The organism is Nitrosarchaeum sp., from assembly GCF_025699065.1.
GTDB lineage: Archaea > Thermoproteota > Nitrososphaeria > Nitrososphaerales > Nitrosopumilaceae > Nitrosarchaeum.
The window spans coordinates 57672-114923 of record NZ_JAILWF010000005.1 but is presented as its reverse complement, the minus strand read 5'-3'; the positions used below and the strand labels follow the sequence as shown (position 1 = coordinate 114923).

Sequence of the window (57252 nt, the reverse complement as noted above, 5' to 3'; positions counted from 1 at the left end):
TTTTATTATTCATTTTTTACCATAAATAGATTGATGATAAATCATACTTGTTCCAAATTATCGATTATGATAATCTGACAATTAATTATATTTAATAAAATTAATTTTTCATTGTGAAATTTGTTTTTGCCTTTGTTGTTCTTTTGATGTTGATTCCAACAAGTTTTGCTTTTGGTAGTCATATCATTGATGATATGGATGCATTTGCACAGTACCTGGATATTACTCAAATTTCCTCTGAAAAATATGTCCTAACCATTGATGATAAGACATATGATATTCATTATGGGTATCATGGCAGTTTTGAAGTCAATCTAGAAAAAACACAAGAATATCCAAAACTATCTTCTATGGAAATAGTTCCTGAAAGAAAGTCAATTCAAATTACTATGGAGAGTGTCCCTTCAACTAGTATTTTTTGGCTACGACTACCACTCAATGTGATATCTGCTGAAGGTGCACAATACAAGCTAACAATTGATGGTGTAGATACACAATACGACCTAATCAAATATCCTGACAACTATGCATTGGGAATGATGCTCCCAAAGGATGCAAAAAATGTTGAAATTACTGGAACATATGTTGTTCCTGAATTTGGTATGTTGCCAATTATGATTTTAGGAATTATTCTTGTTGGTACAGTTTACATTGCTAGAAAATCTTCTTTTGGCTCAAGACTAGAATTAATTAAGTGATAATTCCAAGTAAAATAACTTGAAAAGAATTGGGCTCTTGGGGTGTGGTGCAATTGGGACTCAAATTGCATTAGCAATTGATTCAGGTAAAATTCCAGGTACACTGACACACGTGTATGATTATTCTAAAGAAGCATCTGAAACTCTGGTAAAAAAACTACAAAACAAACCAACCATTGTTGAAAATCCCCACCTACTATCTTCTCATCCAGTTGACATTATAGTCGAAGCAGCATCACAAGAAGCAGTTAGAAATGTAGCTCACAGTGTCTTGCAAAATAAACGAGATTTGATGATAATGAGTGTTGGCGCATTACTTGATGAATCAATTTATGATATTTTATCTGAAGCATGTGAGCATTTTCATAAAACAATCTACTTGCCGTCTGGTGCAATTGGTGGTCTTGATGCAATAAAATCAGTTTCCACTTTACTTGAATCAGTTACTCTAACTACCACCAAACATCCAAAGTCACTCAAGGGTGCAAAATTCTTTGAGACATCTGATATCAATCTAGACAAAATCACAACACCGACAATCATCTTTGAAGGAACCGCAAAAGAAGCCGTATCACAATTTCCTGCAAACATCAATGTTGCAGCATTACTTAGTCTAGTTGGAATGGGAAGTGAAAAGACAATGGTAAAAATTGTTGCAGATCCAAACACTGACAAAAATACTCATACTATTATTGCACAAGGAAAGTTTGGAAAGATGTCATTTAACATTGAAAATATTCCAGATGAGACAAACCCAAAGACTAGCAAACTTGCAATTTTATCTGCAATTGAAACTCTAAGAAAATACTGCTCCAGTGGAATATCTATTGGAACATAATATGGCAAAAATTGCCATAATTGCCTATTTTCTAGAGTAAACCGGACCTGATCTTATTCTTTAAATGACTACATCATGCACTGAGCTTGGTAAATGTTAGTTCAACAATCATCGAGTCTCAAAGATGAAATCATGCGTCTAAAAAAAGAAAAAGACGTTGTTATCTTGGCTCATAATTATCAAATTCCAGATGTCCAAGATATCGCAGATTTTACTGGTGACTCGTTAGGCCTATCAAGACAAGCAGCCAAAGTTCCTCAAAAAACAATTCTTTTTTGTGGTGTTCACTTTATGGCAGAAACTGCTGCAATCATCTCACCTGAAAAAAGAGTATTGATTCCTGATTTAGAAGCTGGATGTTCACTATCTGATTCTATAACTATAGATGAACTAAGAAACTGGAAGAAACAACATCCAAATGCAATCACAGTTGGTTATGTAAACACAACTGCGGAGATAAAATCTGAATTAGATTACTGCTGCACTTCAGCAAATGCTGTAAATGTAGTAAAGGCAATTCCTGAAGATAACGAGATTTTATTTTTACCTGACATGTTTCTGGGTTCTTATGTTGCTAAAGTTACTGGTAGGAAAAACATGTTCATCTGGGCAGGAGAGTGTCATGTACATGCAGGCATCAAACCCGAAGATATCACAGAAAAACTAAATTCACTCAAAGACGCTGAATTTGTAATTCATCCTGAATGCAGTTGTACCACACCAATGATGTATGATGCAGCAGCTGGAAGTTTTGATGGAAACAAAGTATCTATCTTATCTACAGAAGGAATGCTAAATCACGTAAATAATTCAAAAGCAAAGAACTTTGTTGTTGCAACTGAGACTGGAATTTTATACAAAATGAAACAACAAAATCCAGACAAAAATTTCATCCCCGCATCTGAAAAAGCAGAATGCCAATACATGAAGATGATAACCCTTGAAAAAGTCTATGATGCTCTAGTTCAAGAGAGAAACCAAGTTGTAGTGCCAAAAGAGATTGCAGACAAGGCAAGAACCGCAATAGAGCGAATGCTTGCAATTAGCTAATCTGAGCCTAATTTCCCAACTATCTTATTTGACCTATTTCAAATAATTTTGATTTGGTGGGTCTGTTTAGTAAAAATCCAAAAGAAAAAAACCTTTTACAAAAAAGAAAAGAGTTGCGAAAACTAGTCAAGAAAAAACAGCATGATGATGCTTTGAAATTAGGATTGGAAATACTACAAAAAGCACCATATGAACAAAATGTCTTGTTTATTGTAGGTGGTATCTATTACATGAAAAATCAATATCAGACGGCCATGCCATATTTTGAAAGGGCTTTAGATATTGGCGCTTATGATGTTGAAGTTTTAACTCTCAAAGCAAATTCGCATTATTTTCTTGGGGAACCAAAAAAAGCGCTTGCATGCTGTGAAAAAATCAAAGAAATTGATCCAAAAAATAAAGCAGTTGCTGAATTACTATCTAAAATAAAATAATCACACTTCTAAACTCATATCAATTCCCTTGACGGAATTTGTAATACTTCCAACAGATATGATATCTACTCCTGTTTTTCCATACTTTGCAATATTTTTTGCATTAATTCCACCTGACGCTTCAAGTAGTACTTTGTCTCGCAACTTTTCTTCCTTGAGAACTTGAATTGTTTTTTTAATTTGCTCTGGTGAAAAATTATCTAACATAATTATCGTAGCCCCTTCTCTTGCTGCCAATACTGCATCTGCAGTATTTTCAACTTCAACTTCAAATTTTTTATGTTTTTTCTTTGCACTTTTAATCAAAGACAACAAAGAATCACTTACTGCAATGTGATTGTCTTTTATCATCACCATCTCATCTAATCTTAATCGATGTCTTACTCCTCCACCAATCTCTACTGCCTCTTTATCGAAATATCTCAAACCTGGTGCCGTCTTTCTTGTGGCATACAATTTAGTTTTATTTGAAATCTTTTTTACCAATTCACTAGTCTGAGTAGCAATCCCGCTCATTCTTGTAAGTAAATTGAGCGCAGTACGCTCACATGTGAGGATCTTCCCAGCATCCCCAGTTATCTTCAAAATTGCATCATTTGGATTTACTCTACTGCCATCTTTTTTTAGAATTGTTACTCTACATCCTTTTAATTTGAAAATCTCTCTTGCATGATTCACACCTGCAACTATAGCTTTTTCCCTTGAGATAATTTTAGCAGTAATTTTTTTTCTAGGTAAGAGAACACTTGTGATGTCTCCTTTACCAATATCTTCAGCTAAAAATGCAATTAACTGTTTTTTAGAATTAAATGAAATCATGATGATATGATGATTCTATGATTTTAAAGATTTTACGTAACTTTGATTGCGTACTTGCCTTTTTGTTTAATTCCCAATGTCTTTGAAATTTGAGAATTTGTTGGGTCTACAACTAGTACTACTCCATTCCAGTCTGGTGTCAAATCCGATGATTTACATGCTGGACAAACTTTACCTGTAGTTACAAACTTGCATTTTCTACAAGCCATCTCTCGAGCCATTTAACTTGCCTCTACTTTAGCTTCTTTTGAATCACTAGAACCGCCAGATGATTTTTTAATCTCTTCTGCAATCCATGCATCTGCACCAAGGAATGGTTGTCTGCATGTAATTCCAATCTTTCCCATTGCAGCAGCTTTACCTAATGATACTGCAGTAATTCTTGCTCTAAGTGTGGAACCCACTTTTAATGTTCTACCACTTTGATTAGCTAAAATCATTCCAGACTTTACATCGCTCTTTAGATAGTCATCCATAACTTGTGACAAGTGTAGCAATGCATCAGTTGGACCAATTCTTACAAATGCTCCAAAGTCTGTAATGTCTACAATTTCTCCTTGAACAATTTCTTGGAGTTTTGGATAAAATGTCAATGCTTCAAATTCTACTCTGTGAAAAGTTCCACCGTCTCCAGCAATCATCTTTCCCATTTCGTCAACTTTGGCATCTAAAATCATAATGATGTAACCTAATTCTGCATTAATCATGCTCTCATACTTGTCTTTGAGAATGTTTGTTGCAGCCTTTTTGAGTGCGGTTCCAAACAAGCTTGGTGGAATCCTAACAACATCAACTAGGGTGGATATAGAAAACAACTGTGTGTTTTTGTTGAATTTGAATTTATGAATCTTTGGGTAATTTACGCTTTGTTTGAGTAAATTTTTATCAATTTTCCAAATAATCTGCGTTTTTTTACTCATCTAACCTATGTTTAAATAATGTAAAGCGACTTTTTGACCCAATGGTCGGAGTAGATCAAGTTCTCGAAAAACTTAGCACAGTAATTGATCCTGATTTGAAAAAAGACATTGTATCTATGGGAATGATCAAAGATCTTGAACTCAATGATAATAATCTAAAATTTACATTGGAGCTTACCACTCCTGCATGTCCATTTAATGTGGAGATTGAAGATGATGTAAGAAAAGCAATTGGCGAACTCAAAGAACTCAAAAATTTTGATATGAAAGTAACTGCAAAAGTAATGGAAGGCCGTTCCCTTGATGCAGATACTGGTATGGCAACTGTCAAAAATATTATCGGAGTTGCAAGTGGCAAAGGTGGCGTAGGAAAATCTACTGTCTCTTTGAATTTGGCTTTAGCTTTACAACAAACTGGAGCTAAAGTTGGTTTACTTGATGCTGATATCTATGGTCCAAGTATTCCTCTGATGCTTGGCATGAAGAGTGGTCACATGGAAGTAGAAGATAATAAACTACAACCAGCAAAGTATAATGGCCTTCAAGTAGTCTCTTTTGGATTTTTTGCAGAACAATCACACCAGGCAGCAATTTATCGAGGCCCAATCATTTCAGGAATCTTAAAACAATTTTTAGTTGACACTAATTGGTCTGATTTAGATTATCTAATTGTTGATCTTCCACCAGGTACTGGTGATATCCCACTAACACTTGCACAAACAATTCCAATTACCGGAATTTTGGTTGTAACAACTCCGCAAGATGTAGCAAGTAATGTTGCAGTAAAAGCAATCAGCATGTTTGAAAAATTAAACGTCCCAATTATTGGTGTTGTAGAAAACATGAGTCACTTTATCTGTCCAAGCTGCAACGATAAACACTATATCTTTGGTGATGGCGGTGCACAAAAAATCAGTGAACAATTTAAAATTCCATTCTTAGGTGAAATTCCATTAAACTCTGGAATAATGTCTGGTTCTGATTTAGGTAAACCAATAATGATTACTAGCCCTGATTCTCCAAGTGCACTTGCATTTAGAACCAGTGCAAAAAATATCGCAGCCCAATGTAGTATTCTTGCTGCAAAGATGCAAGACGAGATGAAGTCTGCAGAGGCACCTGAAGATACTCCAAAAACAAACTAAGCGATTTTTGTGAAATTACCTGATTCTCTTAGAGCCCAACTGAAAATTCCAATGGGAATTTTAATTCCTGAAAATCAAGTATCAAAATCAAACATTGAAAAACATCTCGGAAAAAATTCTTACATCATTACAGTTGGAGATAGAACAACTGAAAAGATGATCTCATTTGGTTTAATCCCTTCTTTACAAATTATTGATAATTATGAAAAACGAATAAAGCGAGAACCAACAATGTCTCCAATTGTATACACCGAACTTTCATGTAATAATCCTGCAGCTGAAATCACTTCAGTAAGTATTGATATCATCAAAAAAGCATTTACCTCAAAGACACCTGTAAGACTAACTGTTGTAGGTGAAGAGGACCTACTAGTAATTCCAGTATGTATTCATGCGCCTGAAAACTCTGTAGTGCTATACGGTCAGCCAAACGAAGGATTAGTCATAGTTAAGGTAACTCCAGAAATTAGAAATAAAACACAAAGATTACTTGATTCAATGGAATAAAGGGGTATGATGAGCCGGTGGCTGTATGATTTGTGATTACACTACAAAATATTCTGACCCTATTAATTCTCAACATCCAAAACATAATACACCAACTCTTGTACAAGAGTTGACATTTTAGAATAAACATCCATTTTATCAAAAATAACTGTGAAGTTAGATCCTGAACTAAAATTACAAATACTAGAAAAAGTTGGAGTTTACTCTAATCGTTTCTCAATACCAGAACCTAAAATCCTACTTACCACAAAAGAAGTACTTGAAATGCCAAAAGAGATGACTGAAGGTAGGAGAACTTCAGCTTACAAATACTATGGAGTTTCATATTTGCAACATAATCTTGTTTTTATCAATATTAGAAAAATCCCAGATGAAAAGACCTTAGAAAATACACTAGTTCACGAATTAATTCACATGAGATTTCCATATCTTGCACATGGTAAGAGATTCAACAAATTAGTTAGGCAAGGATTACGAGGAAAAACATTTTTGCCCTATCAAAAAAGAAAATAATCTATTTCCTAATTGATTTATATTTCCTAATCTCAGGCAAGCAAATTATAGTATGGATCTTCAACTGATTTTGCCTATCGCGGCAGGCATTGCTTCATTTATCGTTGCTCTAGGTATAGTTGCATGGATCTCAAAGCAACCTTCAGGTACCAAAGAGATGATGGAGATTTCAAACGCCGTCAAAGTTGGTGCAGCTGCATTTTTGAGACGAGAGATGAAAATAATTATTCCAATAGCCATCGCATTATCAGTTATTATCGGTTTTTTTATCGGGTTTTCAAACGGGTTAGCATTTGCAGTAGGTGCAACACTTTCTGCAGTTGCAGGACTTATTTCATTAAAAATCACAGTTAAAGCAGCAGTTAGAGCTGCCCATCTAAGTAGCAGTGGACTAGGCAAGACATTTGCAATGGCTTTTAGAGGCGGTGCAACAGTTGGTCTGGCAGTTCCTGCAATGGCATTGTTGGCAATTACTGGACTTTACATGGTTTATCCTGACCCAATCACCATTGCTGGAGTTGGTATCGGTGCAAGTCTCATTGCATTATTTATCAGAATTGGCGGTGGCATCTTCACCAAGGCCGCAGACATGGGAGCAGACTTGGTAGGAAAAGTTGAAGCAAACATTCCTGAAGATGATCCTAGAAATCCTGCAACAATTGCTGACAACGTCGGTGATAATGTAGGTGACGCTGCAGGAATGGGTTCTGATGTTTACGAATCTTACATTGTTACAATACTTGCATCATTACTTATCGCAGCACTAATTGGTGCTCCTGAAATCTTCATGTACCCAATTCTAATCGGAGCATCTGGAATGATTGCATCAATTATTGGAATTGTTATTGTGCGTTCTGCAAATATTACTGATGTTATGAAACCTCTTAACTTGTCATTTTATGTCTCTGCAGCAATTGCAATTGGACTGAATTTTGTTTTCACTTACTACTTTATCGGACAAACTGCAATCGCATATGCATTATTTGCAACTACTGTGATTGGTGTCATACTAGTACCAGTCATTCAAAAGATTACAGACAGATATACCAATTACAAATACAAACCAGTTCAAGAGATTGTTGAATCTGCAAAATGGGGATACGCATCACTAACATTGATGGGAATTATCAAAGGAATGCAATCCACCGGACCATTTATGATTGCATTAATTATTGCAATTATAGTTTCATTTAGTATTGCTTCTAATGCTGCACCTGAAGGTGCCGACCCAATATTATATGGAATCTTTGGAACTTCATTAACTGCAATGGCTATGCTTAGTCTTGCAGGAATTGTACTTAGCATCGATGCATTTGGACCAATTGCAGATAATGCAGGTGGCATTGTTGAGATGACTGGAATGGGCGAAGAAAACAGAAAAGTCACTGATGAAATTGATGCTGTAGGAAACACAACAAAGGCGGTAACCAAAGGATTTGCTATTGCCAGTGCTGGATTGGCCGCGCTTGCAATGATACAGGCATTCCAATTTGAAGCAGCCCACATCTTTGAAGGAGTTTTAGCATTGAATTATGGATTAACAAATGTAACAGTTATTGTAGGATTGTTGGTTGGTGGATTAATTCCATTTATTATCACTGGACAACTAATCAATGGTGTATCTCGTGCTGCTGGAAAGATGGTAGATGAAGTTAGACGACAATTCAAATCAGACGCTGGAATTTTAGAAGGAACTTCAAAGCCTGATTATGCAAAATGTGTAGACATTGCAACTGCTGCATCCATTAAAGAACTTTGGAAACCTGCAGTAATTGCAATTATTTCACCAATTGTTTTAGGTATTTTGTTGGGCCCAACAGCTGTTGCCGGATTACTTATGGGTGCAGTAGTTACTGGAATTCCACTTGCATATCATTTGGCAAATACTGGTGGTGCATGGGATAATGCAAAGAAACTAGTAGAGATGCAAGGTGATAAAGGAACTGAAATCCACAAAGTAGCAGTAGTTGGTGATATCATTGGTGATCCTTACAAAGATACCGCAGGCCCTGCATTAAACACTGTAATTAAATTACTAAATACAATTGCAATCGTCTTTGTATCTGCATTTATTGCAATACTTGCACTCTAGTCTTCTATAACTAAAGTCATATCCAATTCATCAATCTGTGTCTGAATTGCTTTTTTCAAAATGTCGTTATGATTTTTGCAGAATTTAAAATAATCATCTGCAGTTAGAAAACATCCGCAAATCCATTTTGTTTTTTTATCTCCTTCAACTGTCCACTTTGCATATTGTTCTGTCATACTTTACAAAAAATATCTTGCCTAAAAAATATAGATCAAAATAATTAAAAAAGGAAAAAAGATGTTTAAGGACAGCCTTCCATCTTTTGGATGAAATAACCTTTTTCCTTAATTGCCCGTTCTACAGGTTCTGGTGCACCTTGTGAATGACAAAATTGACATTCATTTGTAGTCATTTGGGCGTTTGGCTCACCTACTGATTTTAACCACTCTTTACCATATGCAATGGCTTTGTTGTGATCTTTTTCACCAGTAATTACATCAAAGTGCATGGTATGACCATCTTTGGCTTTGACATATGTGTCGTATACATGAATTTCCATGATTTTATTTGAAAGAAGGGATATTTAATTCAAAAACTCTGGGCATACTCGTTCTACAATTGTATAATGAAATAAAATTTGTAATCTTTCTGAAAGTCAAAACAACCCTTTTATTTTATGATTGATAAAAAATTATTATGGAAACTAACATCGGAATATCGTCTGAAAATTCTAAAAACATCTCTGACATTCTAAATCGTCTTGTATCTGACGAATACATCTTGTACACAAAGACAAGAAACTATCATTGGAATGTAATTGGAATGCAATTCAATGATCTACACAAATTCTTCGAGTCTCAATATGAGGAAATAGATCAAGTCATCGATGACGTTGCAGAGAGAAATAGAGCATTAGGTGGTAAAGCAAAGGCAACACTTGCAGAGTTTATTGGCAATAGTAGACTAAAAGAACAACCAGATACCTATCCTGAACCAAAAACAATGCTTAGAAATCTATTAGATGATCATGAATCTGTGATTCGTGCATTAAGACAAGACCTTGAGACATGTGCAAAACTTGGTGATGCAGGAACATCTGATTTCTTAACAGGCCTCATGGAAAAACATGAAAAGATGGCTTGGATGCTACGAGCATTTCTCGCATAATTTTTTTACTTTTTTATATTAGTATTTTTTTTATGAATAAAAAATGATATTTCAATACAGAAGAAAGTATTATTGTATATTCTGTTAATTCAGTTGTAATCCTGCTTAAAACAAAAATCTAATTTTAAATCTTTGATTAGTATGAGATGTATGTGTCAAAATTAGAATATGTTTTAATGATTGGAGTTGCGCTGAGTGGAAAGACCACTTACATTAAGGCAAATTTTGATCATGAACGTATAGCATTATCCTTTTTTGATAATAATAGAAAAAAGGAACTTGAATACATCGAAGAATGTCTAAAAGCAGGAAAAAATGTTGTAATTGATGACACCAATCTGACTACTTCCATACGAAAGCAACACATAGATCTTGCAAAAAAATACAATGCCAAAGTAAGAGGAATCTTGATGAATACATCAAGGGGGTTACTTGAAAAAAGACAAAAAAGTAGACATGACCCATTTCCACTAACTGTAATTTACAAACAACTCAAAGAACTTGAAACACCAGTAATTGATGAAGGCTTTGATGAATTAATTATTAAAAAAGACTATGAACAACCTAGAGGTACCTAAGTTTGAAACCAAAATTGATTTTTTTCAACATATTAAACTACTAGAAAAAATTACTCTACTATATGGCAACAAGTAAAACTCGTAAAACAAATGCTGAAGAGCTAAAAAAATTACAAAAAAATGAAAAAATACTAAAAAACGAGTTTCAGTTAGATAGTTAATTTACTTCAATTGCAACTTGAATTATTTCAGATTCTAGAAAATATGCTTTAAAGTCATTTGTTACTCCTGAATAAATCACCCATATTACGGGATTACTTTGCATGAATTTCTTATCTGTCTCTGATGGATATGCCTCTGAATTTGGATGAGAATGAAATATTCCTACAACCTGCATTTTTTTATCTTCTGCAGTTTTGTAGACTTTGAGTAATTCATCATTTGATATTGTAAAATTGACTGGTGATTCTTCGATATTTTGTGTAAGAAATATCTCTTTTACTGTAGATTGTTCGTCATTTGCAGCGCCAAATAAAACAGCACACGACTCATTTGGTCTTTCACTATCTGCATAATTTGCTAGTATATTTTTTTGAGATTCTGTAATTATTAATTTCAAATCTATTGTACTTCTACAGTACCAACCATCCAAGGATGTAACATGCAAAAGTAATCTATCTTTCCTGGAGAATTAAATGAGTGTTTAAATGAATCACCAGCTGCCATCATCTCTGAATCAAACTTTCCATCTGCTCCTGTCTCTGCACTACCTGAAGTTACTGTATGCATTGCACTATCTGCATTCTCCCAAACAACAGTTGTTCCAGATTCAATCTGAATTACTTGTGGATCATAATAGACCTGACCTTCACTAATTATTCCAGCCCCTTGTGGAATTACGACTTTGACATCCTCTTTTGGTTCTTCAATTATCAAAGTTGCAATCATCCAAGGATGTACTATGCACATGTATTCATATTCCCCAACATCAAGATTGTTTGTATCTAGTGAAAATTTCTCACCAGCATTTATCATATTTGAGTTAAATGTGTCTCCAAAGTCAGCAGAGCTAGTAACTGTGTGTACTACTGCATCCACATTAGTCCATTCAACAACATTACCTTTTGGAACATGTGCCACATCTGGATCATAATCTGGATTTCCTTGCACATCTGATTTTTCCAAAATTGTTATTGGATATATTGGAGCTGAAGATACTACTATCTCTTCTTTAATCTCTTCAATTATAGGCTCATTGATCATATATGTATCTGGACTAACTAGACCAAATGCAAACCACATGATAATTCCAGTAGCAGCTGCCATTCCAACTATGGCACCTACTGGTTTAGCATACTGTGGCATCTTCATTATTAGATATGATATAATTATTGATGGAAATGCAATGGCCATTAAGAGTCCTGCAAGTGTAATGGTGTAATTTGAAGAGTTCATTGTAAGTCCAAATGTTGCAAAAGATAACACAATTGATACGATTACTAGGGTAGTTGCTTTGGCCCTATTACTAGTAGAGACACCCCCATCTAAGATACCTGCTGCCAAAAAGATCAATCCAACAAACATAGTTAGACCAGTTAGAGCATGCATTCCATCTACAAAGGTGTGAGCTATTCCTGAATACGATATTGTCACACCTGCAACTCCAATAGCTGTCAATCCCATGCCTGGCATCATGAGGTCCCAATTACTCATTCAAGCTAGCTGTTAGGATTGTGATACTTATTCCTTTTGAAATACATCAGATCATTAAAGTCGAATAAATTAAATGGCTTCTGATTTGGATATAGTGAGATTGGGATTTAAGGAAATATTGGAAATATCCAAACCACGAATCGTTGTACTATTGGTAATTACAGCTGTTACATCGATGTATGCTGCAAATAAACTAATTCCGACTGAAAATCCAATTGAATTAATTCATTATTTGCATATTATTATTGCAGGAGCTTTGGCATCTGCTGGTTCAAGTGCCTTGAACCATTATTATGATAAAGACATTGATCCAAAAATGACCCGAACCAGCACTAGACCAATTCCCTCTGGTAGAATGGCAGCATCTCACGTATTACTTTATGGAGTTGTTGTAAGTTGTGTCTCTGTAATTTACGGATTTTTTGCATTAAATCCAGTATCTGCATTTTTTATTGCACTAGGAATTTTCTCTTACGTAATTATTTACACAGTGTGGCTTAAGCGATTAAACACATCAAATATAGTAATTGGTGGAATTGCTGGCAGCGCTGCAGCTTGGGCTGGTTGGTCTGCTGCAACAGGCAGTATGGATATCTTGGGATTCCTAGTTGGCTTTTTGGTATTTGTATGGACCCCATCACACTTTTGGTGTCTTGCAATGAAGATTAAAGATGAATATGCACAAGCAAACATTCCAATGTTGCCAGTAGTAATTGGAATGCAAAGAACATCAAAATACATTCTAGGAAATACATTGATCCTACTTCCATACTCGATGATTCTTCCTGCATTTGGTATGGGAATTGTTTACACTGCAATCGCTGCAGTCTCTGGTGGTTTGATGTTGGCATATCATTACAAACTAACAAAGACTCCTACATCTGAATTTGCATGGAAGGCATACAAAGTAACTGCTCCTTATCTTACAATAATTTTTGTTGCAGTTGCATTAGATGCAGCATTTCATTTCCCACTATTCTAAAAATTAATTATTTTTCAAAGCCAGGAAAGCTTGCTTCATAATCTTTTTCCATCATTTCCTGATTTTGCTCATCTACAATGTCTATCTCTTCTTTTATCACTACCACTTCTATTCTTCGTGCATCTTTTGTAATCCATGCAACTTTGATTAACCCTAAAATTTCCAAATCCAGCAATAGTTTATTGAATTTGTCTTCAGAGATAATCATCCCGTCTTTGGTCAAAGCTTTGTACAACTCTACATCTGTAAGAGAATTTACTTCTTTGATCTTTTCAAATACTTTGTTTCTTAGTGGTATTGCCATTTTTATCCGTAAAATGATTTATCTCCTACTTTAGGTACGACATTAGATATACTTTCTCTTACCGTCTTGTACCATTGATCCACTTCTTTAGTGATTGATGGTTTAATCTGCTTCATACCTTTAGCAAAGTCAGAGTTTGTAATTTTTGCATTATTGCTTCTCATTGCTTGAACTGCTGATTCTCTGCAAAGTGCAGCTAAATCAGCTCCTGTATAATTTTGAGTGGCAACTGCAATCTCTTCTAACTTTACATCACTTGCAAGTGGCATTTTCTTTGTCAAAATCTTGATAATTTCCAATCTGCCTTTATCGTCTGGTGGTGGAACATAAAGTACAATATCTAATCTTCCCGTTCTAAGTAACGAGTTATCTAAAACGTCTGGTCTATTTGTAATTCCAATTACAGCTACCCGTGATGATGTACCTTCTTCAATCTCAGTTAACAACTGACTAAGAACCGTTTCGCCTACTCCACCTTCTCCAGATTTGATTCGTGCAAGTGAATCTAGTTCATCAAAAATTACAACACATGGCGATGATGTTTTTGCTTTTCTGAAAATTTCTCTTACAGCTTTTTCTGATTCACCTATCCATTTTGAAAGAATCTCTGGACCTTTGACTAGTATCATATTGGCTCCGGTCTCAGTAGCTAATGCCCTTGCAATCAACGTCTTACCACAACCAGGAGGACCATAAATTAGCGCACCTTTTGGTGGTTTTATCCCCATCTTTGTAAATTTAGTTGGCTCTTTCATAGCTACAATAAGATTATCTGTTAATGATTTTTTGATCTCATCTAATCCTCCAACATCATGCCACCATACTTTTGGTCTTTCAACGTAAAACTCTCTCATTGCTGTAGGAATTACATCATGCATTGCATCGTAAAAGTCGCTTAATTTTATTTGCATTGATTCTAAAACCTCTGATGAGATTTTCTCAGTCTCTAAATCAATTTCAGGGAGATAACGTCGAATTGATTTTAGTGCAGCTTCTCTGCAAAGTGACTTGATATCTGCCCCAGTATATCCATGTAATTCTGCAGCCAAGTCTTTAAGGTCAACATCTGCTGCAACTGGCATTCCTCTTGTGTGAATTATGAGAATCTCTAATCTACCATCATCATTTGGAACTGATATCTCAAACTCTCTGTCAAATCTTCCAGGTCTTCTAAGTGCAGGATCAATACTTTCTGGTCTGTTGGTTGCTCCAAGAACAATTACATTTCCTCTGTCATTGAGACCATCCATCAATGCCAATAACTGGGCTACTACTCTTTTTTCTACATCTCCGTATGCTTCTTCTCTTTTTGGAGCAATCGCATCAATTTCATCAATAAAAATAATACTTGGGGAATTATCTTTAGCTTCTTTGAAGATGTCTCTAAGCTTTGCTTCTGTTTCTCCGTAATACTTGTTCATAATTTCTGGACCATTAATTGAAAACATGTTTGCCTCTGATTCACTTGCAAGAACTTTTGCAATCAATGTCTTACCACAACCTGGAGGACCATACAACAAAACTCCACTGTGCGGCTCTACTCCTAATCTTACAAATAACTCTGGATGCTTTAATGGAAGCTCAACAATTTCTCTCATTGCTTTAATTTCATGACCTAATCCTCCAACTTCTTCATAAGTTACTCTTGATTTCCTATCTCCTGAAGCTTCGGCAGATATTGTGAGGGTAGTTGATCTGTCAATCTTTACAATGTGTTTTGGAGATGTCTTGCTAATCTTAAAGTCCATCGAGTTTCCTAAAATCATAACTGAAATTTCATCCCCATGTGTAATTGGCAATCCTTTCAATCTATTTTTTACAAAATCTGTAAACTCTTTATCGACTGTAACTGAATCATTAACTGGAATCAACACTACTGATTTTGCAATCTTTGATGTTGCCTTTCTAATTTTTACAATATCATTTAATGATGCTCCCACATTCTTCCTTGTCTGTCCATCAATTCTGATAATATCTGGAGATTTTTCATCTTCATCTACTGGCCAAACAACGGCACAGCTGGTTCTTGACCCCATAACTTCAATGATATCTCCTGGTGTGACTTTGAGCTGGTCCATTGCTTCTGGTCCGACTCTGGCGCGCTTTTTACCAACATCTCTCTGTTTAGCTTCACCAACTCTCATCTGCAAAGGTTCATCTTTGCGTACCAAAAAATCACCTATTTCATGTCCACAGACATTCTACTCATGTTGAGTACTTCGAATTCACTTACTCCCTCAACTGATTTAACAGCATCTTCTAGTGAATCCATTTGACCTTCTTTGTCTTCTAAAACAAATTCTGCTTTGAGAAATTCTAATCCAAATGCTAATGGCTCTTTTGCATGTCTTTTCATTTGTATTCCTTCTTTTAGAACTCCTTTAATTGAATCTGATAATTTATCTAAATCAACATCCATTCCAGTTGGAAGAATTTTTGTAACTAGTAGTAACTGAGTCAATTTTCTAAGGTCCCTGAGAATGACACAAATCACAAGTATATGATTTTGCGGATTCTCTGCAACTTTCGCATCTCCAAATTAATTTCTCACCGCAATTTGGGCAATTGAATTTTACACATTTATCATTAGGCATAATATGTCTGTGACAACAACTACATGCTGGTAACGAAATAGTAGATGACATGCCACAATTTTCTGTAAACATCATTTATACCTTGCTTAGAAATTACGCATTCTAACTTAGGAGTTTTTTAAATTCTCCACCGATTATGACCTGAGCAGTTTTGAGTGATCCTTTGATCCCAAGTAATTTTACAATTGATCCAGTATGAAAATCAAAATCATCTTTTTCAGAAATCTCCTTTATTATTTCAGGTGATATAGATTCAAATAATTTATTGATTGTATTGTTATCTAATCTTTCTAAAATCTTTCTTGCAAACAATTGCTTTTCAAATTCTTTTCCAAATTTCTCGGTCCATCTTTTTTGATATTCTTCTAAATCTGATCTTTCCTTTGATTCTAAATATTTTGAAATTGCTTGTCCTGCATACATTCCACCCATACCACTAGAGTAAATTCCCCCAGCTGTCGTTGGCTTTGCTTGTCCTGCTGCATCTCCTATTGTTACTGTTTTTCCATTTACGAATTCTTCAATTGGACCTTTAATCCAAATTGGGGCATAAATTTTCCTTACTGTTGAGTAATTTCCCTTTGTCTGCAGAAATTTTTCTATTGTCTCTGCAACATTGATTCCTTTTCCTGCAACTCCTATCTTTCCTTTACCTTCATCAGAAGGTATTACCCATGCAAAAAATCCTGGATATCTTTCTTGATCTAAAAATACTTCTACTCTTCCTTTCTTTATCCAATCCGCATAAATTTCGTATTGTGCCGAAGATAAAATTCCTGTTCTATCTTTATGAATTAAAGATGATACTCCTCTTGCATCAACAAAGATTGTGCATTCAATTTCTCCTTCGTTAGTTCTTATTCCTTTATCTGTTATTTCTTGAAAACTATTTCTTACTTTGATTACTGCTCCATTTTTCTGTGCTTGATGTGCTAGTTGTTTGTCTAACTCTCTTCTACTAATTTCTGCAACTTTTTGCTTCTTTGAGTTTATAGAAAAACTATTGCCATTTGGTGCATGAATCTCAGCTGAATCTATCAAATGATCAAAAGTCTTTCTAAATGGAATTATCCCAAGTTCTTCAAGACCCGCGGTGCTTACTAATCCACCACAGTGTTCTGGTGTGCCGATTTCATAATCTTCTTCAATTACAAGAACGCTGTGATTATTTCTTGCCACTTCTCTTGCACAAATCAATCCAGCAACACTTCCACCAGCAATTATTACGTCATAATACACAATTCTCATTTTATTGTCAATTATTTAACTCAAAAGTTTTTCATTAAGTATGATTTTGATATCTTTATGGGCGATATCAAGCAAGTAATTGTAATTAGAACTGATCTTGAAATGGGAAAAGGAAAGATTGCTGCACAAGTAGGTCATGCTTGTGTTTTAGGTGCTGAACATGTAAGAAAATCTCATCCTGAATGGTTCAGTAAATGGTGGGGAGGCCAAGAAAAAGTTGTACTCAAAGTTTCAGGAATTAAGGAATTGCAAGAAGTAAAAAAACACGCTATTGATCTGGACCTTCCCTGGTCTGAAGTCACTGATGCTGGTCATACTCAAATCGCTCCAGGAACTATCACCTGTATTTCAATTGGTCCTGCTCCTGAGAATTTAATTGATAAAATTACTGGCGATTTGAAATTACTTTAGTAGATCTTTTCTTGCAATAAGATATAACTTGGGTTAATTATTTTTTAATTTGTGAAGAAAAAAGGCCTCATTGTCGCTATATTTTTTGGAACAATCATGCTGACGTCACTATCTGCAGGAGTGCTTCTAAATAACCAGCCAATGATCCAAGATGAAGAGATAACCAAAACTGGAACTCCAGCCGATAATTTTCCTGACTCTCAACGTGCACAATTTTGTGGATCTTCACCTGCACAATCTACCAAATTTATCAAAGAATATTCTATTCCAACTGTTTGTACTAATCCTTTAGCAATAGTTACAGATTATAACGGAAACGTGTGGTTTGCAGAAACAAATACTGGCAAACTAGGAAAATTTGATCCTATCTCTGAATCTTTTACTGAATTTGAAAATCCCCTTTGGCCCCAAAATGGTCGTTCAATGATCTGGGGAATGGATTATTCTCCTGACGGTTCTGTATGGTTTACAGATGAATCTTATGACTCTATATGGAAATTTACTACAGATGATCAAAAATATCAACGAATTGATTTTCCATCTGATGGTGACTCTCTGCCACAAAAATTAAAGATACTTGGCTCACAAGTAGTGGTAAATGATTTTAATGGAAACAAACTCACTTTCTTAGACCCTACTTTATCTGATGCAGAGTTAAGTTATCTCAATATTCCATCTCCTGTAGATGGTTCTGTAACTGGTGATTTTGCAATCGATGAAGACAACAATGTCTGGTATACAAATTGGATCTTCCAACAAGGTGGAGTACTTGTAAGATTTGATCAAGATGCATATCGTACTTCCATAGCAACTGCTAATACAAATTCACTTCCAGCTCTTGATTTCATTCAAGTATTCCAATTACCAACTGATTTACTTACTCCAAACGGATTAACAGTTTCTGATGGTCTGATTTGGATTGCTGACACCTCAAACTCTGCAATCTTTACTTTTAATCCAGACACAAACCAATTCATCTCTTACCCAACATCTGATCCTAAAGTATCCACTTATGGTAATTCCACTGGCGTCATTAAATCTCCAATATCTAGACCATATTGGATTGAAAGTAATTCTGTTGGTCAGTTAGTGTTTAACGAACAAACTGCAAACAGTATTGCAGTATTAGATCCAAAAACTGATTCTCTTGTAGAGTACCTTGTTCCATCAAAAAATCCAGCCTGGGGAGACTGTGATCTTAATTTTAACTGTGGTTTAGCTCAAGTCTTTGACTTTTCCATATACAAAGATAAAATCTGGTTTACCGAATGGGTGGAAAATAAAATTGGAGTAGTTGACACTTCTGTACCTTTGCCATTTGATGTAACTCTTGACACTCAAAATATCTCGCTACTCCCTGGAGAATCAAAAAATATCTCTCTGACAGTCACACCCCAGAGTACCGTTGATGAGAATGTATACTTGATACTCTCTGATTATGTAACATTTTTAGATGCTACAAGTGATTCTCATTCTTTCCAGCTAAGTATTCCAAAAACTGCAGATGTAAAAATCTCTGCATCTGATGAAGCAGCTCCTGGAACATACAAAGTATTGGTAGGTGCTCAAATTGAAGATGTTTCAATTAGTAAATTTGTTACAGTGACAATATTACCGTGATACCAAAAATAGATTCTCAAATAGGAATCTTAGTTTATAGTACAAAATTTAATGGAATTGGCGGACGAATTAAAGATGAATCTGAGCACTTTAAAGTAGATGAAGTACTCTCTCCAAAATCACTTAAATCAATTATCCAACAAGATGGTTATGCTGTATACAAACTAAAAAAGAAAAAAATAGATACCAACCATGCATTATCTGATATTTTTAAAAAAACAGGAATTAGATTAAAATCACTTGGATTAAAGGATGCATCTGCAGTTACTGAACAATTTGTTTGCTCTGATAGCAAAAGTAAATCAATTGATAATTATTCTTCCGAAAAATATTCTCTTGAAAAAATTGGCCATGTAAAAAAACCTCTATCAAAAAAAGATATGATTGGTAATCATTTTAGCATTAAAATTTCAAACTGTGTTGGAAATTTATCTGACTTTGCAGAATATGATAAAATTCTAAATTTTTACGGTTACCAACGATTTGGCTCTAAAAGAGCCGTAACTCATCTTATTGGCAAGGCCCTTTTACAGCGAAATTTCAAAAAAGCAGTCGATTTACTCCTATCTTTTACCTCTACTTATGACTCTAAAGAAAATACCGAGATAAGAGAAAAACTTGCAGACCCTTCAAATTACAAAAAATACTTGGATCAAGTTCCTCCACAAATGGATGTTGAAAGAATCGTGCTCCAAGAAATGATTGAACATGATGATCCACAAAAAGCAATACATGCAGTACCATTACCTTTACGAAGATTTTACGTCCAAGCTTACCAATCTTTTCTTTTTAATCATACATTAAGTGCCGCATTTACTGATGGTGAAAATCTCTTTGCTGCTAAAGAGGGTGATGTTTGTTATGATTCTCATGGAATTATTGGAAAATATGTTAAAGGACTAGATCAGTTTCTTGCTTTGCCTTTTGTCGGTTATTCGTATTACAAAAAAACTCGCTTTGATTTTCAGATATCTAAAATTCTTCAGACTGAAGAAATCACTCCCAAAGATTTTTTCATCAAAGAGATGCAAGAAATTAGCAGTGAAGGGGGATTTAGACAAGCTGCAATTCAATGTACAGATCATTTCTCAAAAGATACTACAGTAGAGTTTACTTTATCTCGAGGTTCATTTGCTACTATAGTTCTTCGTGAAATTATGAAACCTGAAGATCCACTAGGATCTGGATTTTGAGATCGTAGAATCTTTTCTAAGATGTCTTTAAGTTGTAGTGTTTTTCATTGCAATTGAAATGGAAAAAGCATACATGCTGATCAGCTGTGAAATTGGCGAAGAACATTCAATCTATTTAAAACTAAAAGAGATTCCAGAAATTAAAGACTGTACTATCACATTTGGAAATTATGATATTGTAGTTTCATTAGAGACTGAAACCATAACCCAACTAAATAATATCATTTCAACAAAAATTCGTAAAGTAGGAAAAATTCGTAGCACTATAACTCTTCGAGTTACCGTTTAGATTTTCTAATAAATCTCAAACTAATTCCAATTGCCATGATTATGGTTCCTATCATCGCAATCTGAATTCCATAGTTGACCCACTCTGGGTTTGAATACATAAACGATGATTCTGGGCCCACTATTGATTGGCCTTGAAGATGAAAAATTACGCCCATAATTGTTATCCCAGCACCTACCAAAGTAATCAATTTCATTGAATTTGTTAGGCTGAAGTCTGTAAAAAGGGTAAAGAGAATTGATACTTTGACCAAATGATTTTTCGACTTGAACTTTAATGATTTCGTTCTGATTCTTAAAAATGTACAATTGGGAATACGACCAGACAGCATCTGGTGACCGCAAATATCTTAATTTGATCTTGTTTGTAGTATCTGCTTCCTTTGCCGTACTTTTGTTTCTAGTATTTTATCCTCAAATTGAAGCAATTAACCAAGAATCTCCAATTTTGATTAATCTGATGTTTCTGCCAGCAGCTGCAATTGGATTTCTTTATGGTGTGAGAATTACTGAGCGAGCCGTAAAACCAAGTGAGATACGCAGTCCCCTCAAAAGGTCCATTGCTAAAACATTCTTGTTCTTCTTTGTTATCGGAAGCATGTTCAGTGCAGTAAACTTTGCATTAAACGGAGGCAGTACAATGCCTGAATCTGATATATTAAAAGATGGCCTACTTCCATGGTTAAACGAATACGTAACTGCAAACGGCGGTGCAACTTTTCTAATTCTTACTAGCATTGCATTGATGGCAGGTGCCACAAAGAGAATTGTTGGAATGAGTGACGGTATACTCAATAAACTTGTAACATGCGTTGGAACATTTGTTTTCTTTACCATGTTAATTCTAAGTTTTACAAAATCTGATCATACATCTTCGGCTGTATTTTTGTATACATTTTACCATGCAGGAATCGTTGGTGGTGCATTTTATGCAATGAATAAGCTAACTAAAAATCTAAACACCATGGAAGATTTTGCAAATGGCTACTAAGTTATTTTCTAAATTATTGTAATTTTTTAATTTCTTTTTTTATATCTTCAATTGATTTCCATAAAATTTTACTGTCCTCATACAAACGATTTGCCATCTCTGTGTTTTTACTTTTTCTGGCATTTTCATATAACTTACATTTTTGTTTATGATGTTCAATTAACGTATCTAACTTCTCTTGCAATTGTATGATTTCTGAACTTTTAGGAAACTCGTAACCATTCATGGATTAATTTAGTGAAATCAACCTAATATGCTTTAATAATAAATTATCTTGACATAAATCAAATTTTCTATTTTGGTCTTGAACTTATTTACCCAGATCTACATAAATTCCAGATACTTCGTTGTTAATTCTATCCCAATATTTCTCACAGTCTTTTGATTTAAAATCAATTGCTTTACATTCTTCAAAATGAGCCGTATTTCCCCTTTGAATATTGTCTCCAAAAAGCACATCTGCACCTATTGCCAGTGCAATAAGGGCAATTGCTGTAAGACTTGCTGCTACCAAAATCATGCTATAACCTACTTGAGCATGATTGTGAGGTTCTTTCATTCAACAAAAATCTTATTCTCTTGAATTTATTCTTTTCAAGAAGTTAATTACGATCAAATCTTGGCACTATTTTTATCATACTAGCAAAAAACAAAAGTCAGTAATTTGATCTATATTCATTGAGCATTCAAATTCTCCAATACGAATTTCTCGGTCCAATCAAACTTTCAGAATGGGGACCTCCAATGGAAAAAGTTGTCTATTTGATACTGTCTAGACAAAAGGACTCTTTTAAGATAATTTATGCCGATGATTGCGAGCAGACCTCAGATGAGAAGTTTTTCACCAATCACCCTAGTTTCAAATGCTGGAATAATTTAGCCTTAGAAAAATCATTACATCTGGCCATATTGCCAATGTTTGAATCAGGAAATGAAGAACGAAAAAGAATAACTGATCTTATCATTACAAGATACCGTCCTATATGCAATGAGGAGATAAAAGAGGTAAAGCCTGATTATAAGATACGTCAAAAATCAGATACTCAAAAAATATCCTGTCCTTGTTGCGGTTCTGAAATGAAAGTTGATCAAGTATTAGAAAAATCAACCATTATTCGTTGTACTGAATGTGGAATTAGTGATACTAGACTTAACTCTTGATCTTATTTTGTAATTTGAAAATTTCTAATGTAAGCAAGTCCATTGCTTTTTTCAAATGTTCAAATTCATTAATTGAGTGAATCTGTCCTTCTACTAGCGCTCTTAACACCTTAACTGATCCTTTTTGAAATTCATCAGATGCAACAATTTCCATTGCGTTTAGTTTGGATAATAAATTATCTAACTCTTGTTTCATCTCTTCAGCAGGTGCATGTTTTTTCATAAAATGTTTTAGTAGAATTTACTATATGAATTATTGTCACATCAAGTCTTCGTCTATCTCTTGAATAGGGTCTAGATACTGCTTGCAGGTACAACTGGGAATGTTGCATTTACCTGCCCTCATCAATGATTTACTTTCATTTGATGATACGTGGGCTTCATTAGTATGATGGCATCTTTTGCAGTTCATATGAAAAATTCTATCATCTGTTATTTAAGCCACTAAACTTTGAACGCGTCCTATTTTTCCATTATCTAATTCCACTTTAATCCCATGAGGGTGGAATTTACTTGATGTAAGAATTCTTTTTACCATCCCTTCAGTCAAATTTCCATTTCTTTGATCTTGTTTTTGAACAATCTTTACTTTAATTCCAATTTTTATTTTATCTCTGGTTGGTATTTCATTCAATGATATTTGGCAGAAATGAAAGATTCTAAATCTTTGGTTAGATAAAATATTCGGAGTTTTGAGTTTTACTCAAAACAATTTACTAGTTTTGTCTGTGATTTTGGAAACATTCTCTGCAATATACAGGTCTGTCGTCTTTTGGTTTGAATGGTATTTGACATTCATTGCCACAGTCACCACAGGTTGCAGTAAACATTTCTCTTGGTCTATCATCTCTACTGAATCTGGAGCCTCTATCACTTGATCCTCTGCCATAACTTGATCTACCGCCATAACTTGATCTTCCGCCAAATCTAGAACCGCCGGAGCGTTCTTGAGGTTTATGCTTTTGGAAACATTCTCTGCAATATACAGGTCTGTCGTCTTTTGGTTTGAATGGTATTTGACATTCATTGCCACAGTCACCACAGGTTGCAGTAAACATTTCTCTTGGGCCATCTCTATCGAAGGGCATATCTTTCTGAAGCTCCTTGAAATCGAGTCGTAATTAAACTATTGTAAAGCCCTTTGAATCAAAATATGCCTAAATTCTACTCTGATTTTGCCTCTTTTGGCATGTTTGGTTATACCCAAATAATTGTCAAAATCCATCTATCTCCATGAAGGGAATATTTATGATTGGCGTATCTGGCTCTGGCAAAACTACATGGGTTAATTCTCATAAGGAATACGTCGCCTGCTCCACTGATTTTGTTATTGAAGAATTAGCTGATATCATGGGAATTTCATATACTCAAGCATTTGATTATATACAAAATAAAAAAAAATTTGATTACATTACATCAAAATTTTTTGAAAAGATACATGATTGCATTTTAAATGATAAAGACTTTGTAATTGATAGAACTCATCTAAAACGCCACATTCGAATCTCTCTGATTAATGAATTAAAGTCATTTGCATTAGAACATGGAAAAAACTTGGAATTAAGTGCAGTTAGTTTTGAATTACCAAAAAATGTAATATTTGAACGACTAAAAAACAGAGAAAAAAAGAGCGGAAAATCTATACCAAAAGAGGTAATTCTAGAACAAATCAATTCATTTGATATTCCGACTTTAGATGAAGGATTTGTTGCAATAGAGCGAATCACATAATTCTATAGTTTTAAACTAAATCTTGTAAATTCATAAAAATCTTGTTTATTAAAAAATAAAAAATATTTTTGATTAATCAAGTTTTGCTTTGGCTTTTTTAATCTGTCTCATTTCTTCGGCAAGATGACTTTTGAGTAATCTCTCATGATCTTTTCTATGGGCACTGTATGCTTTGTTTATTGCCTGTCTTGTTTTTGCCTTTTTTAATGCACCAGTAAATTTTTTGTGGATTGTATTTACTTGTGTTGTGTAATTTGCCATGAATATTCTTGTCTCTAATAGTACATTAATGTTGATTTTGTCTAAAAATTTCTTTTATTTTTTTACAATAAACGATGTGGAATATTATTCTCCATAATAGGTTCCATCATCGTCATAATCTAACTCGCCTTCGATAAAATCATCTACGAGTTGAATTTTTGGTGTTTTTGTCATGATTATTAGTTGCTATGTGAAAGTATAACCGAATCACAATGATTTCTTGTAATCCTATAGTATATCAATAATCTATATAGGTATTTTTGAGCCTATTTTGTAGACTAGGGTATCAATACTGCTCTTGCTTGAATCTGAGACTCTTTTAGTTTCTTGAGAACCTCGTTTGCTTTTTCAAGAGGATAAGTCTCTGTAACTACAGTCAAATTATTTTCATCGCATATTTTGATTACTTGTTCCATATCTTTAGTTGAACCAATCACAGTTCCACGAATTGTTTTTTCTTCAAATGCAAAAAATGTAGGATTCTTTCCAACTGTTGCAATTACAATTAATCCACCCTTCTTTACTGATTTTATTGCAGCATCAGTTACCACATCTGCTGGTGCAAAGACAATTGCAGCATCTAACATCCCATGTTTATCTTTTAGCTCATCTAGAAATTCCTGTTTATCTGAAAATACCATGGCATCAATTGCTCCTAGTTTCTTTGCAACATCTAGATGATTTTTACTACGTGAAAATGCAATAACTTCGGATCCTTCTACTTTTGCAAACTGTACTGCCATATGGCCCACACCACCAATTCCAAATATTCCAATCTTTTTGTGAGACTTTGGTTCTGCAGCTTTTACTGCCTTGTAAGCTGTAATTCCTGCACAAAATAACGGGGCTGCATACTCTGCTTTCATTTTATCTGGAATCTTTGTTGCAAAGTCTTGTGATACTGTAATGTATTCTGAATATCCTCCTCTGAGCGATTCCCCTGTGATCTCTGAAGATTCACAAAGCTGTTCCTTGCCTTCTTTACAATATTGACATGTTTTACATGCTTCAAGTAGTGGAGTAATTCCAGCTCTGTCTCCTACTTTGAATTTAGTTACGTTACTGCCAATCTCAATAATTTTTCCTACCAATTCGTGACCTGGGACTGTTGGTAAAGTCGGTGGAATTCCAATATCTTTCCAATCTCCCTCTATTCCGTGCAGCTGAGAGTGACAAACTCCACAGGCCTCAATTTTTATTAAAATCTCGTCTGGTCTTTTGATTTCATGCCTATCTATTTCAGTTAATTTCAAAGGATTTGTCTCAATTGGTGCGCATTTAGATAATACCATGGCTCGCATTTTATTCATATTTAGCTGTTTTTTGCGTGAAATTTTAATATTTATTTTTCATTTGTCGTCAAAATGAAAAATTTCAGATTACTTTTTTATGTATGATTTTGATATCTGAATTAATGATTTTTTCTAAAGTGGAACCATCTTATTTTTCAAAGGATGGTTGCAGAATTATTTGGAGTGGTATAGATGAAGATGATGTCGATACAGTTGTATTAAACAAAGATGAGCTAGATCAGTTAGTTGAAATTCTAAAAAACAATAATGTAGGTAAAGTAGAACTGGAAGATAATTTTAGTGAAATTTTAATAAATTCTGATGTTGTTCAGTTTAGACTAAAAGACAGAGATCAGCTTGAAGCAAATGCGAGAGAATTTAGGGAAAAAATTTTAGAATATGCAAAAATTCCACATGATCCACTATACGTTCAAATCTTCCCCAAAGAATTCTATCCATCTGTATGGATTCAAAAAGACGATGATGTAAAGCCATCTGAAAAAAAATCTCAAAAACCAACATCTCTTCTTAATGCCATATTATCAAGTAAAACAAAAGGAGCTGAAGTATCTGAATCTGATATATTTAGGATCATTTCTACAAGACGTTCTACAAGAAAATTTTCTAAAACAAAGGTTGAAGACTGGAAGATTGAAAAGATTTTGGCAGCAGCTGATACTGCTCCATCTGCTGGAAACTTTCAGGGATTAGAAGTATTTTATGTGAAAAGTAAAAAAGCAAAAGAGGCACTTGTGGAGGCTGCAAATCGTCAACCATTTGTTAATGCTCCTCTGGTTTTGGTTTTTTGTATGAATCCTAGTAGAGTCAAGATGAATTTCTCGCCTGAAATGCTTGCAAAGTTTTCTCTGCAAGATGCTACTTTGGCTGCATCTTACTCTCAACTAGTAGCAACAGCTTTGGGATTAAGCTCTATCTGGATTGGAATGATTGATGAAGATAAAGTAAAACAAGTTCTTGGAACTGACTTGAGGCCTTCATCTATTCTTTGTATTGGATATCCAGATGTTCGCAAATCGCCAAAATCAAGACGTAAACTAAAAGATCTAATTCATGTTTTAGAGGATTGATTATTTTTCACATTTTTTTTATGTCTAATTTACTCTTCATTTAACAACCCGATCCTACGAATATGACCTAAGAAACGTATATGACATCAACGTTATTGATTTTAGAACATGAGTGCTCCAAGATCCATAATTGTAAAAACACTAGTAACAACAAAAGATGTCAAAACTGTTTTTGAATTTTTCACAAATGTCAAGAACTGGGAATCTGGCGGTGCATTAAAAAATATTCAAAGAGATAAGGATGATTGGTGGATATGCGATTCATCATCTGGCAAAGCAAAAATAAGATTAAGACAAAATGAAAAATTTGGAATTTTAGATAATGACTTTATCGGCGGTGGTGTAGAATGGACTGTATCGTGTAGAGTTACTCCTAACCAAAGTGGTGCTACTGTATCTTGGTTGTTTATTCGACCTGAATCTATGACCCATGAACAGTTTGAAGAACAACTGAAGAATTTTGATAATGAAATTTTAGGTTGGAAAAAGGCGTTAGAAATTTAATTCTACATCTGTCTATGTCAATTCCAAAAATATTCAAACCATCGTGGTAAGGTTATTCTAACCTACTAAGTAAGTAATTACTACCATATTTAAATAATTAACAGTGCATACTATATTGTGAAACAAAACACAAATCAAAATCTAGTAAAAAATACAACAAAGACTCGTTCAGTATTACAAGTTACTAATGCAAAAACAACATTAGAAGGTGAAGGATTTGTGGTACATAGAGCATTTCCAAATGGCAGCCTTAGAGAAGTTGATCCGTTTCTTTTGTTAGATGAGATGGGTCCAATTGAAATATCTGCTGGAGAAGCTAAAGGTGCACCAGACCATCCACATAGAGGATTTGAAACTGTTACATACATGATTGATGGCGTATTTGAACACAAAGACTCGCAAGGTAATTCTGGAAAAATAAAAACAGGTGACATTCAATGGATGACAGCTGGTTCTGGTGTAATTCATTCAGAGATGCCAGAAAAAGAATTTTCACAGAAAGGTGGAACGTTACATGGATTTCAGTTATGGGTAAACTTGCCAAAAAAAGACAAGATGATGAATCCACGTTATCAGGATTTACCAGCAAATAAAATTCCAATTGCACAAAAGGATGGTGTCAAGGTTAAAGTAATTGCAGGAGAATCCATGGGAGAAAAAGCAATCATCGATACAAGAACTCCTATTGTGTATCTTCATTTTACTTTACAACCAAATGCCAAAGTGACACAAACTATTCCTCAAAACTATAATGCATTTGCATATGTCATAAATGGAGAAGGATTATTTGGAGACAAACAAATTTCTGCTCACAAAGAGCAGATTGTTTTATTTGAACAAGATGGAAATGAGATAACAATCAAAGCCTCAAATGAAACATCATTACCTTTGGATGTTCTTTTGATTGCAGGTATTCCTCTAGGTGAACCTGTTGCACGTTATGGACCATTTGTAATGAATACTGAAGATGAAATTAAACAAGCAATACTAGATTACAACACTGGGAAGATGGGTAAAATTGACTTTTAAAATAAATTCAATTCTAAACTCTTCTCACAACTTCCTTTTTATAATTAGATAGTATTTTGCTACTAGGTATGGAAACAGAATTTGAGAAAGAGGCAAGGACCCGTAATCACGTAGAATGTAAGGCTGATGAAATATGGAGCGTTCTTGGAAAGACTTGGGCTCTGTTGATTTTAAAAAAACTTTCAGAAAGTAATTCTACTAGATTCAATGAAATAAAAAAAGCCATTCCAATGATAAGTAACACCGTATTATCTGAGAGATTACGTGATCTTGAAGAACATGGGTTAATTGTAAAAAAAATTTATGCTCAAGTACCGATACGTGTAGAATATAGTATAACAAAACAAACACAAGATCTTGGGAAAATTCTAAAGCAGCTTGATAAATGGGTTGAACAAAGAAAAAAAGAAAATCTCACAAAGAAACGATGAGTAAATTATCTTACAACTAAATATTTGCAGATTTGAAAAATGTTTTTATCTCTTCAAGTGTATAGTATAACCTTGTCAAAAAACACCAAACCCGATGAATCCACAATTTCAATCTGCGACATTATGAAAAACAGGACATCTGAAATCGTTAAAAAAATGGAATATCAATTGCCATTAACTATGCAACAATACTCTGATTTGTACACTGCATATCTTCACTCTTTTGATGACATGTTTGGTACCTGTTATATTTCACAAAAAGAATTCTTTGATAAACTAAACATTCCTCAAGAAACTTTGAAGGAATTTGACAAGTATCTAGAGTCATTAAGTAAATCATATCAAAATTGGATTGATTTAGGCTCAAAATATCGGCAGTCGTATGTGGATACAAAATTATCTATGGTAAAATCATATGACCAATTTGTTCACATTGCAATGAATTCATTTGCTCAAACTTGGGCAAAATTCAATGAGATAAACAATTGCAAATCCTAGAAAACTTGTTAAATAACAATTACTGACTTTATTTATGATTCCAAAAATACTTGCATTTGCAGGAAGTACTCGAACAGATTCGTTTAACAAAAAACTAGTCAAGGTAGCAGCTGCTGGAGCAAAAGAAGCAGGCGCCGATGTAACAATAATTGATCTTCGTGATTATCCGATGCCCCTTTATGATGAAGATTTAGAAAAAAAAGAAGGATTACCATCTAACACACGTAAGCTAAAAGAATTGATGTTATCTCATCATGGATTTCTAATATCATCTCCAGAGTATAACAGCTCAATTTCTGGCGTTCTCAAAAATACTATTGATTGGACATCAAGACAGGGTGATGATGAATCTCCAATGTCTTGTTTTAAAGATAAAGTAGCCGGAATAATGAGTGCATCACCTGGCGGATTGGGAGGATTGCGAGGACTAGTTCATGTTCGTGCAATTCTTGAAAATATCGGCGTACTTGTAATTCCATCTCAAGTAGCAGTATCAAAAGCTCACGAAGCTTTCAATTTGGATGGAACTATGAAAGATCAAAAACAAGAACAGCAAGTAAAAAAGATTGGTGCCAATCTAGCTCAAATGTTATCAAAATTACATAATTAAAATCACATATCATCTATTTCCATCAATCTTACAATTAGATTCACCAGGCAGACAATATACTTGAAATTTAAATAATTTTGTAAGTGATGAATCCTCATAGGTCACATTGACATATGCAAGTAAAGTTTCAAGATCGTCATATTTTTTAGGAATTTCCCATGAGAAAACAAATTCTCCATAATTGTCTGAAAATCCATTGAATTCTCGAATTATGTTTTCATCATAATCTTCTATTGTTAACGTTACTCTTGCACCTTCAACAGGTTTCTCTCCATAAGTGATATGCGATGTTATAGTGTGAGTAGTACCTCTTCGAACCAAATGTTGACCCTCAACAGAAAGTTCTAGTTCTGGAGTAGTTTGATTATTTATAAAAATAATTATGATTTTGTTATCTATGAGATATTGAATGCTTTGAATGAACTCGGCATCAGTTATTTTATTATCAATCCACCAGTAAAAAATAGTACCAAACCAAGATGGAATTTTTTTGGAGTCATTAACAGTATCTGCAACAGAGAAATAGCTTACAGAAAGTTGCTTACCGTTAAATTCAGATACGACTCGATATGTTCCTTTTTGTGATTGATCATTAATTGGAAAAACTGTAGAATACAAACCAGTTTCCAATATTGGTGTGCGTAGAATTTCTTTTGTATTGTCTGGTTTTTGTATTTCTAATGTCACAAATCCTGATTTTCCATACTCATTTACATTTCCAGAGATACTTACAAAATCTATCTTACCTTTAGGTGGTATGTCATAGATCTGCATTTGAGTATGTACAACATTTTTTATCATTCCGATGTTTGATAAATTCTCAAGTAATGAAATAATATCTTGTTTAGAATTATTTTGCATTGAATGATTCTGTGCATTATCTTTAATCCATTTTGGAATTTCAACTGATTGTGATGATGAATTATCTAAAAGAGATTGCTCATTAGATTCTGCTACTGCAAGAGAAATTATTCCAATAAATAGCATGGCAACTAGTCCAAATATGGACAATATTTTTTGCAATAATCTTAAATGGACTTTTTGGCATTTAAAGTAAAATACATAATGAACAGTAATGGTTTTAATAAAAATTCTAGTATCGAAATATCAAACTAATTTGATAGAATTTGAACCATTTTTTCGTCCATTCAGAATAAAATATTTGATCTTGTCTAATTTCTGTTAGAATTATAGATTTTCGTTAAAAAATTTAAGTGTCTTTTCCCATGCATCTTTTGATTCTTCTGGTGCATATCTATCTCCTGATGGATTTGCAAATGCATGATTCACTCCAGGGTAAATGATAATCTCATTTTCTATGTTTAACTCATCAAGAGTTGATTGAAATTTTTTGATAGTCTCTTCAGGAATTCCTGAATCATTTCCAGCAAATATTCCCAAGACAGGCCAAGAAATTTTTGAAAGAGAATCATAATCCGTTACAAGTTGTCCGTAGTAAATTACCGTAGCATCTAGTTTAGAATTATTTAGTGCAAGATTCAATGATTGACCCCCTCCAAAACACCATCCAATAGAACCAATAGACTGTGCATCAAAATTTTCTTCAAGATATTCTACTGCAGAATTCATGTTGTTATCCCATTGTGACTGCTCAAATGAACCTCTGATTTGTCTTGCTTCATCTGATGTCTTTCCAACCTGTCCCTCATACAGATCTACTGCAAGCACAACATATCCGTGTGATGCAAGTTTCTCTGCCATCTCTTTGATGTTGTCATTTAATCCCCAAAACTCATGAATCATTATGACCGCAGGAAAATTACCTTGTTCAGTTGGTTTTGCTAGATAACCATTTGATTTGGCATGATACTCTACAGTATTTGTCTCAGTATTGTATTTGCCAATAGAAAATATGACCGAGTTATTGTTTTCATTTTTTTCATAATCCGGAAGAATATGGATTGCCCAACCTCTTTCAATTAATTTTGAAACACTTGATGATTTGATACAAGCAGGTTTACCATCTGTGTATCTTAAGACAAGTTCCATTCCATCACTACATTTCACATTTGTTGGTTCTACTCCATTTTTTACCTGTTGTAATGGTGGCACATGTGCATGACCAGAATGATCATGAGACATATCTGTCATATCTTTTGTATCTGCTGTTTTTTCAGATTCAGATACCAGAAGTACACCTATCTTGTTATTGTTGTAGTTTGGAAACCACACATTTCCCTCCACCTGAGCAAAGACTTCAGAAATATTCAATCCAATTACAGACAACGTGGTAATCATAAATGCAAATTTCCAATATTGCATATGAGAACTGGATATTTTTCCTTGATAAGTGTCAGGTAACATTGTTACGTATGCTTCATTTCACAATATTGTCAATCATGTACTGTTTCATCATCCTACAAGTTATTTTCTAAATTGTACCTGATTATTCTTTGTCTGAAGACATCCAACTGTCAAACAATTGAGTCTGTGTAAGTTTTCGTATTGAAAATATTGTGCTTAGAATCAGAGGTATCATTACTGCAAAACCTATAGTTGAAATGATCACCTTTGCATTTTCCATCTCCCAATCCACAAAACTGATGAATATTGCAACTAAAAGTAAAATTACTCCGATAAATATGATGTTGCGCAATACTCTATGTATTGGTTTATTGACAAGTTGTTTTTCATTTTGCCCGTAATTTACTGTAATCGTGTTTGATATTCTATCTATTATTCCCTCAGTTTTTCCTATCATCAAAAATATTGGATATGATACAATAAGCGCAGTTAAAATTCCAAGAAACAGCGATGGGCTCATGAAGAATGGTATGTCTGGATTTTCTAAAAGATCTATTATTGTTGGTGTAAAATAACTTAACAACGCAAGTGATGATACAATTATTACAAAATGAACCATGATTTTTGGTCCGTATTTTTTCAAATCATTTTTTTTATTACTCTGTTCTGTTTTTTCTTTAAATGCACCTGCTCCTACAAATCTGCCTGCAAAGAAAACATAATTCAAGAGTTTTTTTGGAATGATTGATCTTTGGTCTACAACTGTAGGTAAAGCTCGTAAAAGAAGAGGCATTGCAAGCATGGTGATAAGAGACACTAATATTGTGACAGGATAGATGGATTCGTCTATACTTCCACTGTCCACTCCTAGCTTAGCTATGATAAATGAAAATTCTCCAATAGGAATCATCATGGCACCGATAGTTGATGCACTGATGAAAGTATTTCCTGACATTGAGGCTGCAAACATGTTTCCAATAAATTTCCCAACTATCGCTATGATGACAATTGGAATTGCAATCCAAATTGCATCTGGAATCAATGTAATGTTTACAAGCATTCCAATTGACACAAAAAATATCACAATGAAAAAATCCTTTAATGGTAAAACACGCGGAGTTATCTTTTCAGAAAACTTTGAGGACGCAATTATCATTCCCATCAAAAATGCTCCAATCGCACTACTCAAACCCAAAAAATGTGCAAGAACTGCCAAACCAAATGCCAAACTAAGTGCAGTGACAAAAGGAGCTTCCTCCATGTTTATTTTGGATACCCGCTCCAATAGCTTTGGAATTACCTTGATGCCTATTGCCAAAGTCAAAACAAAAAATAATATGCTTTGAATTATCAATGAACCCGCATCAGTTATTGCAAAATGTTCTCCACTTGAAGCATTTCCAAGTAATGTTAAAAGAAGAACAGCTGCAAGGTCCTCTATTATCAGTATGGTGATTACGGTATCCCATTCTTTGGTATTTACTAAATTGAGATCCCGCAAAAATCTAAGTGATATCGCAGTACTTGTAATAGACAAAATACTGCCCAAGAAAAGTGCCTCTAGATGAGACCATCCAAGTGCTATTGCAACAATATATCCCAAAAAGAATACAATTCCAAGCTGAACTGTTCCTATGATGATTCCGTTTAGTCCAACACGTTTTAACTTGTTAATGCTAAATTCTAATCCTACAACAAAAAGCAGTATGATGATTCCAAATTCTGCTAACAGGTTAATTAATTCGGTATCTTCTATTACACTTAATCCATAAGGTCCTACTATAATTCCAACTAGTATGAATCCTATGATTGTTGGAAATTTTATCTTGTGCATTAGCCAAGCACCAATCATTCCTCCACCAAAAAGAATCGCAAGTAGGCTTAGAAACTCTGTTGTTCCTGCAGATACCAATCACTCACTTTATCTTTTTAATCCTTAAAAGTCTATTTGGCAGTGCATATGTTCATTTTTTTGTTTACTAAAATCAGTATTAGTTACTGTTGATTATTTTCTAATGTTCTTATTTGAACATGTTTTTCAAAAATATTGTCACTAGTCAAGTAAATAATGTCATTTTGATATTTTTTATAACATTTCCTTTCTTGTAATGGAGAAATTGAATTTAATTGTGAACCAATCTTTTTCGTAGTTTTGTACTGGCATAATCCATGCCTAATGTCACTACCAGTATTGCAAGTATAAACGGGGCTGCCTTTCCATAATTAAGACTTTCAAGATGATGCATGATATAAAATCCGATTCCTCCTGCTCCGACCAATCCCAAAATGGATGATTCTCTTACACTGTATGATAATAAAAACAGATATTGATTTCCCATATGTGACAGTGCTTCTGGAATTGTTACGAATTTGGCAATCTGCATTCTTGTTGCACCCATAACATGCATCACATCATATGCCGATGCATTTTGTGATTCATAGATTTCATACAAGTATTTTCCACTTAATCCCATAATGTATAGAGATATTGCAAATATTCCCGCAGTTGGACCTAATCCTACAACTACCACAAGTAAAATCGCCCATAACAAAGGAGGTATTGACCACAATATTCCAAGTAGACCTCTAAAAATTATACTTACATATGATGGAGAGATGTTTCTTGCTGCAAGCAATGCTGCTGGAATTGATAATACAAAACCGATACTGGATCCAATTAATGCCATTTCCAATGTCTCAATTAAAGAAAACAATACCTTGTCCCATACGCTAAAATCAAATTCTAGTAATTCACCAACAATTACTGCGGAATTGTCTACATCACTAATTATTGATAATGGATTAAATCCAAGATGTATAGAACTTCCAATTATTATTAGCAGTATGGCAATCCAAGTATACTGAAAACGATTAGGATTCATAGAGACTCCCAATCACGTCCTGTGTTATTTCACTTGCTAAAATATTTTTTTCAATTCTTCCGTTTATCATAATCAATACATTGTCACTGTATAATCTGGCAAGATCTGGATTGTGATGTGTCATTAATAATGTGATCTTCATTTTCTTTTTTACTTCTGAAAAAATATCCATTACTGAAACCGCTGCCTTAAAATCAAGACTTGCAGTCATTTCGTCAGCTAAAATCATTGATGGTTTTTGAATTAACGTTCTTGCTATTGCAACTCTTTGTCTTTCCCCACCGCTTAATTTTTTTATTTTTACATCTTTTAGATTAGTAATCTTTAGATCATACATTAGAGAATATGCGTCATCTAACAGATCCTTTGAATACATACCTGTAATGGAACGCCAACGTGGCATTCTTCCTAATGCGCCCATCATTACATTTGAAAATACACTAAGTTCATTGACTAATCCTAAATTTTGTGGAATATACCCAAGACGTTTTTGGTTTTCTTTATCTAGTCCCTTTTTTCCAAAAAAATATAGTTCCCCTGAGGTTGGTTTGATAAGACCTAATGCAACTCGCAAAAGGGTAGTCTTTCCTGCCCCATTTGGTCCCATTATAGTAATTGCATCACCCTGTGGGATATCAATCGAAATATTGTTGAGTATTTTTTTACTATTAACAGTCAGATGAACGGTGTTCATACTGAGTGCATTCATACGTTTGACTAAACTTTCTCCGTATATTTCAAACCTGTCATTTCTAGTGCGCTCTGCAAGTTTTCAAGATGCTTCTCTGCCGTGGTTTCTTCAAAACCCACAAATATTGCAGACACAAGTTTTCTCATGATCTGTTTTGTACTGTCATCATTTCCCATCTTTAACATCGCTTGTTTGATTTCCATTTTTGCAGCAGGATCCATCTCTTTGCTAAATACCACACCGTGTGATGGTATAGGGCCCTGCTCGTGGATTGCCTTTGTATTTTCTCTTACTTCTCTGTAAAGTTTCTCGCTTACATCACCTGCAATTATGCTAACATCGACTTTGTTGCTTTTCAGTGCTTCCCATGCTTGACTGTAACCTCCTGCAAATACCACATCTGAAAAGTATGATTTTGGATCAACTTCCTTGCCTTTTTCTACTGTGATTAACCCTGTCTCTACCATTGTTTTCATTGGGGTTACATACCCTGATGTGGATAATGGACTTGAAAATGCTGCACGTTTGCCCCTTAGATCTTCTAGTGTGTTATATGGTGAATCTTTTGGAACAACCCAATATGAATAATAAAATGTCTCCGCAGTTAATGTGTCTCCTATAACCACTTCTCTTACTTCTGCAATTTCTAATGTTGCACCTGCCTTCTCTACTGCAAGATATGCAGGCCATGCACTCATAAATGCAACATCTGCCTTGCCAAAGCGTAAGGCCTCTACAACTCCCGCATATGAAGTTGGGACGTAAATTTGAATGTCATAACCAGTTTCTTGTTCTAGATATTGTTCTAGTTCATTTGCTTGTGATTCTATGTCACTTGCTTGAGCTGTTGGTTGAATTGCAAGTGTTATGACTTTCTTTGTAGTTGTATCTATGCTGTTGTCTGTTGTTACAAATGCACCGTATCCTATGCCAATTCCAGCTATCAATATTATTGGAATTAAGACATAAAATTTATTCATGCGATGTTTCTTTGTGATGTTTATTTAAATTTGACATAAGTTCCACAGTTATAGAATATGATCAAAAAATACCACACATACGCTTACAGGACTAATTTCTGATATCATATTATATTCACAAAATAAAAAATTGCGGTCAGAAACTAAAATCCAATTTCTCTAAAAATAAAAAAATAATCCGTGAATAATGATTTTAATGTTTTATTTTACTATGTTGCATTTAGGACGCAAGTATATTTTTTAGAATAGGTTACACGTTACCCCAATTGCAAATCTTTCTCCTGATTAGAGTCATACATTCTAAAATATTTTTTATCTTAAATTTGATTACGGTTCTACAAATTAATTCTATGTCAATAGAATTACCGGATTTTACATTAATAGGTATTCTAGAAATAAAATAATGCCCAAAGTTACACCACTAGGGTTGAGAAAATATAACATTAATCAGATTATTCTAAAAGAACTGTCTGATTTAGAATCTAGAACAATTCTATTTTCTATTGTAAATCAATCAAAACTACCTTCTCAAATTTCTTTTGAAAATAAAATACCTTCAAGTACTGTTTACAAAAAATTATCGACATTGGAATCTCTTGGGTTGATACGTGTGGAGAAAATTGAATTAATCAATCGTCAAAAGAGTAAATTCTATAGAAGTAACATTCGTGAAGCTGAGATTTGTATTAAAAAATTTGAACCAATTATTCATTTAAAACAAAATAATATGATTACAAAAACATGAATGTTGGAATATGTCTCCTAATTTCTTATTTCATATATTACTAAATCATATCATGGATTTTAAAAAATTGAGACCATTAACCAACTAAGATGACTTGTAATGCCAATAGCAACTAGATCCTGAAGCACGTGAGTGAAGCAAAACAAGTTTTTTGGTTAATGGTCTCTTGGTCGGAATATGTGTAGTGCATACAATAAAAAACCACACACATCACACTATTCTCGTGTTACAAATGTTATTAAAAATACAGAATGTTATCTAAAGTTATTCTATATTTTGAAATCAAATGTGTGTTATGTTAATGTAAAATAGATTGATGGAATAATCTATAATGATAAATTCTATTTTGTGATATTTATTTTATGGAACAAACAAATATGACTGAACAAAAAATCCCCTGGGTTTTAGTCAGTAGTTTCAAGGACACAACTAACATGCATGACTTAGAAAAAATCACTCCATTAATTGGTGAATTAATTGATGATTGGCATGCAAATGGAAAAATTATGTGGTCTGGTGCATTTAGTGATAACAAGACAAGTATGGCTGTATTTGAAGGAACAGCACAAGAGGCAAAAATATTCTATGAAAAATATAGCAAGATATGCTCAGGAATACTTGATTATCACATGTTACAGTGGGATGCTATGCCATTGCTCTCAATTCTGTCGCATTGACAGAATGTTTTTTCTCTTATGAATAATAAACTATGTAGAATTTGTGAGTGTGAAATCGACGAGTTTGATAAATGCTCAAAATGTAATTTGATAGTGTCTACTTTGTGTAAGTGTTGTAAACAAAAAGAAGATTCACAAACACATCTTCATTAAAAAACTGATTTTAATTTGATTAGATGATTTTTAATTTTTCAAATATTCATTCTATGATTATAGAACAATATTACATAACATGCAAACCATTTAAATCATTTATTTATCGTGTGAAATTCTAATGTATAAAATAACTGCAATATCTTTTGTTTTTGCTGTTTTTATGATTTCCACTTCACCATTAATTTTTGCAGAATCCGACCAAGACAAGCTCTCCTTTGCATCATCCCTTGAAGAAACACTTGGTCACTTTTGGGCATTAGAACAGAATCTTGATGAAAAGAATGCAGAACTTGCATTAGTTCATGCAACACACCCAGTAGCTGAGCTATACGACTCTATGAAGCCAATATTGCAAGCATCTGATCCGACACTTGATTCAGAAGTCCAAACAATTTTGATGAATCTTGGACAAAAAGCAACCACTACCGTATCTCGAGATCAAGCACAGCAAGCAATTGATGATGCAAAAGAAATAATATCCATTGCACGACAAACAGTTGTAGGAGATTATCTTAGTAATTCAGTTGACACTAAACTACTTTTAATGAAAATATTACTGCAAACCTCAATTGCAGAGTATCATGAAGCAGTATCTGACGGTGTGATAGGTGAGATGGCAGAGTTTCAGGACGGCTCTGCATTTGTCTGGAGATCACAGCAAATCTTTGATGAGATAAAGTCAGACGTTGATTCACACATTGCAGATGAAATTGAAGAATCTTATGAGTTGCTATGGGATGCATATGATAACAGAGCAGACCCAGAAGACGTTGAAGTGCTAGCTAATCGAGTCATTCATGAACTAGATGAAATTAAAGATGAAAAGCTCTCCTTTGCATCATCCCTTGAAGAAACACTTGGTCACTTTTGGGCATTAGAACAGAATCTTGATGAAAAGAATGCAGAACTTGCATTGGTTCATGCAACACACCCCGTAGCTGAACTATACGACTCTATGAAGCCAATATTGCAAGCATCTGATCCGACACTTGATTCAGAAGTCCAAACAATTTTGATGAATCTTGGACAAAAAGCAACCACTACCGTATCTCGAGATCAAGCACAGCAAGCAATTGATGATGCAAAAGAAATAATATCCATTGCACGACAAACAGTTGTAGGAGATTATCTTAGTAATTCAGTTGACACTAAACTACTTTTAATGAAAATATTACTGCAAACCTCAATTGCAGAGTATCATGAAGCAGTATCTGACGGTGTGATAGGTGAGATGGCAGAGTTTCAGGACGGCTCTGCATTTGTCTGGAGATCACAGCAAATCTTTGATGAGATAAAGTCAGATCTACCTGAACATGAGGTAGAAGAGACTGAAGAACTTTACACTGGTTTGTGGGATGCATATGATAACAGAGCAGACCCAGCTGATGTTGAAACAATCGCAGGAGGAATTGTTCATGAGATTGATGAAATACTTGGACTAGAAGATGAAGATGCAGATTTGATAGCTTACGTTGATACAATTAAAAGTCTACTTACCCAAGCCAAGACAGAATATGCCAATGGAAATACCGATTTAGCGCTTAGTCTTGCTACTAAAGCATATCTTGATAACTTTGAATTCTTGGAAGCTCCTCTAGTACAAGTAGGACAGCAAGAACTTATGGAAGAAGTTGAAACCAGCATGCGCATAGAACTAAGAGACATGATAAAAAATGGTGCACCTTCATCTGAAGTCAATCAAAAAATTGATGCAATCATCTCAGACATGGATGTTGTACAAGTGTCAGTTCCAGAATTTGGTACAGTCGCAATGATGGTACTTGCAGTTGCAATCATATCAATAGTTGTAGTAACTTCAAAAACCAGAATAATTCCAAAGTTTTAGATTTTTATTTTATCATTAATTACGGAATTTTGATTTTCGCTTAGAACGTAATTGTGTGCCACAGCAAGGACATTTTATTCCTTCATATGTCAAGTATACGTTACATGAAGTACATCTTTTAGTGTTGTCTGTGTATCTATTTTTTTCAGCACGGTATCTTTCACAAATTCCCCTACACGTCATGCTGAATTTATATTGCATTTAGGGCATGCATTTGATTTTTTTGTGAAATGTGAATAAATATTATCGCAATGACCGCATATTTTTGTTATGACTAGAATCACAAATTTTAAAATGTATTTTATATTTTAAATCTGATTGTGATTCTATTTGTTAATTCTATGAATGTAGAATAATTGTATTTTTTCATATGTTCATATTATTTTCATGCCTAGAGTATATTAATTGGATAAACCATCCAACAGTTTAAGTATGTACTGTAAAATTACATGATTCATGTCACAATCAAAAGAAATTATAGTTTCAAAATCTAATGTTTCTATTCTTTCAATTGTGATTTTGGCAATTATTTTTGCATTTGGATTATTCCTTGTAGGTTATGATCAAGGACATTTATTTAGCATTGTTTTAGGTAATCAAGCATTTGAAGATCTTTACATTCATGAATTAACTCACGACATGAGACATGCAGCAGGATTCCCGTGTCATTAAGGTGATATAATATGAAAACAGCTTTATTTCTTGCAATTGTTTTGATTTCAGGTGCTCTTGCAGGTACCATACATGGTGTTGCAAATTTGATACTTGTTGAACCATATCTTGACACAGCAATTGGAATTGAAAACCAACATCTATTTGCATCAGGTGAAGAAAAAGATACTCCTGAATTTAGAGCAGAATTTGATTCATATAGATACTGGCAAAAAGGTGGACAGGTTTTAGCTGGAGCAATTTTGGGAACATCTATTGGTGCATTGTTTGGTATTGTTTACGCATATTCTAGAAGTTCATTACCTGGAAGAACTGATCTGAAAAAAACATTTACACTTGCGGCAATAATGTGGTTGGCAATTTACTTTATCCCATTTTTGAAATATCCTGCAAATCCACCAACCGTAGGTGACCCTGAAACTGTAATACTGAGATCAATTCTGTATCTTTCATTTATCACAATCTCGGGTTTTGGCGCAGTAGGATTTTATCAATTATACAAAAAATTACAATCACAAAAAAAGATTGTTGCATTTGTTGGATATGCAATTTTTATTAGCATAGTGTTTGTAGTGATGCCTCCAAATCCTGATGAAATATCTGCACCTATGGAATTGGTAAATGACTTCAGAACAATGTCTGTAATTGCAGTTAGTGTATTTTGGATATCGGTGGCTACTATTTTAGGCGTATTTTGGAGCAAATTTCGACCTGATTCTCAAATTAAACTAGAAAAATATTAGTCTGTAATTTTCAAATTTTATGTCTGTTTGTGTCCATTTTTCCAATAATGATTCAAATTGTCTCTAGTATTCTAATTTATGAATCAGGATTCTATTTTAAATCCTAACTGTCTTAATTCATCACGAATCTCCTGTTTCATTTGATCAAGCTCTGTTTTTGGAATATCAAAGCTAACCATTTTTCTAATCTGGTTTAACATCACTCTGCCTTCTTGGTCGTCTGATAATCTCTGACCTGATTCTTCAAAAGTATAATATGCCTTCATTATTTCCAGGCGTTGATTTCTGTCATCTGTATCTGGGTTTTTCATCCATTGATCAATTAGTATTCGTAAATCATGTTGTGTTACAGGAGGAACAGGCTTTGTATCTCCTGAAAAAACCATCGTCATAATAATAATGCCAACAGCTACACATCCTATTCCGATAGGAATTATTTTGTTCACACGTATTCTTGAAGCGTTAAAGATAAAAATGATCTTAATTGTAATTTATTGTGAAATTTACGATTCTATTAATCATACTGTCTGTATTTTTTGTATTTTCAATTCCATTATCATATGCTGAAGAAATAAAAACCATCTTTGTTGGCCCAAATTTGATTGACTGTGTTGGAGTTGGCCCACAAAAATGCATGCAAATAAGATATGATGAAAAATCAGAATGGACTAATTTTTACGATAAAATAACAGGATTTGATTTTGTAGAGGGAAACTCATACAAACTATCTGTTAAAGTAACAGATATCGCAAATCCTCCAGCTGATGCTTCAAGCAAAAAATATGAACTAGTAAAAATAATCGAAGAAAAATCTTCCTCAAGACATGTACCTTACAAAAATCTATGTGCCCCTGGATTTGTTTCACTTGGTAAAATTTGTGTATTAAATGATAGATGTGGACCTGGCATCTATGCTGGAAAAGTCTGTGTTATTGATGGAATAAAACAACCTTATCTGAGACCATTACAGCAGGGCAACGCAGGAATTCCTGCAGGTAGCGTGATCTGTGCCGAACCTTTAGAATTAATTTTCAAACATGACATATCTCCTGTATGTGTTAATCCTGAATCAGTTAACAAGCTAAAAGAACGAGGATGGTATATTGAAAAACCAATTGTTGCATGTACATTAGAATATGCACCTGTCTGTGGAATGAATGCAAAGACATATGGAAACATGTGTACCCTTAATGCAGAACACGTTGCCATGGACCATAAAGGCGAATGTGTAGTTGAACCAACTACAGGAATATTTGAAAGCACACTTGATTACACTATCAACCCTGTAGTTATTGGAGACAAGGGATACTTTGTAACAGAGATTGCTAACAATGTGTACTGGTTAGTTGGTAGCGGTTATCAGACAATGTTTGTTACGACAGGGCAGGGCGTAGTTGTCGTTGATGCACCACAGCCTATTGGAGAAAAATATCTTGATGCAATTAAAGATGTGACTTCAGAACCAATCACTCATATGATTTATTCACATTCTCATGCAGATCACACTGGTGCAGTAGATAAAATATTTTCACCAGATATTACATATGTTTCACACAAACAAACAGCAGATGTTTTAAAACAAGAAAATGGTACTAGACCAATACCATCTGTAACGTTTGATGATTCAATGTATTCTCTAACCGTTGGAGAACAGACACTAGAGTTACACTATCTTGGAAATTTCCACTCTAACGGGGATGTTTTGATTTTAGCTCCTCAACAAAAAGTTGCAATGATAGTTGACTTGATGCGTCCAGATGAGCCACCTTACAGGGCATTTGGTGTTACTCCCGATATTGATTTGTATCTAAAAACACATGATGTTTTAGAATCATTTGATTTTGACGTTTTAATTTCTGGTCATACAAATTTGCTTGCAACTAAAGATGATATTAAAACAAACAAACAATTTGCAGAAAGTGTTATGGAAAATGCAAAAAATGCTCTAGATTCAAATGATCCTACTGGAAACTGTGCCCAAACTACCATAAATCAATGGGAAGGAAAACTAGGAAATCTTGAGACCTTCATGGCTGATCATTGTAATGCAATGATAAATTATCTAAATGAGAAACCATAAACTAATTTACAAAAATTCATCTATCATATTTTTCAAATGATAGATGTGGAATTATCTTGAATGGAATCAATGATTTTATTATGATCTTTTTTAAAATAATCTGATGCAAATTATTGTAGATGATGATAATGTGCGGATAAAATTCAACACTGTCGAAAAAATACTGGGGGTGCATGGCTCATTTGTTATTCCACTGAATAACATATCCTTCATTCATACCGATATTCCAAAACAATCTTTTAAAGAACTTCGAATTCCTGGAACATGCTTTCCAGGACTAATTAAAGCTGGAACTTATTTTACAAACAGGGGATGGGAATTTTGGTATACTACAAGAAACAACTCTTTTCTTAATATTGAGCTCAAAAACGGATTCTATAAGAGAATAATATTATCTTTTAACGAAAATGAATTAATAAAAAACAAAGTACGTGATAAGATCAGACCAAGTAATTAGAAAATGAAAATCAAACTTTCGATAATTATTATACTTGCTTTAATTTTTGCATCTTTACCATCTCTCTCTTTTGGTCAATTAATGAATTCAGTAAATGATTTTAATTTTGATAAGCAAGGTTGTGAATTGATAATTTTTGATCAATGGCAACCTACAGTAGAGGGTAGAGAGTGGGCAAAAAAAATCCTTGATGAATGTATCAAAAGAGGATTTATCACACAAGAACTTGCTGATATGGCTCCTGATCTTGAAGGTTATGGAACAGCAAGCGTTAGCACAGCATATAAATTTGCAAATGGAGATATTTTGAAAACAATTAAAATTTTACAAGATCCAAATTTTCCTAACAACATACAAGGTTCTAATAACGAATCACTACAAAAAGGAGAGACATTGGGTAATGTATCAAATACATTCGGATGGTTTGTTTTGGCAATGTCTCTGTTTATTGTATTTGCATACATAGTAATGAAGATCAAAAGGAGAAAAAATGAAAACTAGATTATTGATAATAATCCCAATAATTGTAGGACTAGCAATATCTCTTCCATTCATAATTAGTAATATGTCAGGTGGAACGCATTACACTCAAGATATTGATCCTAGAATTACTCAAGTCACAAATGGCTTTGCAATAGCATCTAACATGGATGTGTACTCTATTACTGTTGAAGATGAGATACAAGCAATAATCATTACAACTAGCAGCAACACTGATGGATTCATTCACATGGATGATCCATTGCCAATACTACAAAAATTATTTCCTGATAAAAACATCATCTCAATTGCAGTGTTATCGGATGGTATAGAAATACCCTATACACTTGAAGATGGAAAACTTGGAATGAGTGTAAATAACGCTCAAATAATTTCAATAATAGGATTCTCTGAAATATGAAAACTAGACTCTTGATTTTATTTATAATTTTAACTGCAATTACTGTCTTGTTTGTTGCAAATTCTTTCATGAATTTGTATCATTTTGGATACTATTTGATGATAGAAGATGGCTACATCTTTTATTGTGAATCAGACGGTAATACACAATTTTGTGATAATACATCAATTAGGATGATGGAACTATTTGGTTTCATATAGTGTGGAGAATTAGAAAATGAAAACTAGATTTTTCACGCCTATCTGCGTCCATTTTTATCCTCAAAATGGTGACTGAGCCCCTGTGAGATTATCTCATTCATTAGAAAAATAAAGATCCTAAACATCTAACAATCGTTGACTGATGATATCTCTGCTGAGGACCGTGAACGAGTAACTCTACTCCAAATTGTTTCAAGATCAAAAAATGACTTCAAAAAACTAACACTAGAGCAATTAAAACGATTACAAGAGTTGCTCGAAAAAAAAGATTACAGTCATGATAAAAAAGCCCAAAAATCAAAACAAAAACTATTGAACAAAATCAATACCAGAATTTATGAATTAGAAGAAGGCAAAGGCATCTTTTACTAGTCAATTAGATACAAATAACAAAAGAAACTTGATTAATCATGGCAAAAAATCATCTAATTCATGAAACCAGTCCATATCTATTACAACATGCCGAAAACCCAGTTGATTGGTATGCTTGGAATGACGAATCTCTAAAAAAAGCTAAAGATGAAAACAAACCTATCTTTCTTAGTGTAGGGTATAGTGCTTGTCATTGGTGTCATGTGATGGCACACGAATCATTTGAAAACGAAGAAGTTGCAAAATTCATGAATGAAAATTTTGTAAACATCAAAGTTGACAGAGAAGAAAGACCAGACCTTGATGATATCTATCAAAAAGTTTGTCAGATAGCAACCGGTCAGGGTGGATGGCCTCTTAGTATTTTTCTAACTCCTGATCAAAAGCCGTTTTACGTTGGAACTTATTTTCCAGTTTTGGACTCTTACGGTCGTCCAGGTTTTGGAAGTATTACACGACAACTAGCACAAGCTTGGAAAGAAAAACAAAAAGACATTGAAAAGTCCGCTGATAATTTTCTATCTGCATTACAAAAAGCAGAGACTGTAAAAATTCCCTCTAAACTAGAAAAAATTATTCTTGATGAAGCTGCAATGAATTTATTTCAACTCGGAGACTCAGCATATGGTGGATTTGGTTCTGCACCAAAATTTCCAAATGCGGCTAATGTTTCATTTTTGTTCAGATATGCAAAACTTACAGGACTATCAAAATTTAATGAATTTGCGCTCAAAACTCTAAATAAAATGGCCAAAGGTGGCATCTTTGACCAGATAGGTGGAGGATTTCATAGATACTCTACTGATGCAAAATGGCTCGCTCCTCATTTTGAGAAGATGCTTTACGATAATGCCTTAATCCCAGTAAATTATGCTGAAGCCTATCAGATTACCCAGGACCCATTCTATCTTGAAGTTCTTCACAAGACTTTGGGATTTGTTCTAAGAGAAATGACTTCAAAAGAAGGTGGATTTTATTCTGCATATGATGCTGATTCAGAAGGTGTAGAAGGAAAATTCTACGTATGGAAGAAAAGTGAGATAAAAGAGATCCTTGGTGATGACGCTGAGATATTTTGTTTGTACTATGATGTTACCGATGGCGGTAATTGGGAAGGAAACAGCATTTTGTGCAATAACATCAACATTTCTGCAGTCGCATTTCATTTTGGAATGCCTGAAGAAAAAATCAAAGAAATTCTTGTACGTTGCTCTGAAAAACTATTGAATGTTCGTTCCAAACGAGTTCCTCCTGGACTCGATGATAAAATACTCACTTCATGGAATGCATTGATGATCACAGCATTTGCTAAAGGATACCGTGTAACTGGAGAAGCAAAATATTTGAATGCAGCAAAAAACTGTGTTTCATTTATTGAAACAAAACTCCTTGATGATACTAAATTATTGCGAACTTACAAAAACAATGTGGCAAAAATAGATGGCTATTTAGAAGATTACTCTTATTTTGCAAACGCATTACTTGACGTCTTTGAGATTGAACCTGAAGCAAAATACCTGAATTTGGCAGTTAAATTAGGACACCATTTAGTTGACCACTTTTGGGATTCTGAGAGTAGCAGCTTTTTTATGACATCCGATGATCATGAAAAATTAATCATCCGACCAAAGAGCAATTATGATTTATCATTACCGTCTGGTAACTCAGTTTCATGTTTTGTAATGTTACGATTGTATCATCTTACACAAGAAGAAAAATTCTTAAAAATTGCAACTCAAATAATGGAATCTCAGGCTCAAATTGCAGCTGAAAACCCATTTGGTTTTGGCTATTTGCTAAATACAATTTACACTTTCATGCAACACCCAATTGAAATCACAATTATCAACTCTGAGAATTCCGAAATTTGTAATTTCCTTTACTCTAAATTTTTACCTGAATCAATTATGGTGTCAATTAACAATAAATCTCAACTAGAAAATCTATCTACATTCCCATTTTTTGCAGGTAAATCCTACAATGATAAAACATCTGTCTTTGTTTGCAAAAATTTTACTTGTTCGTTACCTTTAGAGACTATAAGTGATATAAAATCAAATCTTTAGAGTTTTTTTATATCTATTCCAAGTAAGCTTCCAACTTGCGGTCTGCCCATTTTTTCATATCTTGATTTTGGCATCCCTATTGTGATTTGTGTTTGTTGATAACTTCTAATGTTGACTGTTGGCTGAGCTTGTAATATTGCCTCTAATAATGGCATGACCTGCTCTTTTGTTTCTGCATCTAGTCTTTTTGAAACATTATCTATGATCATTTGTTTTTGTGAAATTGGCTCAGTTGATACATTTTCAATTAATGTTAATTGTACTACTTGCCCATTATCTACAATTTGTGTAATTCTAAACTCATCTGTTGCTGACAATATATTATTTATAGAAAAATTGATTTATCAACGTATTGCAAAATAAAGCACTACTATTACCATTACTACTGCTGATGATACCCCCATCCCAAAAATGATTTTACTTCCATCTACCTTCATGCGTTCTGATATCTTGAAATCAAATTAAACTTTGGCTGTGATTTCTAAACTAGTCTGATTTTTCAGGAGTATCTTTTGGCTTATTTTCTTGTTTTATGGGTCCAAGAAGCGCCTTTTTGATTAGTGGGGCACGCTTTTTTATGATTTGATTAAACTCGTTCATGTCTTCTAATCCTGGTGTTAGTTGTTGATTTTGATATGCCTGCAAAAATCCTGAATATACACATCCAGTAATGATCCCAAACGCTGTATCTGGAACTGATTCTACTTCTGGTACAAAGTTCTCTGCAATCTGTCTGTATGATTCTGCTTCACTGATGTAATAATCAATTAAACTATCGATGAATGTTTTATTTTCTTTGGAAATTGTCATGTTTTTTATCTTCACCTTGTTTATTTAACTGTCATTGGTAAACTGTTTATTTAATTATGTATTGATGATTAATTATTGTGGAAATTAGATTTAGATGATGAATATTTTCGAATTTTAGATTCAAAGAAACTTGTAGCAGGATATTTTGATCCTGATTATGGGGTTATCTATCCTAAAGAAAATTCTGTAGAAACCATCTCTCAAATGCTAAAAAATCATGATAAAATTTCAGGTGGATTGATGATGATTCCTCTTGTAAAATTTGGACTATTTGACTCTGATTTGGATATTGATATTGACGAATTAGATACTCAAGTTAATCGTGTTGGAGAGCATTTAAAAAAATGGAAAGATTTCATTACAAAAACAAACAATACTGTTCATTCTATTCGTATATCTCACACAGACCAAGACATGCTTACAATTACATTCCCAATTAAATTCTCAGAACCAACCCCTTTGGATAAAAATGAAATTATAAAAGAAATCTCACCAATTTTAGATTTATTGCAGAAATTAAGTTTGTTATAATTCTACTTTAATCCCACTTTGACTGAATTAAACTCCCCCAATGCAAGCATTTCATATTCAAATGATTCTTGTAATAATGAATCAGATCTAATACTGTGAGATTCATCATTCGTTTTTATCCATTCTATGAATTCTTTATCACTATCTAGTTGTGCTTGTGTTGAAAGCTTGAATAATTCCACTGATGGTGCAAATTGAGCTGGCGGATTTAGTTTGTCATATTTTAAAATCTGATCTTGCATATTATCCAAATGTATTTTAGAGTAATCCAGCAATTCTTCTAAACTCAAATCCTCTTCTTTCCACTGTGTAATCTTTGAGTCAAATTGAATTTGAATCTGTTTTACTTCTTCTTGAATCTGTTGAAGTTCGTTTCCAAATTTGAAACCCTTTTGTCTTGTTTGATCATATGAATAATTATATGCAACTATTGCGCCTACTATGATAATTGCAATTGATGCAATGATGATATTTTGTTTCTTTGCTTTTTTCAAAACTAATCTGTATAGTTTCCTTCGCCGTCTAATTTTAGCTCAATAGTCATAACTGTACCGCTGATAAAAGATTCATTTCTAATTGTTCTTACTCTTGCAACATCTAGATGATATGGCCAAATCTCAACTACTATAGCCCCAACTTTGACATTGTCTGGCGCATCTGTTAATTGAATGTCTTCTTTTTTTACCCCATGCATAACTAATGTGTGAATAGCATGTTCAACTAGTGGTTCTGGATTGTTGTGATTAATTGCCCAAACAATTCCCTCATAGTCTATTTTCTCCATTTTGAAATTTACCTGAATTATCTCCTATAACAATTATTCTGTTATCTGGTAGGTGTGGTCTCTTTCGAAAGGGATATGAGATGACTATACATGATTATTGTATATTGGTCTTTGAAGCAATTCTTTATCTTGCAGTGTTGATAATTGCTGCCAAATTATTTGGCGAACTAATGCATAGAATTAATCAGCCTACTATTATAGGAAATGTTCTTGCCGGAATTATCGTTGGGCCTACACTTTTAGCTATAGTTGAACCAATCAATGCAATTGAGCTTTTTACCTCAATCGGTGTGTTTTTCTTATTTTTCTTAATTGGTCTTCAGGAAATTGATTTAGCAGGAATATTCAATGTGATGAAAGGTAGAATTTTTGCTGGTTCTGCGGTAGCATTTTTAATTCCATTTTTTGTAGCAGGATTTTTTGGTCTCTCGCTAGACATGAATTTTACACAAGCCTTTGCTATAGGAAGTGTAATTGCTGCATCTAGTCTTGGCGTTACTGCAAAGATCCTCAGTGATCTTGGTAAGCTAAAATCTACAATAGGTCTTGAGATTTTCACAGTTACTGCAATTGTAGAATTTATTGCGATTATTGTTACAAGTGTATTAATCCAAGTAAATTCAAGTGATACTCCTGAAGTTTCAGAATTTTTCTGGTTGTTTGCAAAGATGATAATCTTTTTTGCAGTTGCAGGTCTACTTTCAGTTTTTATTTTGCCACGATTTTTCCGAATGTTAAAAAAACAGCTTAAAGATCAGCAAATTTATTTCGGTATTATAATAGGAGTAATTTTACTTGTAGCGTATTTTGCTGAGGTTAGTGGAATTCACGGTGCAATAGGTGCACTTCTTTTAGGAATTGCCGTTTCTCGAATGGCTAAAGATGATTATTCTGAAATTTCAAAAAATATCGGTGTTATTGGACATGGAATTTTCATTCCAATCTTTTTTGCAGGTATCGGTCTTCACTTTAGTCTTGGTTTTCTAAATCTAGATTGGTGGATTATTGCTGTGTTTATTGGAATCATAATTGGTGTGAAATTTGTAAGCTCGTACATTGCTGTTCGAATCGCAAAGATGCGTCCTGCTAGAACTGTAGCCTATGGTGTAATGGCAAAAGGTGCAGTAGATTTAGCCTTAATGTTGTCTTTGTTACAGGCTGACATCTTAGATAACGATCTTTTCTCACTTCTGGTATTTGGTACTCTTTTAACGATGATAATATCCAGCATCGAACTCCAACGAAAGTTAAAGAAAATAATTCATGTAAAAGTAGGAACCGTAGAACTTGGGTTGATGCCAATTTATTTTAGAAGAGTAGTATCTGATGTACCTGCAATTGCTGTTATTGAAACTGATTTTCCAAAGACAACTCCTCTGCTTACTGTAAAGTCATTTTTAAGCCAAAATGTTATTAGTAAAAAACCATATTTGGTAATTGATGCTAATGATAAACTTGTAGGACTAGTTTCAAAACGAGAAATTGATAGATTTCATAAAAAAACTTATGATGCAATTACTATTGATGATGTAATGTACAAAAAAGTTTATACCGTGTCACCTGACGAATTTTTGTATTCTGTAATACAAAAAATGAATTCACATCCTTTTGATATGATTCCTGTAATTGATCCTGTAAATGAACGTGTAATTGGAATTGTAACAACTCATGGAATAATGAATTTGTTAACTGAAACTCAGAAATCATAACTCCAAATTTTGGAATAAAAAATAAAAAAGATTAATCCCTATTGAAAGGGATCAATGAATGGGCAGTTAACTATATGATCACTATCCATTGGTCTTGCTAGACTTATATCGATCAAACCTGCTTTTTGGTATGCTGTGATATCTGAAATGTTTTCAAGCAATGCTGAGTTGTTTGCATCCTTCCAAGTAATTACATTAATTCTCCACATTGGAGAATAGTTTGCATCTCCTTGTGCCCCTGAGGCAATTCCAGCTTGGAATCCTAATGGGCCTGAGCCCTTAATTCCATTTGTGAATTGAAACAGATCAACTGCGACTGAATTTGCAATAAGACTGGCAGATGTTGGTGAGCTAATCACTCCCATCATCTCGGCTGGACCTGAAGGTGTTGCATCAGTTACAATGTAGTAGATAGTTCTTCCATCTGGACCCCAACCTCTATGTGCAATGAATGTCACAGTTTTTCCTTCCGTATCGATATCTAGAATTTGTCCTCCACCGTATGGTGTATGATCAGAAAGTATCTTGTCTTCTTTTACCATCATTTGTCCATCTGGCCAAACAATTTGTGGCATGTTTATGACAACTTCTAGTGGTGTCAATGATATCTCTCCTTTTTTCTCTGCATCCGTTATTGCTTTTTCAGAATTCAATATTCTTGGAGTTGTCCCATCTTTCCATGTTACATGAACATGTGATGTAAGTGCACTGTATGTCTCTGGTTGTGCAGGAGTACTGGTAAAGACTTCGCCTTGGTATCCGTGAACTCCATCTCCACTAATTCCATTAGTAAACATGTATGTTTTTGAGAGTGCAGTTGTAGGAGTATTCTTTAGTAATGGAGCTAGCTCTACTTTCCATTTTTGATTCTTTGTAATGATATCTGCATGTGTTTTATCACTTGAATCTGTAATGATAAAGTAAACATCGCCTCCATTATAGAATCCTTTATGCAATGGAATCTTTGCTGGAACATTTGCACGTGATAGTTTTAAAACAGAACCTGCATCTGCAGACATCTCTGTTTTCTCCATCATGTGATTATCATCCATCGTCTCTTTTTCAGACATTTTTTTGTCCATCATCTCTTTATTGGCCATATGCTTGTCTGTCATCTGTTTGTCATCCATCTTCTTTTGTTCGGTTTTTTCTTGAACTGGTTGAGTGACAGGCACTTCAGAGCATAATCTATCCCCACAAACTATTCCTGCATTTTTAGAACCATATGATTTTGATGGTGTCCCTTGTGCTTTCTCAGCAAATGCTACGTCGTAGCTTTGCGTCAAGCCTGCAGTAAAGAGTGGCAAGATAGCCAAAAAGGCTATGATCTTCAATGTTGTATTCATTACGCACAATTTTTGTTCAAAAGTTAAAAGTATTTTTCCAATTCTTTTCAAAATTTTATTGAATCTGGAAACTTTAATCTTTCAAATTTGAGTAATTCCTAAATTGTATTCCTATGCATCTGTATACATTGAAACTTCCCATGCAGTTGGAGTTTGTGCAAATGCATGATACTCTTTGTATTTTAATTCTGTATACGCATCAAGAAAGTCCTTTGTAAATACATCTTCAAGAAATTTCATATCGCTTTGAAATGCATCTAATGCTTCCTTAAGCGACGTAGGTAAAGATCCAATATTGAGCTCTCTCTTTTTTTCTGCGCTAAGCTTGTAAACATTTTCCTCCACATGATCTCCTGGATCTTTTTTATTTTTAATTCCATCTAATCCTGCAAGTAATAATGCCGCTTCAAGTAAGTAGATGTTTGCAGTAGGATCTGGCACTCGATATTCAATTCGCTTACTTTTTTCTCTATTTTTTAGATACATTGGTACACGAATTGCAGCAGACCTATTTCCTAACCCCCAACAAACATTGACAGGCGCTTCAAAATTAGGTACCAATCTTTTGTATGAATTTGTTGTTGGATTTGTTATTGCGCATAATGCAGACGCATGATCTAAAAGTCCGCCTATGTAGTAACGTCCTTCTTGCGATAACTGTGCAACACTATCATTTGGATCATACATTCTATTTGTATCATTATTCCATATGCTTTGATGAGTGTGCATTGCAGATGCATTGTCTCCAAAAATTGGTTTTGACATAAACGTGGCAACCTTGTTTCTTTTTTTGGCTTTTACTTTAACAACATTTTTTATTGTAATTACTGCATCTGCAATTTCAGTCATTTCACCGTATTTGAAATTAATCTCACTCTGCCCTGATGTTGCAACTTCATGGTGTTCAGCTTCAACTTGAATTCCAAAGTAACGATACAAATCATCACAAATGTCTTTTCTGAGGCTACCTAGCGTATCTTTGGGTTGTGATGGATAGTACCCTTCTTTGAGATCAATTGCAGTACTTGCATTTCCTTTTGCCCATGGCGACTCTTTTGATTCAATCGAATAGCCTGAACCTCCATATGAGTGAGTTGCACCATATGGTGAAGGGTAGATGTTGATTGCATCAAATACAAAAAATTCAATCTCTGGACCCCACATCGAATGTGTTAATCCAAATTCTTTTAGCTTCCCTTTTGCTTTTGCAGTAATTCCACGAGAATCTCTGTTGAAGCGTGTCTCCTCTGCTTTATTTCCTTCATAAAGATCACAAAATATTCTTGCATTTTTTCTGCTTGGATCATAATCTGGTGGTAAAATTCGAAATGTAGAAGGATCTGGTTTTAAGATCATGTCTGATTTATTTACTGACTTGAAACCAAGAATAGAACTTGCATCAAGTTTTTCCAATCCATCATTAAAATCGTCTTCTGAAAGAGAATAACTTGGCATTCCCATAGAACGCAGTTCTCCAAAAATATCTACAAACCAAAAATCAATAAACGAAATATTTTCTTCTTTTATTTTTTCTATAACTTGTTTTGAATTCATCATTTTGTTTATTTTCTTACATTACTAATGTGATACTGTGATATTGTTTAAGCTAGTTTGTAAATTCATATCTAAGATTCAGGATAGTCCTGATTTCTAATTACTTTCATTTTTTCATTTAATTCATCTTCAAAGAAAAACTTGTCACCCGTTGCTGGTTTTAGATCATCAAGCCAAATTGCTTTTTCATCATATTTTGCTAGAAATGGAATTTGTACCCAGTCTGGATTTCTTCCTTGCAAGAATCTTAACACCATTAGCTTTTCTCCCCCATATTCTGCAATTCCAAGAATCTGAACCTTTCCTGGTGTTGCAGACATGCTTGGACCTCTTACAGTTCTTGCAAGTCCAGTTACTTTTTTGTAAGCGTCACGGAATATTCTTTGAGCCTCTATCAATGGTATTCCAAAATAATGCTGTGCGCCAGTATCTCTTACAACAAACATGTAGTATGGAATACATCCTAACTGGACTTGAGTCTTCCACATTTCGGCCCACATCTCTGAATCATCATTGATATGACGAAGTATTGGCGATTGAGTTCTAATTTGAGCTCCAGTTGCTCGTACTTTTTTGATTGCCTCTTTTACTGCATCTGTTTTTAATTCTATAACATGATTGAAATGTCCCATCAATGCTAGATGAATCCCTTTATCTACAATTCGTTTGAAGATGTCTAGCATTTCTTCTGCATCATCTTCTGTTAGAAATTTGTATGGCCAATATGACAATGCTTTTGTTCCAATTCGTATTGTTCTGAGATTTGGTAGATTTGCTTCAAGAAGCGGATTGATGTACGTTGAAAATATTTTTGCCTTCATGATCATTGGATCTCCTCCTGTAAACAAAACATCTGAGATTTCCGGATGCTCTCGCAGATACTGTACTAGTTGTTCTCCTTCTTTCATTGCAAATTTGAGTTCATCCATTCCAACAAATTGTGGCCATCTAAAACAAAAACTACAATATGCATGACATGTCTGACTCTGACTTGGGAAGAACAGGCAAGTCTCTTTGTATTTGTGTTGCATTCCATAAAGTTTAGTTCCGTCTTTTAGCGTTGGTACGTTTAACTCCATTTGACCTGCTGGATGTGGATTTAACTGCAATCTGATCTCATTTGCAGTGTTTTGAATTTCTTTTTTATCTCCTTTTTTTAGAGCTGCTTCCATTTTTGCATAATGTTCAGGAATCAACATTCCTCTCTGTGGGAATGTTAAAACAAACATTGGATCATCTGGAACATTATTCCAGTCAATTAGTTGTTCTACGACGTAGTTGTTTGTCTTAAATGGAAGCACATTGCCCACAACTTCCATTTCAAACTGTTTTTCCTCACCTAATTTTTGAATTTGTGGTAATTGTCGAAAATTTGCTAAAGTGTAACTCATAATGCGTGGAGATTCGTTCGTAGCCCATTCTGATTTTTGATTTTGCATGTAAATTGATAGCTTTTATCATTGTTAAATGTTAGTGATGGATTCATTCTGTTTTTTTAAAGAAATTCAATTGAATGATTTATAAAAAATGATAATATCTAAAATATCTCTATGAAATCTTTGTATTTAGAAGGAAATAGTGAAAAATAATGGCCGGAGAGGAAGTAACACTTGCAGAAGGACAAGCAGTTGGACAACTTGGAACTCTAGTGGAATTGTTATCATCTTCAGTTTCACTCCAAATAGCATTTGTAATTTTAGTAGTAGGATTGATTGTGATTGGTACAATTTATAATAAATTTAGACAATGGACCAGAACCAAAAAATTCAGCTATTCTAATCCTATATTGGCTGATATAGTTCGAAGAGCAGTCTTACCTGTTCTTGCATTGGCTTTGATCTCTTCGATTAATATTTACATTCAGACTTTTGAATTATTTGATGACCCTGCAGAAATTATTGAAGAACAATTAAGTGCTGAACTTACTGTTGGAGAAACATTTGCTAAACTTCTCAATTCAATGAATATTCTTGTTATTGCATTTACTGCAGGCCACATCATAACAATTCTTCTTGAAAAAGGAGAAAGGATAAAACAGGAAAAAGAGGATTTTAAAGCTTGGCGAGATTTGAATGGTTTTAAAGACGATGAGAATGATTTGTTTCATCGATGTTACAAATGGATTCCACCTAAAAATCCTCCTGAAGAAATAAGTAGTAATGAATTCAACGAACTTTTACAAACCCCGCAAGGTA

General features: G+C 34.0%; 73 protein-coding genes (2 of these 73 running past the window's edge). 38 read left to right on the top strand and 35 right to left on the bottom strand.

The genetic code is table 11. From position 1 onward, the window contains the following. Window positions 1–13 carry the start of a hypothetical protein gene (locus K5782_RS07160; RefSeq protein WP_297465308.1) on the bottom strand. 1025 nt of this gene lie to the left of the window's left edge, so only the first 13 of its 1038 coding nucleotides appear in the window; its start codon is at window positions 11–13; its stop codon lies off the left edge, out of view. A 100-nt stretch (window positions 14–113) separates the two neighbouring features. Between K5782_RS07160 and K5782_RS07155 the strand changes: the two genes are divergently transcribed. The 4 genes from K5782_RS07155 (at window position 114) to K5782_RS07140 (ending at window position 3020) form a co-directional block, all read left to right on the top strand. Then, window positions 114–698 carry a PEFG-CTERM sorting domain-containing protein gene (locus tag K5782_RS07155; RefSeq protein WP_297465307.1) on the top strand — a complete coding sequence of 195 codons (585 nt, stop codon included), beginning with the start codon at window positions 114–116 and terminating at the stop codon, window positions 696–698. Window positions 699–717: 19 nt separating this feature from the next. Further along, window positions 718–1536, top strand: a complete 819-nt coding sequence (locus tag K5782_RS07150) for an aspartate dehydrogenase (protein WP_297465305.1) — start codon at window positions 718–720, stop codon at window positions 1534–1536. Between the two features lie 93 nt (window positions 1537–1629). Beyond that, window positions 1630–2586: a quinolinate synthase NadA gene (gene nadA / locus K5782_RS07145; RefSeq protein ID WP_297465303.1), complete on the top strand. Its 957-nt coding sequence runs from the start codon at window positions 1630–1632 to the stop codon at window positions 2584–2586. Window positions 2587–2639: 53 nt separating this feature from the next. Next, entirely contained in the window at window positions 2640–3020 is a 381-nt protein-coding gene (locus K5782_RS07140) for a tetratricopeptide repeat protein (RefSeq protein WP_297465301.1), read from the top strand. Here K5782_RS07140 and nadC read toward each other — a convergent pair whose 3' ends face one another. The 3 genes from nadC to K5782_RS07125 are packed head-to-tail and all read right to left on the bottom strand — an operon-like array spanning window position 3021 to window position 4759. Continuing rightward, window positions 3021–3839, bottom strand: coding sequence for a carboxylating nicotinate-nucleotide diphosphorylase (gene nadC / locus K5782_RS07135; RefSeq protein WP_297465299.1), 819 nt, complete (start codon window positions 3837–3839; stop codon window positions 3021–3023). It lies immediately after the preceding gene. Between the two features lie 32 nt (window positions 3840–3871). Continuing rightward, window positions 3872–4060, bottom strand: coding sequence for a transcription elongation factor subunit Spt4 (gene spt4, locus K5782_RS07130; RefSeq protein WP_007551079.1), 189 nt, complete (start codon window positions 4058–4060; stop codon window positions 3872–3874). Further along, window positions 4061–4759 carry a DNA-directed RNA polymerase gene (locus tag K5782_RS07125; protein ID WP_255458199.1) on the bottom strand — a complete coding sequence of 233 codons (699 nt, stop codon included), beginning with the start codon at window positions 4757–4759 and terminating at the stop codon, window positions 4061–4063. 41 nt (window positions 4760–4800) lie between these two features. Here K5782_RS07125 and K5782_RS07120 point away from each other — a divergent pair, with 41 nt between their 5' ends. From K5782_RS07120 to K5782_RS07105, 4 genes are all read left to right on the top strand, one after another. Next, entirely contained in the window at window positions 4801–5904 is a 1104-nt protein-coding gene (locus K5782_RS07120) for an Mrp/NBP35 family ATP-binding protein (RefSeq protein WP_297465296.1), read from the top strand. Between the two features lie 9 nt (window positions 5905–5913). Then, window positions 5914–6411 carry a GTP-dependent dephospho-CoA kinase family protein gene (locus K5782_RS07115; RefSeq protein WP_297465294.1) on the top strand — a complete coding sequence of 166 codons (498 nt, stop codon included), beginning with the start codon at window positions 5914–5916 and terminating at the stop codon, window positions 6409–6411. Window positions 6412–6561: 150 nt separating this feature from the next. Further along, window positions 6562–6924, top strand: a complete 363-nt coding sequence (locus K5782_RS07110; RefSeq protein ID WP_297465292.1) for a hypothetical protein — start codon at window positions 6562–6564, stop codon at window positions 6922–6924. Between the two features lie 52 nt (window positions 6925–6976). Next, entirely contained in the window at window positions 6977–9016 is a 2040-nt protein-coding gene (locus tag K5782_RS07105) for a sodium-translocating pyrophosphatase (protein WP_297465289.1), read from the top strand. Here K5782_RS07105 and K5782_RS07100 read toward each other — a convergent pair. After that, a complete protein-coding gene (locus K5782_RS07100; RefSeq protein WP_007551071.1) occupies window positions 9013–9192 on the bottom strand; it encodes a hypothetical protein in 180 nt (59 codons plus the stop codon). The two genes, K5782_RS07105 and K5782_RS07100, sit on opposite strands and share 4 nt — an antisense overlap. A gap of 65 nt (window positions 9193–9257) precedes the next feature. Further along, the gene (locus tag K5782_RS07095) at window positions 9258–9515 is read right to left on the bottom strand and encodes a DUF2024 family protein (protein ID WP_007551070.1); all 258 of its coding nucleotides are present in this window, start codon (window positions 9513–9515) and stop codon (window positions 9258–9260) included. A gap of 137 nt (window positions 9516–9652) precedes the next feature. Here K5782_RS07095 and K5782_RS07090 point away from each other — a divergent pair, with 137 nt between their 5' ends. Both K5782_RS07090 and K5782_RS07085 read left to right on the top strand, forming a co-directional pair. Continuing rightward, window positions 9653–10123: a DNA starvation/stationary phase protection protein gene (locus K5782_RS07090; RefSeq protein WP_179365220.1), complete on the top strand. Its 471-nt coding sequence runs from the start codon at window positions 9653–9655 to the stop codon at window positions 10121–10123. Window positions 10124–10269: 146 nt separating this feature from the next. Next, window positions 10270–10701: an AAA family ATPase gene (locus K5782_RS07085; RefSeq protein ID WP_297465284.1), complete on the top strand. Its 432-nt coding sequence runs from the start codon at window positions 10270–10272 to the stop codon at window positions 10699–10701. 157 nt (window positions 10702–10858) lie between these two features. Here K5782_RS07085 and K5782_RS07080 read toward each other — a convergent pair whose 3' ends face one another. Next, entirely contained in the window at window positions 10859–11260 is a 402-nt protein-coding gene (locus tag K5782_RS07080) for a M67 family metallopeptidase (RefSeq protein WP_297465283.1), read from the bottom strand. A 2-nt stretch (window positions 11261–11262) separates the two neighbouring features. Beyond that, window positions 11263–12354 (bottom strand): plastocyanin/azurin family copper-binding protein, encoded by a 1092-nt coding sequence (locus K5782_RS07075; RefSeq protein WP_297465281.1) that lies wholly within the window; start codon window positions 12352–12354, stop codon window positions 11263–11265. Window positions 12355–12427: 73 nt separating this feature from the next. Between K5782_RS07075 and K5782_RS07070 the strand changes: the two genes are divergently transcribed. Continuing rightward, entirely contained in the window at window positions 12428–13336 is a 909-nt protein-coding gene (locus K5782_RS07070; protein ID WP_297465279.1) for a heme o synthase, read from the top strand. A 7-nt stretch (window positions 13337–13343) separates the two neighbouring features. Here K5782_RS07070 and K5782_RS07065 read toward each other — a convergent pair whose 3' ends face one another. From K5782_RS07065 to K5782_RS07045, 5 genes are read right to left on the bottom strand one after another with little or no spacing between them, the layout of a single operon-like run. Then, window positions 13344–13640, bottom strand: coding sequence for a hypothetical protein (locus K5782_RS07065; protein ID WP_297465277.1), 297 nt, complete (start codon window positions 13638–13640; stop codon window positions 13344–13346). Window positions 13641–13642: 2 nt separating this feature from the next. After that, on the bottom strand, window positions 13643–15811 hold the full coding sequence (locus tag K5782_RS07060) for a CDC48 family AAA ATPase (RefSeq protein WP_297465275.1): 2169 nt from the start codon (window positions 15809–15811) through the stop codon (window positions 13643–13645). A gap of 8 nt (window positions 15812–15819) precedes the next feature. Then, complete coding sequence (locus tag K5782_RS07055; RefSeq protein WP_007551058.1) at window positions 15820–16101, bottom strand: elongation factor 1-beta; 282 nt, start codon at window positions 16099–16101, stop codon at window positions 15820–15822. A gap of 4 nt (window positions 16102–16105) precedes the next feature. Next, a complete protein-coding gene (locus K5782_RS07050) occupies window positions 16106–16285 on the bottom strand; it encodes a zinc finger domain-containing protein (RefSeq protein ID WP_255458197.1) in 180 nt (59 codons plus the stop codon). 51 nt (window positions 16286–16336) lie between these two features. After that, a complete protein-coding gene (locus tag K5782_RS07045; protein WP_366069511.1) occupies window positions 16337–17473 on the bottom strand; it encodes an NAD(P)/FAD-dependent oxidoreductase in 1137 nt (378 codons plus the stop codon). 66 nt (window positions 17474–17539) lie between these two features. Between K5782_RS07045 and pth2 the strand changes: the two genes are divergently transcribed. Genes pth2 through K5782_RS07025 form a run of 4 tightly spaced genes read left to right on the top strand, consistent with a single transcriptional unit; the run spans window position 17540 to window position 20995 of the window. Continuing rightward, window positions 17540–17893: a peptidyl-tRNA hydrolase Pth2 gene (gene pth2 / locus K5782_RS07040; RefSeq protein ID WP_297465269.1), complete on the top strand. Its 354-nt coding sequence runs from the start codon at window positions 17540–17542 to the stop codon at window positions 17891–17893. Between the two features lie 51 nt (window positions 17894–17944). After that, window positions 17945–19513, top strand: coding sequence for a lyase (locus K5782_RS07035; protein ID WP_366069509.1), 1569 nt, complete (start codon window positions 17945–17947; stop codon window positions 19511–19513). Then, the gene (truD, locus tag K5782_RS07030) at window positions 19510–20706 is read left to right on the top strand and encodes a tRNA pseudouridine(13) synthase TruD (RefSeq protein WP_297465266.1); all 1197 of its coding nucleotides are present in this window, start codon (window positions 19510–19512) and stop codon (window positions 20704–20706) included. Before K5782_RS07035 ends, truD begins: the two co-directional genes overlap by 4 nt. Before the next feature lie 58 nt (window positions 20707–20764). Continuing rightward, window positions 20765–20995 carry an Lrp/AsnC ligand binding domain-containing protein gene (locus K5782_RS07025; protein WP_297465263.1) on the top strand — a complete coding sequence of 77 codons (231 nt, stop codon included), beginning with the start codon at window positions 20765–20767 and terminating at the stop codon, window positions 20993–20995. Here the strand turns inward: K5782_RS07025 and K5782_RS07020 are convergent. Next, window positions 20985–21191, bottom strand: coding sequence for a hypothetical protein (locus tag K5782_RS07020; protein WP_297465261.1), 207 nt, complete (start codon window positions 21189–21191; stop codon window positions 20985–20987). The genes K5782_RS07025 and K5782_RS07020 overlap by 11 nt on opposite strands. 104 nt (window positions 21192–21295) lie before the next feature. Between K5782_RS07020 and K5782_RS07015 the strand changes: the two genes are divergently transcribed. Beyond that, window positions 21296–21985 carry a hypothetical protein gene (locus tag K5782_RS07015; protein ID WP_297465259.1) on the top strand — a complete coding sequence of 230 codons (690 nt, stop codon included), beginning with the start codon at window positions 21296–21298 and terminating at the stop codon, window positions 21983–21985. Between the two features lie 13 nt (window positions 21986–21998). Here the strand turns inward: K5782_RS07015 and K5782_RS07010 are convergent, their stop codons facing one another. Both K5782_RS07010 and K5782_RS07005 read right to left on the bottom strand, forming a co-directional pair. After that, window positions 21999–22211 carry a hypothetical protein gene (locus tag K5782_RS07010; RefSeq protein WP_297465257.1) on the bottom strand — a complete coding sequence of 71 codons (213 nt, stop codon included), beginning with the start codon at window positions 22209–22211 and terminating at the stop codon, window positions 21999–22001. 84 nt (window positions 22212–22295) lie between these two features. Next, entirely contained in the window at window positions 22296–22544 is a 249-nt protein-coding gene (locus tag K5782_RS07005) for a hypothetical protein (protein ID WP_297465255.1), read from the bottom strand. Between the two features lie 119 nt (window positions 22545–22663). Here K5782_RS07005 and K5782_RS07000 point away from each other — a divergent pair, with 119 nt between their 5' ends. Beyond that, window positions 22664–23146: a hypothetical protein gene (locus K5782_RS07000; RefSeq protein WP_297465253.1), complete on the top strand. Its 483-nt coding sequence runs from the start codon at window positions 22664–22666 to the stop codon at window positions 23144–23146. On the opposite strand, the gene K5782_RS06995 is transcribed toward K5782_RS07000, so the two are convergent. From K5782_RS06995 to K5782_RS06985, 3 genes are all read right to left on the bottom strand, one after another. Continuing rightward, the gene (locus tag K5782_RS06995) at window positions 23136–23369 is read right to left on the bottom strand and encodes a hypothetical protein (protein ID WP_007551045.1); all 234 of its coding nucleotides are present in this window, start codon (window positions 23367–23369) and stop codon (window positions 23136–23138) included. The genes K5782_RS07000 and K5782_RS06995 overlap by 11 nt on opposite strands. Window positions 23370–23582: 213 nt before the next feature. After that, on the bottom strand, window positions 23583–23780 hold the full coding sequence (locus K5782_RS06990; protein ID WP_297465250.1) for a YwbE family protein: 198 nt from the start codon (window positions 23778–23780) through the stop codon (window positions 23583–23585). Between the two features lie 82 nt (window positions 23781–23862). Next, window positions 23863–24234 carry a CxxC-x17-CxxC domain-containing protein gene (locus tag K5782_RS06985; RefSeq protein WP_007551043.1) on the bottom strand — a complete coding sequence of 124 codons (372 nt, stop codon included), beginning with the start codon at window positions 24232–24234 and terminating at the stop codon, window positions 23863–23865. A gap of 145 nt (window positions 24235–24379) precedes the next feature. Here K5782_RS06985 and K5782_RS06980 point away from each other — a divergent pair, with 145 nt between their 5' ends. Then, window positions 24380–24877: an ATP-binding protein gene (locus K5782_RS06980; RefSeq protein WP_297465248.1), complete on the top strand. Its 498-nt coding sequence runs from the start codon at window positions 24380–24382 to the stop codon at window positions 24875–24877. A 72-nt stretch (window positions 24878–24949) separates the two neighbouring features. On the opposite strand, the gene K5782_RS06975 is transcribed toward K5782_RS06980, so the two are convergent. Continuing rightward, the gene (locus K5782_RS06975) at window positions 24950–25138 is read right to left on the bottom strand and encodes a hypothetical protein (protein WP_297465246.1); all 189 of its coding nucleotides are present in this window, start codon (window positions 25136–25138) and stop codon (window positions 24950–24952) included. Between the two features lie 278 nt (window positions 25139–25416). Further along, window positions 25417–26448, bottom strand: a complete 1032-nt coding sequence (locus K5782_RS06970; RefSeq protein WP_297465244.1) for an alcohol dehydrogenase catalytic domain-containing protein — start codon at window positions 26446–26448, stop codon at window positions 25417–25419. A gap of 104 nt (window positions 26449–26552) precedes the next feature. Between K5782_RS06970 and K5782_RS09730 the strand changes: the two genes are divergently transcribed. The 6 genes from K5782_RS09730 to K5782_RS06940 all read left to right on the top strand — a co-directional run bounded on the left by K5782_RS09730 (window position 26553) and on the right by K5782_RS06940 (window position 30590). Continuing rightward, window positions 26553–27518, top strand: coding sequence for a nitroreductase family protein (locus tag K5782_RS09730; protein WP_366069503.1), 966 nt, complete (start codon window positions 26553–26555; stop codon window positions 27516–27518). A gap of 108 nt (window positions 27519–27626) precedes the next feature. Further along, window positions 27627–28022, top strand: a complete 396-nt coding sequence (locus K5782_RS06960) for a hypothetical protein (RefSeq protein ID WP_297465241.1) — start codon at window positions 27627–27629, stop codon at window positions 28020–28022. Between the two features lie 117 nt (window positions 28023–28139). After that, entirely contained in the window at window positions 28140–29051 is a 912-nt protein-coding gene (locus K5782_RS06955) for a pirin family protein (RefSeq protein ID WP_297465238.1), read from the top strand. Between the two features lie 68 nt (window positions 29052–29119). Next, window positions 29120–29482, top strand: coding sequence for a helix-turn-helix domain-containing protein (locus tag K5782_RS06950; protein ID WP_297465236.1), 363 nt, complete (start codon window positions 29120–29122; stop codon window positions 29480–29482). A 72-nt stretch (window positions 29483–29554) separates the two neighbouring features. Beyond that, window positions 29555–29980 carry a hypothetical protein gene (locus tag K5782_RS06945; RefSeq protein WP_297465234.1) on the top strand — a complete coding sequence of 142 codons (426 nt, stop codon included), beginning with the start codon at window positions 29555–29557 and terminating at the stop codon, window positions 29978–29980. Window positions 29981–30014: 34 nt separating this feature from the next. After that, window positions 30015–30590, top strand: a complete 576-nt coding sequence (locus K5782_RS06940; protein WP_297465232.1) for an NAD(P)H-dependent oxidoreductase — start codon at window positions 30015–30017, stop codon at window positions 30588–30590. 9 nt (window positions 30591–30599) lie between these two features. Here the strand turns inward: K5782_RS06940 and K5782_RS06935 are convergent, their stop codons facing one another. The 6 genes from K5782_RS06935 to K5782_RS06910 all read right to left on the bottom strand — a co-directional run bounded on the left by K5782_RS06935 (window position 30600) and on the right by K5782_RS06910 (window position 37408). Continuing rightward, entirely contained in the window at window positions 30600–31613 is a 1014-nt protein-coding gene (locus tag K5782_RS06935) for a hypothetical protein (protein WP_297465231.1), read from the bottom strand. A 165-nt stretch (window positions 31614–31778) separates the two neighbouring features. Then, entirely contained in the window at window positions 31779–32915 is a 1137-nt protein-coding gene (locus K5782_RS06930) for a dienelactone hydrolase family protein (RefSeq protein WP_297465229.1), read from the bottom strand. An 82-nt stretch (window positions 32916–32997) separates the two neighbouring features. Further along, a complete protein-coding gene (locus K5782_RS06925) occupies window positions 32998–34767 on the bottom strand; it encodes a cation:proton antiporter (protein ID WP_297465227.1) in 1770 nt (589 codons plus the stop codon). A 211-nt stretch (window positions 34768–34978) separates the two neighbouring features. Then, window positions 34979–35737 carry an ABC transporter permease subunit gene (locus K5782_RS06920; protein ID WP_297465225.1) on the bottom strand — a complete coding sequence of 253 codons (759 nt, stop codon included), beginning with the start codon at window positions 35735–35737 and terminating at the stop codon, window positions 34979–34981. Beyond that, on the bottom strand, window positions 35727–36431 hold the full coding sequence (locus K5782_RS06915) for an ATP-binding cassette domain-containing protein (RefSeq protein WP_297465222.1): 705 nt from the start codon (window positions 36429–36431) through the stop codon (window positions 35727–35729). Before K5782_RS06915 ends, K5782_RS06920 begins: the two co-directional genes overlap by 11 nt. A 23-nt stretch (window positions 36432–36454) precedes the next feature. Continuing rightward, window positions 36455–37408 (bottom strand): phosphate/phosphite/phosphonate ABC transporter substrate-binding protein, encoded by a 954-nt coding sequence (locus K5782_RS06910; protein WP_297465220.1) that lies wholly within the window; start codon window positions 37406–37408, stop codon window positions 36455–36457. A gap of 403 nt (window positions 37409–37811) precedes the next feature. On the opposite strand from K5782_RS06910, the gene K5782_RS06905 reads away from it, so the two are divergent. From K5782_RS06905 to K5782_RS06885, 5 genes are all read left to right on the top strand, one after another. Then, entirely contained in the window at window positions 37812–38153 is a 342-nt protein-coding gene (locus K5782_RS06905; protein WP_297465218.1) for an ArsR family transcriptional regulator, read from the top strand. Between the two features lie 362 nt (window positions 38154–38515). Beyond that, complete coding sequence (locus tag K5782_RS06900; RefSeq protein WP_297465216.1) at window positions 38516–38830, top strand: hypothetical protein; 315 nt, start codon at window positions 38516–38518, stop codon at window positions 38828–38830. Window positions 38831–39104: 274 nt separating this feature from the next. Further along, window positions 39105–40832: a PEFG-CTERM sorting domain-containing protein gene (locus K5782_RS06895; protein ID WP_297465214.1), complete on the top strand. Its 1728-nt coding sequence runs from the start codon at window positions 39105–39107 to the stop codon at window positions 40830–40832. A gap of 456 nt (window positions 40833–41288) precedes the next feature. Beyond that, on the top strand, window positions 41289–41504 hold the full coding sequence (locus K5782_RS06890; protein WP_297465212.1) for a CbtB domain-containing protein: 216 nt from the start codon (window positions 41289–41291) through the stop codon (window positions 41502–41504). 11 nt (window positions 41505–41515) lie between these two features. Then, window positions 41516–42247, top strand: a complete 732-nt coding sequence (locus K5782_RS06885) for a CbtA family protein (RefSeq protein WP_297465210.1) — start codon at window positions 41516–41518, stop codon at window positions 42245–42247. A gap of 83 nt (window positions 42248–42330) precedes the next feature. Here the strand turns inward: K5782_RS06885 and K5782_RS06880 are convergent, their stop codons facing one another. Continuing rightward, window positions 42331–42693 (bottom strand): proteinase inhibitor, encoded by a 363-nt coding sequence (locus K5782_RS06880; protein WP_297465208.1) that lies wholly within the window; start codon window positions 42691–42693, stop codon window positions 42331–42333. Between the two features lie 50 nt (window positions 42694–42743). Here K5782_RS06880 and K5782_RS06875 point away from each other — a divergent pair, with 50 nt between their 5' ends. The 6 genes from K5782_RS06875 to K5782_RS06850 all read left to right on the top strand — a co-directional run bounded on the left by K5782_RS06875 (window position 42744) and on the right by K5782_RS06850 (window position 48323). Continuing rightward, on the top strand, window positions 42744–44327 hold the full coding sequence (locus tag K5782_RS06875; protein ID WP_297465206.1) for a DUF4377 domain-containing protein: 1584 nt from the start codon (window positions 42744–42746) through the stop codon (window positions 44325–44327). A gap of 103 nt (window positions 44328–44430) precedes the next feature. Then, window positions 44431–44784 carry a hypothetical protein gene (locus tag K5782_RS06870; RefSeq protein ID WP_297465204.1) on the top strand — a complete coding sequence of 118 codons (354 nt, stop codon included), beginning with the start codon at window positions 44431–44433 and terminating at the stop codon, window positions 44782–44784. Between the two features lie 3 nt (window positions 44785–44787). Continuing rightward, window positions 44788–45285 (top strand): hypothetical protein, encoded by a 498-nt coding sequence (locus K5782_RS06865; RefSeq protein ID WP_297465202.1) that lies wholly within the window; start codon window positions 44788–44790, stop codon window positions 45283–45285. Then, window positions 45275–45685 carry a hypothetical protein gene (locus tag K5782_RS06860; protein ID WP_297465200.1) on the top strand — a complete coding sequence of 137 codons (411 nt, stop codon included), beginning with the start codon at window positions 45275–45277 and terminating at the stop codon, window positions 45683–45685. The genes K5782_RS06865 and K5782_RS06860 overlap by 11 nt, the downstream gene beginning before the upstream one ends. A gap of 335 nt (window positions 45686–46020) precedes the next feature. Continuing rightward, window positions 46021–46257 (top strand): hypothetical protein, encoded by a 237-nt coding sequence (locus K5782_RS06855; RefSeq protein WP_297465198.1) that lies wholly within the window; start codon window positions 46021–46023, stop codon window positions 46255–46257. A gap of 38 nt (window positions 46258–46295) precedes the next feature. Continuing rightward, complete coding sequence (locus K5782_RS06850) at window positions 46296–48323, top strand: thioredoxin domain-containing protein (RefSeq protein WP_297465196.1); 2028 nt, start codon at window positions 46296–46298, stop codon at window positions 48321–48323. Here the strand turns inward: K5782_RS06850 and K5782_RS06845 are convergent. Together K5782_RS06845 and K5782_RS06840 are read right to left on the bottom strand one after the other, a co-directional pair. Then, entirely contained in the window at window positions 48320–48640 is a 321-nt protein-coding gene (locus tag K5782_RS06845) for a hypothetical protein (protein WP_297465194.1), read from the bottom strand. The genes K5782_RS06850 and K5782_RS06845 overlap by 4 nt on opposite strands. 169 nt (window positions 48641–48809) lie before the next feature. Further along, window positions 48810–49133: a hypothetical protein gene (locus tag K5782_RS06840; RefSeq protein WP_297465191.1), complete on the bottom strand. Its 324-nt coding sequence runs from the start codon at window positions 49131–49133 to the stop codon at window positions 48810–48812. Between the two features lie 75 nt (window positions 49134–49208). Here K5782_RS06840 and K5782_RS06835 point away from each other — a divergent pair, with 75 nt between their 5' ends. Further along, entirely contained in the window at window positions 49209–49664 is a 456-nt protein-coding gene (locus tag K5782_RS06835; protein ID WP_297465189.1) for a hypothetical protein, read from the top strand. 2 nt (window positions 49665–49666) lie between these two features. On the opposite strand, the gene K5782_RS06830 is transcribed toward K5782_RS06835, so the two are convergent. Together K5782_RS06830 and K5782_RS06825 are read right to left on the bottom strand one after the other, a co-directional pair. Further along, window positions 49667–50158, bottom strand: coding sequence for a hypothetical protein (locus K5782_RS06830; protein ID WP_297465188.1), 492 nt, complete (start codon window positions 50156–50158; stop codon window positions 49667–49669). A gap of 2 nt (window positions 50159–50160) precedes the next feature. Continuing rightward, on the bottom strand, window positions 50161–50448 hold the full coding sequence (locus K5782_RS06825) for a hypothetical protein (RefSeq protein ID WP_007551007.1): 288 nt from the start codon (window positions 50446–50448) through the stop codon (window positions 50161–50163). 104 nt (window positions 50449–50552) lie between these two features. Between K5782_RS06825 and K5782_RS06820 the strand changes: the two genes are divergently transcribed. Beyond that, the gene (locus K5782_RS06820) at window positions 50553–52157 is read left to right on the top strand and encodes a cation:proton antiporter (protein WP_297465185.1); all 1605 of its coding nucleotides are present in this window, start codon (window positions 50553–50555) and stop codon (window positions 52155–52157) included. A 38-nt stretch (window positions 52158–52195) separates the two neighbouring features. On the opposite strand, the gene K5782_RS06815 is transcribed toward K5782_RS06820, so the two are convergent. The 3 genes from K5782_RS06815 to K5782_RS06805 all read right to left on the bottom strand — a co-directional run bounded on the left by K5782_RS06815 (window position 52196) and on the right by K5782_RS06805 (window position 56496). Beyond that, window positions 52196–53503, bottom strand: coding sequence for a hypothetical protein (locus K5782_RS06815; RefSeq protein ID WP_297465183.1), 1308 nt, complete (start codon window positions 53501–53503; stop codon window positions 52196–52198). Between the two features lie 111 nt (window positions 53504–53614). Then, window positions 53615–55057, bottom strand: coding sequence for a type I glutamate--ammonia ligase (gene glnA / locus K5782_RS06810; protein ID WP_297465181.1), 1443 nt, complete (start codon window positions 55055–55057; stop codon window positions 53615–53617). A gap of 71 nt (window positions 55058–55128) precedes the next feature. Continuing rightward, a complete protein-coding gene (locus K5782_RS06805) occupies window positions 55129–56496 on the bottom strand; it encodes a lysine 2,3-aminomutase (protein WP_297465179.1) in 1368 nt (455 codons plus the stop codon). Between the two features lie 149 nt (window positions 56497–56645). Here K5782_RS06805 and K5782_RS06800 point away from each other — a divergent pair, with 149 nt between their 5' ends. Further along, a protein-coding gene (locus K5782_RS06800) for a mechanosensitive ion channel domain-containing protein (RefSeq protein ID WP_297465175.1) crosses the window boundary here: on the top strand, window positions 56646–57252 show its 5' end (the start). 1157 nt of this gene lie beyond the right edge of the window; 607 of the gene's 1764 nt are visible here — the first part of the coding sequence; the start codon lies at window positions 56646–56648; its stop codon lies off the right edge, out of view.

Bases quoted from the DNA above. Each gene is read 5' to 3' on its own strand.
- K5782_RS07005 (WP_297465255.1), bottom strand. From the start codon at position 22,544: ATGAAAGAACCTCACAATCATGCTCAAGTAGGTTATAGCATGATTTTG.
- K5782_RS09730 (WP_366069503.1), top strand. From the start codon at position 26,553: ATGATTTTTTCTAAAGTGGAACCATCTTATTTTTCAAAGGATGGTTGC.
- K5782_RS06970 (WP_297465244.1), bottom strand. From the start codon at position 26,448: ATGAATAAAATGCGAGCCATGGTATTATCTAAATGCGCACCAATTGAG.
- K5782_RS06895 (WP_297465214.1), top strand. From the start codon at position 39,105: ATGTATAAAATAACTGCAATATCTTTTGTTTTTGCTGTTTTTATGATT.
- K5782_RS06900 (WP_297465216.1), top strand. From the start codon at position 38,516: ATGGAACAAACAAATATGACTGAACAAAAAATCCCCTGGGTTTTAGTC.
- K5782_RS07010 (WP_297465257.1), bottom strand. From the start codon at position 22,211: ATGAATGGTTACGAGTTTCCTAAAAGTTCAGAAATCATACAATTGCAA.
- K5782_RS06920 (WP_297465225.1), bottom strand. From the start codon at position 35,737: ATGAATCCTAATCGTTTTCAGTATACTTGGATTGCCATACTGCTAATA.
- K5782_RS07100 (WP_007551071.1), bottom strand. From the start codon at position 9,192: ATGACAGAACAATATGCAAAGTGGACAGTTGAAGGAGATAAAAAAACA.
- K5782_RS07020 (WP_297465261.1), bottom strand. From the start codon at position 21,191: ATGAAATTGATTACTTTGGTAGGTGCTGGGATAACAATTATGGGCGTA.
- K5782_RS06905 (WP_297465218.1), top strand. From the start codon at position 37,812: ATGCCCAAAGTTACACCACTAGGGTTGAGAAAATATAACATTAATCAG.
- K5782_RS06865 (WP_297465202.1), top strand. From the start codon at position 44,788: ATGAAAATCAAACTTTCGATAATTATTATACTTGCTTTAATTTTTGCA.
- K5782_RS06940 (WP_297465232.1), top strand. From the start codon at position 30,015: ATGATTCCAAAAATACTTGCATTTGCAGGAAGTACTCGAACAGATTCG.
- K5782_RS06950 (WP_297465236.1), top strand. From the start codon at position 29,120: ATGGAAACAGAATTTGAGAAAGAGGCAAGGACCCGTAATCACGTAGAA.
- glnA (WP_297465181.1), bottom strand. From the start codon at position 55,057: ATGAATTCAAAACAAGTTATAGAAAAAATAAAAGAAGAAAATATTTCG.
- K5782_RS07090 (WP_179365220.1), top strand. From the start codon at position 9,653: ATGGAAACTAACATCGGAATATCGTCTGAAAATTCTAAAAACATCTCT.
- K5782_RS06825 (WP_007551007.1), bottom strand. From the start codon at position 50,448: ATGGAGAAAATAGACTATGAGGGAATTGTTTGGGCAATTAATCACAAC.
- K5782_RS06890 (WP_297465212.1), top strand. From the start codon at position 41,289: ATGTCACAATCAAAAGAAATTATAGTTTCAAAATCTAATGTTTCTATT.
- K5782_RS07105 (WP_297465289.1), top strand. From the start codon at position 6,977: ATGGATCTTCAACTGATTTTGCCTATCGCGGCAGGCATTGCTTCATTT.
- K5782_RS06915 (WP_297465222.1), bottom strand. From the start codon at position 36,431: ATGAACACCGTTCATCTGACTGTTAATAGTAAAAAAATACTCAACAAT.
- K5782_RS06815 (WP_297465183.1), bottom strand. From the start codon at position 53,503: ATGAATACAACATTGAAGATCATAGCCTTTTTGGCTATCTTGCCACTC.
- K5782_RS07065 (WP_297465277.1), bottom strand. From the start codon at position 13,640: ATGGCAATACCACTAAGAAACAAAGTATTTGAAAAGATCAAAGAAGTA.
- K5782_RS06975 (WP_297465246.1), bottom strand. From the start codon at position 25,138: ATGGCAAATTACACAACACAAGTAAATACAATCCACAAAAAATTTACT.
- K5782_RS07075 (WP_297465281.1), bottom strand. From the start codon at position 12,354: ATGAGTAATTGGGACCTCATGATGCCAGGCATGGGATTGACAGCTATT.
- K5782_RS07025 (WP_297465263.1), top strand. From the start codon at position 20,765: ATGGAAAAAGCATACATGCTGATCAGCTGTGAAATTGGCGAAGAACAT.
- K5782_RS07085 (WP_297465284.1), top strand. From the start codon at position 10,270: ATGTATGTGTCAAAATTAGAATATGTTTTAATGATTGGAGTTGCGCTG.
- K5782_RS07120 (WP_297465296.1), top strand. From the start codon at position 4,801: ATGGTCGGAGTAGATCAAGTTCTCGAAAAACTTAGCACAGTAATTGAT.
- nadA (WP_297465303.1), top strand. From the start codon at position 1,630: ATGTTAGTTCAACAATCATCGAGTCTCAAAGATGAAATCATGCGTCTA.
- K5782_RS06860 (WP_297465200.1), top strand. From the start codon at position 45,275: ATGAAAACTAGATTATTGATAATAATCCCAATAATTGTAGGACTAGCA.
- K5782_RS07095 (WP_007551070.1), bottom strand. From the start codon at position 9,515: ATGGAAATTCATGTATACGACACATATGTCAAAGCCAAAGATGGTCAT.
- K5782_RS06980 (WP_297465248.1), top strand. From the start codon at position 24,380: ATGAAGGGAATATTTATGATTGGCGTATCTGGCTCTGGCAAAACTACA.
- pth2 (WP_297465269.1), top strand. From the start codon at position 17,540: ATGGGCGATATCAAGCAAGTAATTGTAATTAGAACTGATCTTGAAATG.
- K5782_RS06960 (WP_297465241.1), top strand. From the start codon at position 27,627: ATGAGTGCTCCAAGATCCATAATTGTAAAAACACTAGTAACAACAAAA.
- K5782_RS06995 (WP_007551045.1), bottom strand. From the start codon at position 23,369: ATGAAAAAACATGCACCTGCTGAAGAGATGAAACAAGAGTTAGATAAT.
- K5782_RS06930 (WP_297465229.1), bottom strand. From the start codon at position 32,915: ATGTTACCTGACACTTATCAAGGAAAAATATCCAGTTCTCATATGCAA.
- K5782_RS07070 (WP_297465279.1), top strand. From the start codon at position 12,428: ATGGCTTCTGATTTGGATATAGTGAGATTGGGATTTAAGGAAATATTG.
- nadC (WP_297465299.1), bottom strand. From the start codon at position 3,839: ATGATTTCATTTAATTCTAAAAAACAGTTAATTGCATTTTTAGCTGAA.
- K5782_RS07125 (WP_255458199.1), bottom strand. From the start codon at position 4,759: ATGAGTAAAAAAACGCAGATTATTTGGAAAATTGATAAAAATTTACTC.
- K5782_RS06805 (WP_297465179.1), bottom strand. From the start codon at position 56,496: ATGCAAAATCAAAAATCAGAATGGGCTACGAACGAATCTCCACGCATT.
- K5782_RS07050 (WP_255458197.1), bottom strand. From the start codon at position 16,285: ATGTCATCTACTATTTCGTTACCAGCATGTAGTTGTTGTCACAGACAT.
- K5782_RS06885 (WP_297465210.1), top strand. From the start codon at position 41,516: ATGAAAACAGCTTTATTTCTTGCAATTGTTTTGATTTCAGGTGCTCTT.
- K5782_RS06985 (WP_007551043.1), bottom strand. From the start codon at position 24,234: ATGCCCTTCGATAGAGATGGCCCAAGAGAAATGTTTACTGCAACCTGT.
- spt4 (WP_007551079.1), bottom strand. From the start codon at position 4,060: ATGGCTCGAGAGATGGCTTGTAGAAAATGCAAGTTTGTAACTACAGGT.
- K5782_RS06910 (WP_297465220.1), bottom strand. From the start codon at position 37,408: ATGAATAAATTTTATGTCTTAATTCCAATAATATTGATAGCTGGAATT.
- K5782_RS07015 (WP_297465259.1), top strand. From the start codon at position 21,296: ATGTACAATTGGGAATACGACCAGACAGCATCTGGTGACCGCAAATAT.
- K5782_RS06850 (WP_297465196.1), top strand. From the start codon at position 46,296: ATGGCAAAAAATCATCTAATTCATGAAACCAGTCCATATCTATTACAA.
- K5782_RS06870 (WP_297465204.1), top strand. From the start codon at position 44,431: ATGCAAATTATTGTAGATGATGATAATGTGCGGATAAAATTCAACACT.
- K5782_RS06840 (WP_297465191.1), bottom strand. From the start codon at position 49,133: ATGACAATTTCCAAAGAAAATAAAACATTCATCGATAGTTTAATTGAT.